The following is a 57,671-nucleotide window of genomic DNA, read 5'->3' as shown; positions in this document are numbered from 1 at the left end:
CAGCAGAAAGCTACATTTTATTCTTCGTTAAAGGCAAGAAGGATAAAGCCTCTCTGGAGTCAGAGACCTTGGCACGTTATACATTGATATGATGCGGCAACTCGGGAGACCCTTCCGGTCTTTTCTATTTTATTGAAGAGTATGGTGTACAAGCGATAACAAGTAAGGAAACCAAATGCCGTGTAGGGAGTCGGATAGCAGCGTAGTACCAATGAAGTTGGGTAATGCCGATGGAGGGAAGGCTAGCTACCAGTTATCACCCTTACTAGGGAAACATTTACTACACACAGAGGTAGGTATTATAAATGGAAACAAAACTACTAAGGATAGCAGAATTAGCAAAATCCGAGCCTAAAATGAAATTTACATCTCTTGCGCATTTATTAAATGAGCAATCGCTAACACAGTGTCATCATGAACTACCTAATAAAAAGGCGACTGGTGTTAACGGAACGACTAAAGAACAATACAGCGAAAACTTGGAAGAAAATATAAAGGATTTAGTAAGTAGGCTTAAAAGCAAAAGTTATCGCCCTGTTCCAGTAAGAAGGATGTATATCCCAAAACTCAATTCTACCAAGAAAAGGCCTTTGGGGATACCGGAACATGAGGATAAAATTGTACAAAAAGGCATTACAAAAATACTAAATACTATCTATGAAAATGACTTCCTAGATTGTTCATTTGGTTTCCGTCCTAATAGAAATTGCCATGATGCGCTGAAAATACTAAACCATTATATTGAAAAGAAATCAGTAAGTTATGTAGTGGATGTAGATATCAAGGGTTTCTTTGACAACGTTGACCACAAGTGGATGATGGAGTTCTTGAACCTCCGAGTCTCCGACCCTAACCTACAGAGAATAATCAGCAGGTTTCTTAAAGGTGGATACATGGAGGAAGGTAAGAAGTACAAAACAGATAACGGTACACCGCAAGGTGGAGTAATATCTCCGATATTAGCGAATGTATATCTCCATTACGTTCTCGACTTATGGTTTGAGAAAGTGGTTAGGAAACAATGTAAAGGGCAGGCCTACATAGTAAGATATGCAGATGACTTTGTTTGTTGTTTTCAACATAAAAGTGAAGCTCAGCAATTCTTCCATTCAGTAAAGCTTAGATTGAAGAAGTTTAACTTAGAGATAGCCGAGGATAAAACGAAAATTATACCCTTTGGGAGGTTTGCAGAAAATAATGCAAAGCGAGATGGGAGTAATAAACCGGATACCTTTGATTTCCTAGGGTTTACTCACTATTGCGGGAAAAGCAAACAAGGGAAATTTCGAGTGAAACGGAAATCTAGTAATAAGAAAGTCCAAGGTAAACTAAAAGAATCTAAAGAATGGCTGAAGATTAATAGAAATAAAGATATTCATACGATCATGGATAGATTTAAACGCTCACTCATAGGTTATTACAACTATTATTGTATGACCGATAACATACAAATGGTTAACAGCTTCAAAGAGAGACTCGAATACTTACTATTTAAATGGCTAAACAGAAGAAGCCAAAGAAAGTCCTTTACATGGGATAAATTTAATCTCTTTCTCCGTAAATATCCACTGCCTTCACCAAGAATCAAAGTGAATATCTATGAACTAAGAAAAGAGATTAGCTACCTTCTGTAAACGATGACTAGGAGGAGCCGTGTGCGTTAATAGCGCAAGCACGGTTCTGTGAGGGGGAGGAGTACAATTTACCGTAAGGTAGGAAGGCTCCTTTCTACTCGACTACTTCAATAAGGGAGTTGCTTTGACAGCTCTTTTTTATGGAGCTAACGGGGGAGAAAACTTGAAGAAACACAGAGGTGATAAATCTCTGTGTTTCTTCTTTTTTAATATATTTATTAAAACCAATTTTTATATTTTTAGGCACGTTTTCTAAGCCTATTACTAAATAAATTTTACAATTCTTACTTTGTAGGCTCTACAATTATTTTAATTCCACCTATCCATCCTGCTAAAAAGTTTTCAATAACTATTATTGGCTTTTTGTAGGGTTCAATTGTTGTTGGTATAAATGGATTACTTGTTAACTTTCTGTATCCTTTTTGTATTTGCTCCGCACCAAGTAACCTTGTATTTAGAATTTCTTGACTTTCTCCACTAGCAGGATCAGATTTTAAAGATACTTTAACAATATGGTGTGCCACTGTTCCTTCATCTTCTGGTTTAAGATATATTGTAATTTGATAAGAGATATTGTTTTCCAATTCCACTTGTTTGTATATGGCTACATGTTTATCTGAATAAAATACCCATTTTCCATTTAGAGCATTTTCTTCATCTTCTTCTAGGGTAATTGATTCACCAGAGAAGAATTTCCATCCTTTCGGATCACCATTCTCCCATCCATCATCAATAACAGGTACCATAACGATAATTGTATTTTCGTCACTTTCTTCATAACTATTTAATACTTTATATGTGACATGGTATTCACCCGGTTTTGAGGTATCAACATTATTAGATTCTACAGTAACTTTATCTGATATATCTCCATCTATTGGATCGGTTGCTTTGAGTCCGATTGGTTCATAGTTTAACGGATCAAATGCTGTGCCTATTTCAATATCAACATCATATGCCTCTATAGTTGGTTTTGTATATACAGTAACTTCTATTGTATTTTCGTCACTTTTTTCATAACTATTTAATACTTTATATGTGACATGGTATTTACCCGGTTTCGAGGTATCAACATTATTAGATTCTATAGTAATTTTATCTGTTATATCTCCATCTATTGGATCGGTTGCTTTGAGTTCAATTGGTTCATAGTTTAATGGATCAAATGCTAAGTCTTTCTTAATCGCCACATCATGTGCAGCTATAGTTGGTTTCGTATATACTACGACTTCTATTGTCTTTTCATCACTTTCTTCATAACTATTTAATACTTTATATGTGACACGATATGCACCTGGTTTAGATGTATCTACGTTATTAAATTCTACAGTAATTTTATCTGTTATATCTCCATCTATTTCATCAGTTGCTTTAAGTCCAATTGGTTCATAGTTTAACGGATCAAATGCTGTGCCTATTTCAATATCAACAGGATTTGCCTCTATAGTTGGTTTTGTAAAGTATGCTTCAAACAAAGTAACTCCGATCTGATGCTTGTTATTAGCAGCCCCTGTAGCTGAACCGATAACAAAAGTGTATTTCTGATTTAAATCAAATGCAGGATTTAATAACTCCCATGTTTGATATCTTGGACTAGCAGATCTAGTAGTATCATCATTGTTTTTCTCTTGAAGCCTTGCTGTTAGCTTGTTGTTACGTGCATCCCAATTAATAGTTAGAATCCTCCACTTACTATTCGGTGCAGGTATTCTTTGCATAGGCGCTAAGGCTGTTAAGTAGCTTGTATTTCGATTTGTACTTACAAATCCCGCATGTGGTCCATTCATTTGTCCATGCCCAAATGAATCACCTGTTTCATCTGAAGTGGCTTTCCAATACGTATCTATCTCAAACCCTATCCCATTTGGTGCTCCTAGAATCCCTAAGCCTCCGCCCATTTGACCAATAAAACCAATTGATCCTCTATGAAACGCTATAGCAATACCATCAGCTCCACTGCCTTTAGATCCTAGGTATATATCTGCTACGAGAGTAAAATCGTGTCTCATATCAAATGCAGTTTTTCCAGCAATTGCACCTGCTTGAGAATTTATTGCTTCTGTTAAGGTTGTAATGTTAGTATTAGGGTCAAATTTAGCAGAGCCATTTATGCTACATATGTCACGAATATCAAGATATTGACTTTTTTGCTCCTTTTTTTCCACGACAGATTTAGAATCCATAGTTCCCATGGGCCTTCTTCCCTTCATAAAGGATTATTTGAATGTTTTACGAAAATTCATCCTTTTTCATGGAGAATTTACGGGTAGAGAAATAAAATTACGCTTTAATATTAAATGTCATTTCCTAACTCCTTTTAAAAGCATATTTTGGAAAAGCACACTTGAATAATAACATGTTTTTTGTAAAAAATGGCAAAAAATATAAAATTAGGAAAAATTACTCAAATAGGGACATTTGATACTTCTATTTTTACAGAAGTTCCAAGTGAGCCGGGTAAAAAACCGCCACCATCCCCGCCTCTCAGGAGGTGTAACTAAAATAAAAAATTAAATTGAAATTAAATAAGGAACCGGAAACTAACATTCCTTACTAAACTAACAGTTACTTTACTTCAATACGGGTGCTTTACTTCAATAGGGAGGGTTGCTGTGGCAGCCTTTTTATTATGGAACTATCGGGGCAGTTTAGTTCATTAAGGAATTCAATTTAAAGGGATTTTACCGTTTGACAAGAATAGTTAATTATTGAATTAAAAAGAGGGAGAGATTAAATGGAAAATTTTTTTCATGAAATAGGGATGGGTATTTACGTTTATACTTATCTAATATTTCCTTTATTTGCGTTGATATTAGGAATATTAGCATTTCATTTATATAAGAAAATTTGGTTAGGACCAATAATAGCTGGTTTATTAAGCTTTGGTTTTGGAGTTAGTATAGTTTCATGGACACATTTTAGTTAAGTCCTTACAATGATTTTTGAGAGGATGTGTCCGCCTTGAAACGTAAGAATACAGGTAAGAAATATAATAATGAATTCAAAAAAACTATTGTAGATCTTTATCACTCGGGTAATTCGGTCAAAGAATTAAGCGGCGAATATGGCGTATCAGAAGTTACCATTTATAAATGGATTAAAGAATTTACTCCTATCGGTTTAGGGGAAGAATCCATGACTCCAAAGGGATTAGCCGCCATTCAGAAGGAAAACCTTCGGTTAAAGCAGGAAGTTGAAATCTTAAAAAAGGCTATGGCCATATTCGCGAAAAAGTAACCGAGACAGATCTTACCGAATTTATTGAGGAACACAAGAAACAATATCCCGTACAGAAGATGTGTGAAATACTAGAAATCCCAAGAAGCAGCCATTATCAATCCCTTCAAATAGTCGTATCAAATCGCGAACAGGAAAACATAGAACTAACGAAGGAAATTCATCTTATTTACCTGGAAAGCAAAGGACGATGTGGGGCTCCAAAGATTCATGAAAGCTTATTAACCAAAGGGTTTCCCCTCAGTCTAAAGCGTGTTCAACGTTTAATGAGCAAGGCGAGAATTCGTTCTATTACCAAGAAAAAACACCGTCCCTATCCATCTAAAGAAAAGGTTATTCAATTGTATAATTTGCTAAAACGAGACTTCACTACTTAAACCATTAATGAGAAATGGGTAGCAGATATTACGTATATCCACACGTTAAAAGACGGATGGTGTTATTTAGCTTCGGTATTGGACCTTCATTCTAAGAAAATAGTAGGGTATTCATTTTCTCGTTCAATGACGACAGAACTGGTCATAAAAGCTTTCAATAACGCACACTTATCACAAAAGCCCCCGGAGGGCTTAGTTCTTCATACGGATCTTGGCTCACAATATACAAGCAGTGAGTTTACTCAACATATCCAAAACTATCATATTAAGCAATCTTTTAGTCAGAAAGGTTGCCCGTACGATAATGCCTGTATTGAATCCTTTCATGCCCTATTAAAAAAGGAAGAAGTCAACCACGTACAATATCTAGACTATCAAACAGCTAAATTAGCGATGTTCCAATTTATTGAAGGTTGGTAAAACCGAAAAAGAATTCACAGCAGCTTGGGCTATCAAACCCCACAAGCCATTGAAGATCGAATTAGGAATACAGCTTAAGATTTAACTTTTTAGTGTCTAAAATATTGACTCAAATCCAATTGGTTATTCAAGTTTTGCTCAAGGTCTATTAGAAGAGCTTACTACGCAAATGAATAATCCTGAATTGTTAATTGGATTTGGTTATATTTTTCTGATTGTTGGCATTATTCATTTCTTAATAAACAGTCTTAAAGGAAATAACTAGTTAACTTTCTGATTACTAACAAGCACATAATTAAACGAAAAGGGTGCATTACATCTATATGGGGCTGGAAACAGCTCCTTTTCTTATAGAACTAAAGGGGTAGTTGGATAAACAGGAGAAATGGACATATTTATATTTTTCGAGAATTTCGACATTATATTGACAATAATATAGTTACTCATTACACTTGAAAATGATTCTCAATATTGTACTGGAGGCACCAATGTTATGTCAAAAAGAAGAAACAGCAAACAAGTGTTATTTATATCAGCAATCGTTTTAATTTTATCAACGCTTTTACTTGGGTGTACAAATGAATCAAAAGAAAATTCAACTTCAAATAAAGACAATAAAGACATGCTTACTTTTGCTTGGCCTAGGGATATAGGTGAATTGAATCCGCATGTCTATAATCCTTCTCAATTATTCGCTCAATCGATGGTATATGAACCTTTGGTTAGCTACCAAGATGGGGGCGAGCTGAAACCGCATTTAGCAAAATCATGGGAAATTTCCAAGGATGGGAAGGAATATACGTTCAATCTACGTCAAGATGTGAAGTTTTCAGACGGTACAAGCTTTAATGCTGAAATTGTGAAAAAGAACTTTGATGCTATATTGAAAAATGTTGATTTACATAGTTGGTTGGGGTTTATTCCGAAAGTAGATCATACGGAAGTAATTGACCAAAATACGTTTAAACTAACATTAAAGGAGCCGTATTATCCTACTATTCAAGAGTTAGCTGTCGTACGTCCAGTCCGTTTCTTAGGTGATGCTGGATTCCCTAAAGATGGTGACACTTCGAAAGGTATTACAAAACCAGTCGGTACAGGTCCATGGATTTTGGAAGAATATAAAGCAGATGAATATGCTATTTTCAAACGTAATGAAAATTATTGGGGTGAACTCCCTAAAGTAAAGAAAATAAAAATCAAGATCATTCCTGATGCTGAAACCCGAGTCCTTGCTTTTGAAAAAGGTGACTTAGACCTTATTTATGGTGAAGGCGTTATCAGTCTAGATACTTTCAAACAATTAGAAAAAACAGGTAGCTATAAGACTAGTATTTCTGATCCGGTTGCGACAAGACAACTAGTTATGAATACGAAGAAAGAACAGCTATCAGATTTACGTGTTCGTCAAGCGTTACAATATGGATTTAATAAAAAAGCAATGGTTGACGGAGTTACTTCTGGGGTGGAAGAGAAGGCAGATTTTATTTTACCGACAAACTTCCCTTATGCTTCAGACATTGATGTAACACCGATTGATTATAATATTAAAAAAGCAAAAGCTTTATTAGATGAAGCAGGATGGAAGCTGCCAAAAGGAAAAAACGTTCGTGAAAAAGACGGTAAACCACTTGAAATCGAGTTAATGTACGACTCTGCAGAATCAATTCAAAAAGCAATGGCGGAAACACTACAATCTGAGTGGGCGGCACTAGGTGTTAAATTAAATATCGTTGGAGTTGAGCTTACGGTACAAATACAAAGATTTAAAGCTAATGATTTTGAATTGAATTTCTTTAGTAACTATGGCGCACCATATGATCCCCATACTTTCGTAAACATCGTTGGTTCAAAAGGATATGGATTTAACGAGGCCATTTCATCTTATCCGAACAGAGATAAGTTGTTAAAACAAATTGCAGATGTTCCTAAAACAATAGATGAAAAGGAACGTCAAGAACTTTACTCAACTATATTGGAATCATTACAAGACCAAGGAGCGATTGTACCTATTTCTTATATTAAGAAAATAGCTGTTTATCAAAAAAATATATCTAATTTTACATTCCCTGCTAACCGGGATGAACATCCATTCACAGGAATTAGCATCGAGTAGTAAGTTACAGGAGGGTTTTCATGGGCACTTATATCTTGAAACGAATTATGGCCATTATTCCCATCTTTATTTTGGCCATCCTTCTAACGTTTGGAATGATTCACCTTTCACCCGTGGACCCAGCCGAGGCATATTTATCGGCAGCACATATCCAGCCCACAGATGAGATGTTGGCTCTGAAAAGACATGAGTTTGGCTTAGATCAACCTCTCTATGTTCAATATGTAAACTCTATCATTAAGATATGCCAATTTGATTTTGGCATATCTTATGTTTCGAATAAACCTGTTTGGGACGAGGTAACCTATCGAATGCCAGCGACCATTCAGTTAGCTTTAGGTAGCATCATATTAGCGGTCCTGGTCAGTGTTCCTCTTGGTTTTTTGGCAGGCATAAAGAAAAACAGTGGTATTGACCATTTTAGTCGACTTCTCTCTTTTTTCGGGGCATCCATCCCCTCTTTTTGGCTTGGTTATTTATTGATCTTTTTCTTTTCTGTTAAACTCGACCTATTCCCCGTTGAAGGGATCGGGACTTGGAAACATTTGGTTCTCCCTTCCGTTACTTTAGCTTTGCCATTAATAGCCCTGTATACTCGATTATTACGTGCTAGCGTTCTTGAAAATTTACAGGAACCTTATATCCTTTTTACTCGCACAAGAGGGGTTCATGAAAAAGTCATTATGGGAAAACATGTATTGAGAATAGCCATATCCCCTATGATTACTGGACTAGGGATGAATTTAGGAAAGCTACTGACTGGAACCATTATCGTCGAAGCGGTCTTTTCCTGGCCCGGATTTGGTCGTTATTTTATTGAAGCTATTTTTAACCGGGATGTTCCTGTCATTCAATGCTATGTGCTTTTAGCAGCGGGACTATTCATTATTAGCAACTTGATTGTTGACCTTATTCAAATGTTTATCGACCCGCGCATCTCCAGAAAAGGAGGGCAACATCAATGATAACAAGTCTTCGCATTATGATGAGAAGTCAGAAAGTGATTGTCCTTTGTTCGATAATATTGAGCTTCCTATTTATCATCACGATCTTGGCTCCTTGGATTGCACCAAATGATCCTATTGCTGTCAATTTAGCTAATAAACTGCAGCCCTCTTCCTTTGAGTATCCATTGGGAACTGATTATTTAGGAAGATGCACGTTATCACGCATCTTATATGGAGCCCGCATTTCGTTAGGATTTGCCACATTAATCTTTATTTCATCTTTAGGATTAGGTTTGATTGTTGGAACCATTGCTGGTTATAAAGGTGGATGGGTGGACCAGGTGCTAATGAGACTTTGTGATGGTGTTATGGCATTTCCTAATCTCTTGCTCATTCTTGGACTTGTTGGTATATTGGGACCTGGCCTTAAACAAGTCATCTTAGCATTGATGCTTGTGCAATGGGTGTATTACGCGAGAATTTTTCGAGGTATGGTACTTAGTCTGAAAGAACAAAACTATATAGTGGCAGCTAAAATAAGTGGTTCTTCTCAATGGAAGATAATAAAGAAACATATTGTTCCAAATGTTCTCCCTCCACTCGCTGTTATGGGTACATTAGAAATGGGCTGGGCCATCATGGATATATCCGCCATGTCTTTTCTAGGTTTAGGTGTGCAATCCCCTACACCAGAATGGGGAGCAATGATTAATGAAGGGAAATCGTATATTCGGGCGAATCCAGAATTAATGCTATATCCAGGTTTGATGATTATGCTCGTTGTTGTCACCTTTAATTTATTAGGCGAAGCGCTATCAGAACGTTTTGGAGTCAAACGTCGTTAATAAAAAGGAATGAGAAGATTGAGAACAGAACGATCGAATGTATTAAAAGTGAGCGATCTACATGTACAGGTACGAACAAAAGATGGTGCTTCCACCATCGTTCAGGATATTAATTTTGAACTGGAAAAAGGGAAGGTACTTGGTCTTGTTGGGGAAAGTGGGAGTGGTAAAACCGTTACGAGTATGTCCATTCTGCAGCTTCTTGATCGGAAAACAACGACGATTGAAGGTAGCATTACACTCCAAGGACGAGAATTGAATGGTTTAGACGATAAAGAAATACGTGAAATTCGTGGCAAGGATATTGCTTTTATTATGCAAAATCCGATGAATTCATTTACGCCTGTTTTTACAATTGGCAATCAATTTATCGAAACGATTAGGTCTCATACCTCATTGGATAAAAAACAAGCAAAAGAGCTTGCCATCGATGCGATGCAAAATGTAAACCTGCCAGATCCCGCGAAACTATTAAAAAGCTATCCTTTTCAATTGAGTGGAGGTATGCTTCAACGCGTGATGATTGCGATGGCCGCATGTTTAAATCCTTCCGTTATTATTGCTGATGAGCCGACAACTGCACTCGACGTTCATAACCAATTACAAGTACTTCGTCACTTGGATAAAGTTCGTTCTGAATATGGAACATCCATTTTACTCATTTCTCATGATCTGGGAGTCATTTCTGAAATGGCAGATGATGTAGTCGTCATGCAACATGGCAGAATGGTAGAAACTGCAAATGTATTTGAATTATTTGATAATCCGCAGCATGAGTATACAAAGAAACTGCTAAATTCCCGCCTTATCTTAAATCATGAAGAACCTATCACCCATATGTTGTGATATATGGATTGCATTCTTTGAGGGGAGAACAAATGAGTTTATTACAAGTAAAAGCAGTAACCCATAGCTATAATTCTCATACGTTTTTTAAAAGGAAAGACCATTCAAAAAAAGTCCTCACTGACATTTCCCTTTCTATTGACGAAGGAACATGTTTAGGACTACTTGGGACGAGTGGAGCTGGAAAAAGCACATTAGGAAAAGTAATTCTTGGATTAGAACGTCCACAGCAAGGACAAGTTCTGTTTCAAGGGCATGATATTTATACTGCTGATAAGCTTATTCGACAAAAGATACGCCGAGATCTACAAGTCGTCTTTCAAGATTCGTATTCATCTGTCAATCCACGAATGACAGCCGAGCATATTATAGGCGAACCATTAGAAAACTATGAAAAACTAACCGTAGCCGAACAAAAAAGAACCGTTATTGAGTTATTGGAAAGAGTAGGCCTAAGTGAGAAGGATTTAAAAAAATACCCACACCAATTTAGCGGTGGACAATTGCAAAGAATTAATATTGCTAGAGCAATCTCTCTTAAGCCACTGCTAATCGTCTTAGACGAATCCGTAAGCAGTCTGGATATGGTTAATCAAACACTAATTTTAGAATTATTAAGTGAGTTAAAAAAAGACTTCGGCTTATCTTATCTTTTTATTACACATGATATTAAAGCGGCCTATTCAATCGCGGATACTTTGGGTGTACTGGAAAAAGGAGAATTAATCGAGCTTTACGATTCTAAAAATCAGTTTTTTTCATCAGAACATCCTGTCGTCAAACAGATGAGAGGTTCTATCCTTGCTGAGCATCCACGTTTTCGTTCTCTTCCAACGAGGATTAACAAGACTTAGTCTAGAATTTATATTTATTGATTGGAAGGCCTCGATTTCAACTTAAAAATCGAGGCTCTTGTTTATATTTTTTCTGAGGAACATATTGGAGGGAAAAGATGAATCATCGAACATACCTTGCTTTAGCCATCCCCTTAACGATTTCAACGATGACAACCCCTTTATTAGGGGCTGTGGATACAGCAGTTGTTGGTCAGCTTCCAGATCCGGCGTATATTGGAGGAGTTGCAGTAGGCAGTATTATTTTTAATACTTTATATTGGTTATTCGGTTTTTTACGAGTTAGCACGTCTGCGTTTACCGCTCAAGCTAATGGGGCAAACAATCAAGCTCAAGGAGCACTTGCTTTGTTTCGCCCTTTTTTATTAGCTGTAATTGTAGGTCTTTGTTTTATCCTCCTACAATGGCCGATTGAATATGCGGCTTTGAAACTGATCGCCCCTGATTCCGATGTTAGCAAATTTGCAGCGGAATATTTTCGAATTCGAATTTGGGGAGCTCCCTTCACTTTGATGAATTATGTAATTCTTGGTTGGTTGATGGGCATGTCGAAGATTAAAATTTCTTTATTTTTACAAGTGTTCATGAATGTTCTAAATATTGTTCTTGCCATTTTGTTTGTTCATGTCTTTTCTTTGGCCGTAAAAGGGGTGGCTATGGCAACTTTAATCGCAGAAATCACAGCTTTCTTAATTGGCTTACTCCTATTATTGAAGGCATCACCGATTCAATGGAAAATGCCAGCTGTGGGAACGCTTATAGATTCACATTCTATGAAAAAGATGTTTATCGTTAACCGGGATTTATTTATTCGAACGATTTGTTTATTAGCCGTTTTTAACTTGTTTACAGCAAAAGGTGCTTCTTTTGGTACAGAACAATTGGCTGCAAATGCTGTATTGATTCAAATTCATTATATTATGGCTTACTTCTTTGATGGGTTTGCAAATGCTTCCAGCATTTTCGTAGGTAAAGCGATTGGTTCAAATAACGAAAAATTATATAAAAAAACGCTCACCTTGTCCTGGCAATGGTCAATTCTATCCGCCTTCTTCATTGCTTGCGCCTATGGACTATTTCAAGAACAGATTATTGAACTCTTCACAAATTTACCGAGAGTAATTGAGCTTTCGAATATATATGGAGCTTGGCTAATTATTTTCCCATTTGCAGCCTGTTTCGGACTCGTCATTTACGGTGTCTTTACGGGAGCGACTGAAATTGCACCGGTTCGAAACTCTATGATTTACGCGTTGATTGCGTATATTATTGTGCAAGTCACTACGACCCCCATCTGGGACAATCATGGCTTATGGCTCGCCTTCATCGTCTTTAGTATGGGTAGATCTGGTTTTCTAGTTATGTATATCCCTAGACTGAATAAGAAAATTTTTCATGTTAAACAAGAATCGTGAATGCTCCTCTGCATTTTCTATACATAAATGAATCCTCTATTCTTAGTTTAATAATAGTAGGGGTCCTACCACATAGCCATCAAGCTAAGAAAATAAATTACCCCCCAAAATGGAAATTTTAGTTACTAGCTAAACAAAACTCAGATTTTTTCACTTTGGGGGACATAAAAATATTAACTTGATGGGCATGTGACGGTACCTCTCTAAGCAAAATCCGACATAAAAAACTTTAATTTTACTACTCTAAGCGCTTTTTATAATCGTCTATAAAAGTGACTTTTGGATTCTTTCAAAAAGCAACTGTCATACGGTTAATACTTTCATAAAAACAAGAAACATCTCTATTGTTAGAGATGTTTCTTGTTTTTATGAATTTTAACTTCAATTAATAATCGCTATTAAAATTAGAGGAAATTGGAAATATTTGTTGAATATTTACAGAGGAATTCATTTCTAACACGTTTGACAGGCGCAATTAGATGTGACTTTTTTACTTGTATTTCTCGTCCGCCATAAAAGTAAGAGATATGCCATTTATTACTCCTAAATATCCCCTTTAAATGACGAGATAAAAATACGATCAATATTAGAAAGAAGGATTTATATTTTTTACTATTACTAGTAGGCTTTACCAAATTATTTTCTGGATTTTGTACGTTTAGACACATTTTGAACACGATTTAACCCCTTTACTGTACGCTAAGAGATATTTGTTCAGAAAATCATACCATATTTATAAAGGAGGATTACCTATGAACTTTAATGAAAATTCTTCAAATTCAACAGAATGTGCACAGACACAAGCGATGAACGGTCACAGTCCTTTATTCGATCGTTTAAGTACAGATGGAAAACCTTACTGGGACTATATTACAAGATATGCCCCTGTTATTTATCAAGATATAAATACAGGGTCAGATTATGCAAATGGAGTAGTGGATTTAATTGCAAAATTTAATGCAGATGGGAACTGGAACATGGCAGACCAATGGGAAACAATAGGAGTAGTTCCTCAAATCCCATATGTATATGCTTCTGTTCAAGAAACGAAGACACATCTCTTTTTAGGATATTATTTTTATCATGCACGTGATGAAGGGTACTCTAAAGCAGAGGACCACGAAAATGACTTAGAAGGAATCATGCTGGCGGTTCGAAAAGATGGAAGTTATGGTGTTTCTGTGGCTATGGAAACAATACATCATAGTGATTTCCTACGGTATCGTTTAAAGGATCCTAATGTGCAGCCAGGATATGCTGGAATCGAAAGTACTACAGTCCGTTTCTCTGAAGTAACCCATCCGGAAATTTTTATAAGTGCTAGTGGTGATCTGATTGGCGATTACGGGCATAGTGTGAGTGCTTTTACTGGTAAAGAAGATACTGGCAATGATGGGATTGTTTATAAATTCGGAGAGCCTTCATATCCCGGACAGCCTCCTCAATTTTCACCATTGTGGCAACATACTTATAATTATGGAATCTTGCCAATAGATGAATTATGGGAGAAAAAATTCCACTATAACAATACGCCGTTTCAATCGTTTGGTGTTTTTCCAAATACAAGAGCCGGAGGCACCGGAAATGCAAACGCTCCTTGGAATTGGTCTGATGAAGATCAAGATGGAACGATAGGAAAGGGAATCTTTTTCACGGATCCAGCTTATTTGTTTGATATTGACTTTAATGGATTAGGGACATTTTCTCATGAATATGTGTACAATCCCTATTGGACACATAAAGTGACACTCAAGTCTGTCACCCCTCTGGCTTATAAAGACCCTAGCAGTAATCTACCTGATATATATATTAGTATGGATACATATCCATTGAGTAAAAAGAGATATATAAGTGAAAAAGTGTGGATGAAAGCAGATGCGGCTTTAAATGTACCACACACCGTCATTTTTGGTGGTGACCAAAAAACCGCAAATACTACTTTTTCAGAGCCTACAAATACACTTCATATCGCAGTGTCTAATATTAATCCTCGATTGTGGCTGGAAGTAAAGGATTATGATCCATCAGATGCGGATGATTATATGGGATCTATTGTAATACCTTTAGATACAGGGAATATTGCAGGAAAAGCTTATGTATCAGAAGCAATAATTGACTATGAAGTGATATCAAACCCGAGTTTTCCATTAGCGCCAGAAGGAGTCTATATTTACACGGATGCTAACTTTTCAGGGACCTCTAAGCAATTGACAAGTAGTGTTACGAACTTTAAAGATATTAATATGAATGATGCAGTGAGTTCTATTAAGATTGTTGGACCTTATGATGTCATAGGTTACTCAGATGCGAACTTTGCAGGACGTTCCACAACATTAGTAACAAATGATAATTTAGGTTCTACCTATATGGGTAATGATGCCATGTCTTCCATTCGAATTACACGAAGAACCATCTAGAATAGATTGGTTTCTGTTGCAAAGTTTTAAGCACTCATAAGAATATGGAATTAAAATACAATTATTTAGAATAAACGCTAGATACTATACAAAAGAATGTTTGACATATTCAATATTTTGCGATGTTTTTAAAGTTTGCAACAGAATCCGTTCCTTTTTCCGTATTTGTTAGATCGGACTGCCATATTCATAGACTCAACGCATCATGGTTGTCGGATGAACCGAAATTCTACGATCTTTCAGAATTTCAGAAACATCAAAATAGCTTAAAGGGTTGCAGCCAACGTACTAATATAAAATTCACGCTAAAGATTATTTGTATCGTAACAATATTGAACGTTTATGTTACAAATATCACCGAAAAATAACGTTTAGTAAAAAATGTATCCCTATGATCCAGTTTTATACGTATTATGCCCATCAAGCTAACAAAGTAAATTACTAAATACGAAATGATCCTTTTTTCAAAACTAGCAAGTGATGGGAAAATAGGCATACCAAATCAGGCTCTTCAGTTATGTGTAATTATCATGGGGATAGGCACCATTAGAATATATTCCACATAAGCTAAGTAGCGTAAGCGCTATGTTTTTTCACTGATGTATAAAGTTTCGCTAATTGGGTCTAAAAATTTAAACTGTTTGGATTTGAACAACCATAAAAAATAGTTTTGTTTTAATAACAATTTAAAACTAGATAGAGAGGTTGATGTATTCTGACTAGCCAGTGGTTACAAAAACAAAAGAATGGTTTGAAAAGAATTTCAAAAATATTTACCAAAAAGACACTATTATGTTTAGTTTTATCCGTAGGGATTTCATTGGGAGGAACACCATTAATAAGCAATTCAAGTGCATATGCAGATTCAAATTCGTGGGATTTTCAATACACAGGTAACGTTCAAAGTTTTACTGTTCCTTACACTGGAACATACAAGCTCGATACTTGGGGTGCACAAGGCGGAAATGATACCTTGAACTTATCCTTCACCTACCATCAAGGCGGTCTAGGTGGTTACGCAGAAGGAGAAGTCAGTTTAACCAAAGGCGAAACCATCAGTGTCGTCGTCGGAGGACAAGGTGCAAATACTCCAAGTATCACAAATGGCGGCTATAACGGTGGTGGTGGAAACGATCGTTCCGGATCTGCTGGCGGTGGTGCTACCCATATCGCCACGGCGGATGGATTGCTTGCAAGTCTAAGTAATGACAAATCTGCCGTTTTAATAGTAGCCGGCGGCGGTGGCGGTGTAGATTACGGTGGAAAGTTTGATATGGAGGATGGCGGTTATGCTGGCGGTTATACTGGCGGACCTTCGTATGGCAACAATAAAACGGCTACTCAAACAAATGGATACAGCTTCGGACGAGGGGAATCTGTTCCCTTTATTGATTCAGGTGCTGGTGGTGGCGGTTGGTATGGAGGCTATCATGGTGAAAGCAAAAACCTATATAGTTATGGTGGCGGCGGATCGAGTTATATTGGTGGGGTTTCCGATGGTAAGACCATTGCAGGAAACCAATCCATGCCTTCTCCATCTGGCGAGACGAAAACAGGTAAAACAGGGAATGGATATGCAAGAATCACCTTTATCAAACTTGATGACACAACTTCACCTGTTACAACCGATAACGCACCAAAAGATTGGGTGAATAAAGATGTTACCGTTGACTTAACTGCAACTGATAATGATGGCGGATCTGGTATTGCTTCCACTTATTATCAACTAGATAATGGTTCCACACATAGTGGAAATGAAATCAAGATTTCTGCTGAAGGAGTCCACACTCTAACCTATTGGAGCGTAGACAACGCCGGAAATGAAGAGACACAACATACCACTACTGTGAAAATTGACAAGACGGTACCTGTTACAACTGATAACGCACCAAAAGATTGGGTGAATAAAGATGTTACCGTTGACTTAACTGCAACTGATAATGATGGCGGATCTGGTATTGCTTCCACTTATTATCAACTAGATAATGGTTCCACACATAGTGGAAATGAAATCAAGATTTCTGCTGAAGGAGTTCACACTCTAACCTATTGGAGCGTAGACAACGCTGGAAATACCGAACAATTTAATACAAAAACAATTAAACTAGATAAGACAGCTCCTGTGCTAAACATCAGTTTAGACAAAACAACAATATGGCCGCCTAATCATAAAATGGTTCCGATTACAGCTACAATTAATGCTTCTGATGATACATCAGGAATCAATTTAGTAGTGTTAACATCCATTACCAGCAATGAAACACTTCAATCTGATGATATTCAGAATGCAAATTATAATAAACCTATTAGTGGGTCCACTGACTCCTTTGAACTTCGTGCAGATAGACTGGGAAGGGGAAATGGACGTATATACACTGTGACATACACTGCTAAGGACAACACAGGGAATGTTACAACCCATACAGCTACTGTAACAGTTCCTCATGATCAATCAAAATAAACTAAGTAGATCATTACGAGATAAAAACTCCATAAAAAAGCAGTAAAATAAATATCCGATTCCTTAAGGTACAGGGAATCGGTTAATTTGTGTCCAAAATGGGGTACAGCCGCATGCCCATCAACTTAAGTTAAAACAATACCTTCTAAAATAAAAAAACGCTATGCTTATCGTAAATAGTTTGCGAGAAAGGATGGTGTTTTTTTATGAATCCTATCACCTTCAGTGAACTGACACTTTTTGCACAAGAATTACAACGTTTTCTATCCCCAATGGTTAAGTTCATATTCTTCAATAAGAGCCTTTCGTGTTTTTCCGTTTTGATAGAGTTGAATCATCTGTTTTTTAAATTCGGAAGTGAATGTACGGCGATCTCTTTTCGTCATTTTGAGTGCCCCTTATCTGTAATAAGTTAAGTGTAGCTGTCCTAAAATATCTGTCCAGATAAGTGTAGACGATTCAAGCTACAAGAATCCGTTCGACAGGTATTGTCCAATCCTGCTTATCGGGAAAATGCTAAGAAGTTGAGCAATAGCTTTAAAAAAGCAGGTGGAGCAAAAGAAGCTCTAACGGCTATAAATGAGTACTTAAAAAAGGTAAGTTCGGGTATATTCTAAGGCATATAAGGGGTACATTCAGAAACGGCCTTTCCCTGATTGAATATTGAGAAAAGGCCACAGCTTAAAATACTCTTTTTTTATTGTCTACTTGACAGGGGTATGTGCAGGCGGCACCTCTTTTTTCTTAATAAAAATGATGAATTGGAAATAACTACATGACAACTCAAAAACTAAATGAGTTGTTCAGTTTGTAGACAAAGGGGTTCGGAATGTTTTAATTCCGGACCCCTTTTGAATTCCCTTTGAATTTTGCTCAAGATTAAGAGATTGGGCCTCTACGAGCCCACTTTATTAAGCCATTATTGGACCTTGCCATGAAATTGGCTATCTTCTTTACATTCATGGCAGCGAAAGTAAGCATCGCCTGCATCGACAATTTTTTAAGTCCCCTTAAAGTAGTCCAACGCATATCATGCTTTTCTTTTGCATCTTCGAATACACTCTCTATTGTTTATTTACGTTTTCGCAATATAGGTTTTACATCCTTGTGATGACGCAGATGACCTGATTCTTCTGTATAATTACTCCTGATGTGGCGTATCACTACTTTTTGATGGTCTTTGCTTACTGTACACTGTTCATGATATGGTAAAGGAAGGAGATGCCTCATTATGGGGGTTACCCGTAAGGTTAATCAGGCCACTAAAAGAAGAGCAAACCCTGTAATAGGTTTACCCTCAGTTATTAATTGAAATTAAATTTATAAGATACTAACATTGAAACTTGTTTTTTAAATGTTAACTCACGAAACTTAACTTTTTTGTTTCGGTATTCAGTTCCATAGAGTGAGCACAGGAACTAAACCAATAGGCTTGAAATAATATTTCTTCAGTGTTTATTGATTGCCTATATTCTGTATTATGTACATTAATGATTTGAATGAGTTTTTATGCTCTCCCCATCTTTTTTCGCCTAAATCAGTTCAAGGCTGAGTTTAACCCCCTCTTGTTTTATGTTGAATTAACTATGTTTATATTAATATACAGTTTACTAATTTTTTTATACCAGATATTTGTTTAGTCTATATCTCTTTATAATTTTGATTGATGTTGATTTAGTTCTCTGCCTTTGCTTTTGGTTTGGGTGAGTACTCAGAGCTGTAAATAGCAATTAAAATTAAAATGGCTCCTAACCATTCTATTCCTTGTACAAATTCCCTAAGGACAATAAAAGCAAATATAGTGGCAAATATAGGTTCGCTTAATTCTAAGAACTGAACTTTATTAGCTTCTAAATAGTTAAGGGCTCTCGTTGTACAGTAAAAGCCTCCTATAGTAGGAAAGATTGCTAATGCTACTAAGGATGGAACTGAACTTACTTCTGGTGCAACTATTCCTTCTCTATAGAAAGGAATAAACAAATAAAATACCCCAAATAACATGAAATACCAAATTAATGATAAACCGCCATTTAAAGAGAATTTTTTTGTTAACACTAAAAATAAACCATAACCAACACCTGCAACACCAGCAAGAATTGCTCCCGTTGAAAGACCTCCAGTAGCCCCCTGTGCAAATGCCATTATTATTAAGCCTATTATCAATAAGAATAATCCTACATACTTTAACTTGTTCTTTTTTTCCTTTAATAATAAAGAACTAAACACAAAAGTTGTTAAAACAGATGAACCTAGTAGAAGAAACACGACAAAAGGTACAACAGCATAGTTATAAGCAGTGGTTTCGAAAAAATATAAAACAAATATTCCTAAAAAGGAGCAAAGAGCAATAGCCTTAATATTTTTCGTTAATAGAATGATATTTTTTCTGAAATCAGAATTGAAAACAGTAAAAATGGAAAGGACACCAAAAGCAATAAAACATTTATAAAATGAGACAGCTGCTGGCGTTAAATCACTTGAAAATAAACCTTTGCTAAGTATTCCTACGGTACCATTTAAAATTGCTGCTCCTAAGGCTAAAAATATGCCTAGAGTGTATGTGTTTTTCATGCGCTTTTCCTTGATGCTTTTATAATAGGTAGTTTGTTATTCTTGATTAAATCGAAAATTAATGGTGGATTAGAGTTAGAAGAAATAAAAACCCCTCCCATTTTTTTATTTAGTTCTCTATACATTTTATCCTTCATCATAATTTTATGTGCTTTGGCAATATTCCAATAAGGAATACTAGCTTGAAGATGATGAGTCAAATGGTAATTTTCTGCATGAATACTTAGAAAGAAAGCTTCAATCCAATGACTATATCTATTACGGGTCATTTTAATACTCTTTTTATTATCTAATACTAATGGATAGTGCTCTGCTATTTCAATAAACCAGCCAATAACCATAAAAGACGTGAAATACGGAATAATCCAATAAAGAAGGAGATATTTTAAAGAGTCAAAGTATGCTAGTACACCAATAATTGTAATCCACATTACTGCCATAGCAGTAAATTGATTAGGATATTGTTTTAATTGTAACATTCTGTATTTAAAAACGTAATAAGCGTAGCTCAGAATGTTTAATAAAAATAAGGGTCTTAATACATATTTAATGAGAAAATGATTGCTATTTCGTAACTTATACAACCCTGCATCTATATGGTATTGATAATCAGGATCTTTATTTGGATCTCCTAAATGGGTGTGATGTCCTTTAACATGGGAATCTTTATATATATTAAATTCTTGTCCAATCAGATAGCCTGAAAAGTACGTTCCTAATATGTAATTCAGCTTTCGGCTTTTAGACAAACATAGATGTGAAGCATCATGAAGTATTGTTGCTAAAGCTCTTTGTCTAGATCCAATTATAAATACAGATAGTAAATAAAACCATATACTGTATTCTCCTAAAAATATAGATAATCCAATTATAAAGTAGTCATACAAGATTCCGATTATTCCTCTGTAGTTATTTGACTTATACAATGGTCTTAATTTTTCTCTCACTTCACTAGAAAAATTGTGGTATTCATAGCTTGCCAATATATAGCCTCCCCTAATAATTTTTCACAGATCCACTTAAAGCGTTGTTAAGCGCGCTCTCATACATTCTCTCTAGCAAGAACGTATCTTTAATTTACAATAGGAACTACATGAACATACAGAAAAAGACAGAAAAACATATTTTTTCATATATTTTATTAAATTTACAAATATAGATAAATTTTCATACGCTGTATAATCTCATATTTAATATGAATATGTGCAATAGAAGAGGTGGTGTTTGTTAAACGGGTGTCATCATCGGTGCTAAAATACCCAATATCAACGGTTTAAAGTTCCCCAAAAATAACAGATAATCATCTCATCACTTAATAGAGTTGGAGTGTTTGAGACGATGCTGAAGACTGGGGAATTTTTTATGATTAGAGAATTACATCAAAAAGGATGGACAAAAACAGCTATTGCCGAGGAAACGGGGTTTGATCGAAAAACAGTCAGTAAATACATAAAGGAAGATCAAGTACCTCAATCAACTATGCGAAAGGTTAGGGAGAGTAAATTAGGAGCATTTAAGCCTTATGTTCTTCAAAGAATTCAAGAAGGAACGACAAATTGTATGGTCCTTTTTGAAGAAATTCAGGCTATGGGTTATGAGGGGAAAACAACGATTCTTCGAGAGTTTGTTAAACCCTATCGGGTTCAGCCGAAAAAACAAGCTACAGTAAGATTTGAAACTCCACCGGGAAAGCAAGCTCAGATGGATTGGGCGGAAGTAGGAATGTATGAGGTGAATGGTAAGCTTCAAAAAGTGTATGCATTCATCATGATTTTAAGTTATTCCAGAATGAAATATGTGGAGTTTACAACGGATATGAAATTAGAAACACTGATGAAATGCCATATGAATGCCTTTGCCTACTTTAATGGGCTGCCGGAACAGATCCTCTACGACAATATGAAAACAGTCGTCACGAAGCATAGCCCGGTAGAGATTCGTTTTAATCGAACTTTTGAGGATTTTCTAGCCTATTATGGAATTGTTCCAAAAGCGTGTAAACCTCATCGTCCTCAAACCAAAGGAAAAGTGGAAAGAACGGTTCTGTATCTAAAGAATAATTTCTTCCAAAGAAAGCATGAACCAACATTGTACGCTTTAAATCATGATATCCGTAATTGGCTGGATCACACAGCCAATCAAAAGAAGAATCAAACGACTAATGAACCACGAGCAAAGGTTTCTTCAAGCTTGGGGAACTAAGTCACTATTTCCGACTAGTCATTGGGAGATACGTGAAGTAAGCCGGGATTGTTTTATCTCTTATTTAGGTAAAAAGTATTCTGTTCCTTTTCGATATGCAGGTCAAAAAGTAAAAGTGAAAGTCACATTGGATCATCAAATTGAAATCTATGACGAACAAGAATGCATTGCTCAACATCCTATTTTAACGGGGAAAACGAATGTTCATATTAAACTAGAACATTATGAAGGATTGCACAAAATAGATAAAGAGCAGGAACATAAGAATCCCTCTGGTTTGGCGGCCAAAGATTCTGTACATGCCCCTGCTCCTATTGTCGAAACACGTTCTCTAGCTTCTTATGCAGCTCTGGAAGAAGGTGATTCAGTATGAAAAACCAACTCGAAGAGCAGCTAGAGAATCTTGGTTGGCAGGAAACTGCCAATCAATTAGATGATCTTCTAGAGAACGCTTCTAAAAATAATGTATCATATTTTGATTTTTTACACACGCTTGTTTTGAAAGAATCTGAAGCTAGACAGTCGAATCTCTTATCCAAGAGAATGAAGAGTGCTAAGCTTCCTTACACGAAGACTATCTATGATTTTGACTATACGTTTCAACCTAGTGTAAGTGAGCAGCGTGTAAAGGAAACCTTAACTTGTCGGTACATTGCAAACGGTGAAAATAGGATTCTATTAGGTCCGCCGGGTGTAGGAAAAACTCATTTGGCCATATCCTTCGCTATAGAGGCTCTCACTCAAGGATATACGGCCTTATTTTTAACAGCAGATGAAGTGGTATCAGAATGCCGAAAGGCAGAATCTAAAGGGACGATCAACCGATTAGTTAACAAATGGAGCCGCCCCCGTTTACTGATCGTCGATGAGCTAGGGTATTTTCCTTTTGATGAACTTACCGCCAATATATTTTTTCAAGTAGTATCCAAAAGATATGAAAATGGAGCGATGATTCTAACATCTAATAAATCATTTATTGAATGGGGAAAAGTATTTGGTGATGATGTGTTAGCCACAGCGATTCTAGATCGTCTCCTTCATCACTCCGTCACTTTTAATATAAAAGGGGAATCTTATCGTCTCAAAGAAAAGAAAAAAGCAGGAATAATCCCTGCCAGTTTGACTGAGTAACCGATAGAAATGGGGATTTTTACTCCGATGAAAATGGGGAAAAGTAAACCGATATTGACAAACGGGTGCTTTACTTCAATAAGGAGGGATGCTGAGGTATGGCACTAAAGGGTTTTACTGGGAACATATAAAAGTATATTAAATAAAAGAGGTTGATTTGAATGACTAAGATTTTATTAACTTTTAATGGATTTTTTACAGATTTAATTAAGTAACAATTTTTGCCAACTAATTGATAGAGATTTAGTAAGCTAAAAGCAACAATTATTACTACAGCTTCTCATAAAAAAACAAAATAATAGATTCGCAATGAAAGCAAAAGAAGACCTTTTAGGGTATGGATTTAAGAAGGTTGATTTTAATGATATAGAATTCGACAAACCAGAACTACTTGAGAAATATAATGTAATCTATTTCAACAGAGGGAATCCGTTTTATTTGCAGTATAATATGAAAAAAAGTGGAGCTGACTTATGACATAATATTAAAGGACATAGCAAAACAAAACACTGTCATTGTAGGGGTAAGTGCTGGAGAAGCTTTAGTAAACAACCATACTAAAAAATCTAGTTTTAACATCAAATGATATAGAAAGTTCATACAAAAGTTGTTGACTCTTCGGAAGAAAAAGAATCCTAAAGGATATATAGGATTCTTTTTACAGGTCTAATATATTAAATGTATATTCATCCTATGGCTATACCAAAAAATTATCCTATCGTTTTAATTACTCTACAGGGATTGCCCACCGCAATAACATTAGCTGGAATATCTTTTGTCACAACACTTCCTGAACCAATAATACTATTTTCACCAATAGAAACCCCCATATTGATTACTGTATTTCCTCCAACCCAAACGTTGTTAGCAATATTAACAGGTGCAGCTATCTCGAAACCTTCTTTTCTAGCTTGTGGATCAGTTGCATGATTTACAGCATAAATTTGAACTCTCGGTCCAAGCCAAACATTGTTACCAATCGTTATTTTACCACAATCTAAAATAATACAATCGAAGTTTGCAAAAAAATTGTCTCCAACCTCAATATTATAACCAAACTCACAACGGAAATTAGGCTCAATAACCGTATTAAAACCTCGTTTTCCTAACAATTCATCTAATAGGACATTGCGCTTATTCCAATCAGCATCTGTAGTTAAATTATATAGCCGTGTTAGCCGTTTTGCATGCTCCCTTGACTTCACTAATTCATCATCGAAGCCACAATAAGTTTTTCCTAATTGCATTTTTTCTTTTACATTCACAAACAAACACCTCTTCAAATTAGAATAAATTTTATTGATTTTTAGCCTAGCAATCCTTATTTTCCTTTATTCTCATGAAATACATTAAAGTGCTGAAAAAGCCACATTAGAAAATATATGATATTTTTACTATTAATGTCAACTATGTATTTTAAAAGGTCTAAATTTTAATAATCTATTTAGATTATTAACTATCTTAATTATGTGATGAAACTTTAATTGATAATTCAAAGGGATATTCAATAAAATTTCCCTACTTATTTAGCTTCTTTTAATATGATTTTGTCCCCATTCACACATACAATCCAGTACATTATTCAATGATTTCCCATAGTCACTTAATGAATATTCCACTTTTGGTGGAATTTGATTATAAACAGTGCGATTAATAATTCCATCAGCCTCCAATTCCCTTAATTGTTGTGTTAGCATTTTTTGCGTAATATCAGGCATTGCACGTTTAAGTTCGCTGGTTCTCTTCTTTCCATTCATTAAAATACATAATATGACTACCTTCCATTTCCCACCCACTATTTCAAGAGTTGCTTCAATGGGAAAATTATACTTTTCCATAAATTACCTCCTTATAGGTACTTAAAAGTACCTAAAACACTTTTAAGTACCTACTTTTAATTTAATTTTATATCATACATACTAACAAATGTGGAAAAAAATGATTTTAAGGTAAAGGGAGTTTTTTTATGAAGAATCTGGTAATTGTTGCGCACCCAAATATTGAAGAATCACGTATTAATAAACGTTGGTTAGAAGAACTAAAAAAATACCCTGAATATTTTACAGTACATGAACTGTATAAACAATATCCAGATTGGAATTTTGACATTGAACATGAACAAAAGTTGCTAGTAAATCATGATCGTTATATTTTCCAATTTCCCTTCTATTGGTATAGTTCTCCGCCATTATTAAAAAAATGGTTTGATGATGTTTTAACATATGGATTTGCCTACGGATCAAAGGGAGATAAACTTCATGGAAAAGAATTTAGTTTAGCCATCTCTGCAGGTGTATTAGAACATGAATATCAAGCTGGTGAGGCTAATGAGTATACAATGAGTGAGTTAACAAAACCTTTTCAAGCATCCTGTCTTTATACTGGTATGAAATTCTTACCTACATTTGCTCTATATGGTGCCGAGCATAATGTAACAGATGAGGAAATAGAAGAAAGCGCAAAAAAATATGTAAAACACCACATAAAAAGATTAGAAGAATTGTCAAAATAACTAATTTTCCATCTATACAAATGGAATCTGTTAACTAACGGTTTAAATAACTTTTGAAACATACCATAATGATTTGGCGAGGTGAGAATTTGCAAATTTCACAACAAGCTTTAATACCAAATACGAGTAAACAATATGACACTCCATTAATTACAGGGGTGAGAAACTATATAGATGGTAATTATCTACAGATGCATACCCCTGGTCATATAAAAGGAAAAGGCCTGGATGATGAATTTAAAACATTTTTAGGACAAAACACATTAGATTTCGATTTAGTAGGAATCCCCCCTCTAGATTATTTGCGTCACCCAACTGGTATTATTCATGAAGCACAGAAGTTGGCTGCAGAAGCTTTTGGAGCAGATTATACTCTTTTCAGTGTTCAAGGTACTAGTAGTGCTAATGTGGTCATGATTATGAGTATTTGTAATCCTGGGGATAAAATTATTGTACCTAGAAATGTTCATGCTTCTATTGTCAGTGGACTCATTCTATCTGGAGCAATACCCATTTTTATTTCTCCTGAAATTGATTCTATATATGGAATTTGTCATGGAATTAGTCTAGAAAACATTAAAAAAGCTTTGGAAGAACATCCAGATACTAAAGGAGTTTGTATAATCAATCCTACTTATTATGGGGTTGTAACAGACTTGCAAGCAATCATAAAATATGTTCATTCAAAAGGAATTCCTGTAATTGTAGATGAAGCTCAAGGATCACATGTACATTTTCATAAAGAATTACCTATATCGGCCATGGAAGCTGGAGCAGATATAGCTTCTTCAAGTATGCATAAAATGGGCGGTTCTTTTACTCAAACCAGTATTATTAATGTTCGTGAGGGATTAATAAATTTAGATAGAGTAAAAGAGAACTTTTCTTTAATTACCACTACAAGTGCATCTTATATATTGATGGCTTCCATAGACGCTGCTCGTAAACAACTAGCAATAAATGGCGAACAACTATTAGATCGTGCCATAACGCTTTCTCGTACTGCAAGAAATGCTATCAATCAAATATACGGCTTATCTTGCTTAAAACCAGAAGATTTAAGTGGAGCAAGCTCAAGTTTTGCTTTAGATGAAACCAAACTGTGCATAAATGTTACTAAATGGGGCGTAACAGGAAGAGAAGTTGAAAATTTTCTGAGAAACGACTATAGAATTGAAGTTGAGCTTTCAGATGTGAATAATATACTTTTTATTATTACAATTGGTCATGATGAATTTGACATTGAACAATTGATACAAGCATTAAGTTCATTAGCCAGTCGATTTAAGGACGGATCGATACTAGTTGATCTTGAACGAATTGCAAAGAGTAAAGGTGCTATAAGAGCATTGACACTACCTATATTAGCCATGACTCCTAGGGAAGCATACTTTTCAAAAGTCAAATATGTAGACTTAAATGAAACCATTGGGAGAGTAGCTGCTGAGTCAGTACTAGTCACACCACCAGGTATACCTGTTCTTTTACCAGGAGAAGTTATTACAAAAGATATTACAGACTACTTAAATTACTGCATTGACTTAGGACTTTCTGTACAAAGTAGCAATGGTTTACATGCTATTAAAGTAATTGATGATAAATAAACTATATTTATTCGAAAAATAGGAGAGATTTATTATGACGTTTCAAAAACAATTTGACACAATTGTGGAAAATCACATCAACTCACTTACAAAAGATTACTTATTAGTACTTCAAGAGAGGTTTAAAAATGAAGGATTAGCAATGATGAATGATATGTTGCCTCAACCTTTAATTGCAGCTATGTCTGCTGAAGCAAAATATCTTCTTTCAGAAAATGCAAAACGTCGTGATATTACTATTAAAGCCACAGGTAATACACCTCGTAACTTCAATGTAGTAAGTCAGGATAGTATTGCTGAAAATGGGAAATTGATCCCATCGTTCTTTAAATCTGAAGTGATTTTAAATTTCTTAACATTTTTGAACAACGATGAACCGGTTCATCGTATCCCATATAAGCCAGAAGAATTTATCATTAATAATCAGCAAAAAACAGGTGATACACACGGATGGCATTGGGATGATTATACATTCGCTTTAATTTGGGTTATTGAAGCTCCTAATGAAGGTGAAGGTGCTCTAGTTGAGTATGTACCTGACACTGTTTGGGATAAAGAAAACCCAGAATCTGGACTGAAGGAAGTTTTAGAAAATCGTGAAATTAAAAGTCTCTATGTCCCTCAAGACCACTGTTACTTTATGAAAGCTGGTACTACATTGCATAGGGTAACACCATTAAAGAATGATTCTCGTCGTACGGTTGTAGTTTTCAGTTACGCCTCCCAAGAAGATCTAGCTAAAAATATTTCTCATGAAACTATGGGAGAAATTTATGAAAACAGCAAGGATTTAGTTGGAGTTTAAGTTTTAAATAAGCTGGACATCTTTAGAGCCGGAGAGCAGAATTTTATTCCCTCCGGCCTTCTAGTAGCCTCTGTAAAATTCAGAGTGTTCCAATATATACAGATTTGTTCTGTATTGATTTAGACTGTTTTAATAATTTTTTAAAGAGATTCATATTATTTTTATCTAATCTCTAAAGGTTTATGTTATCTCTATACGGGGGAAATTATGAGTTCTGAAAGAGCAACTGTAACTTCGAGTGCAGACAATGCAATCCATAAAACCAATGAACATCCCACAAACACATTAAAAAAAACATTAGAAACAAGACATCTTACTATGATTGCTATTGGTGGATCAATCGGAACAGGTTTGTTTATTTCTAGTGGTACGTCTATTCAAATGGCAGGACCCGGTGGAGCCTTAATTTCCTTTACTTTAATTGGAATAATGGTTTATTTACTTATGATGAGCTTGGGTGAGATGGCCACATTCTTACCCGATTCAGGATCATTTAGTACATATGCTTCTAGATTCGTAGATCCAGCTCTTGGATTCGCTCTTGGTTGGAATTATTGGTTTACGTGGGCTATTACAATAGCAGTCGAGTTGTCTGCTTCTGCTATTATAATGAAATTTTGGTTCCCATCTGTTCCGGGAATTGTATGGAGTGCTATTTTCTTAACCATAATATTATTACTTAATTACTTTTCTACACAGTCATTTGGAGAAGCTGAGTTCTGGTTCTCGCTAATTAAAGTAATAATAATTATAGTTTTTTTATTAATAGGACTACTTACCATAATTGGAATTATAGGTGGAGAATTTATTGGTTTTAAAAATTTCACCATAGATGAAGCTCCCTTTCCATCTAATGGTTTTAGTATCCTATCGGTTTTTATGATTGCAGGATTTTCTTTTCAAGGAACAGAGTTAATTGGAGTTGCAGCTGGAGAGAGTAAGGATCCTAAAAAAAATATACCTAAAGCCATCAAGCAAGTCTTTTGGAGAATTTTACTTTTCTATATTTGTTCTATTTTTGTAATTGGGTTGCTCATTCCATATACACACCCTTATTTAATGAATGTCAATATTGAAAATGTCTCAATGAGTCCTTTTACAATAGTCTTTGAGAAATCTGGTCTTGTATTTGCTGCGTCAGTAATGAATGCTGTGATATTAACATCTATTCTATCAGCTGCCAATTCTGGGATGTATGCATCTACTCGAATGTTATGGTCTTTAGCCAAAGAGGGAAAAGCTCCAAAATCACTCATGAAATTAAATAAAAATGGTGTACCAATCAATGCTTTACTTGTTACCTCCTTAGTAGGTATGCTTGCTTTTCTTTCTTCCTTTTTTGGTGAAGGAAAAGTATTTATGTGGTTATTAAACTCTTCTGGTCTTTCTGGCTTTCTAGCCTGGATAGGTATTGCATTAAGTCATTATCGATTTCGCAAAGCTTATATAGTACAAGGAGGACATATTAGTAATCTCCCTTATAAAGCTAAGTGGTTTCCCTTCGCTCCTATTGTTTCAATTATATTATGCATAATTATTATAGTGGGGCAAGAATATGAGAGCATTATGAAAATGGAGATTTCATGGGCTGACTTATTCACGACATATATTAGTGTCATTTTATTTGTATGTATTTGGTTTGGTTATAAAATAAAATATAAAACTAAAATTGTCGATCTTAAGAAATGTGATTTCTCTTAAAAGTGTTTAAGAGAGCTTATGGCTATAATAAACTGCAAAGATTTTAGTCTTCTTTTGATAAAGTTGTGTATTTACCTATATGAAACAAAACTATTAAATAAAAATTAATATCTAACTATAAATATTGTAGTTAATTAAGAATTTACTATATGTACTAAGTAAGCCATTAATAATTCGAAAAATTCAAACTTAGGAGGAATTTAATTATGTTACTAATTGGAACAGAAGTAAAACCGTTCAATGCAACAGCTTACCATAATGGTGATTTTATCGAGGTTACAGAAGAAAACCTAAAAGGTAAGTGGAGTGTCATTTGCTTTTATCCAGCAGACTTCACATTCGTATGCCCAACTGAGCTTGAAGATTTACAAAATCAATACGCAACTCTAAAAGATTTAGGAGTTGAAGTATATTCTGTTTCAACAGATACTCATTTTACACATAAAGCATGGCATGATAGCTCAGAAACTATCGGTAAAATTGAATACATTATGATCGGTGATCCTACACGTACAATCTCTAGTAACTTCAACGTGTTAATTGAATCAGAAGGTCTTGCTGCTCGTGGTACATTTATTATCGATCCAGACGGTGTTATCCAATCTGTTGAAATTAATGCAGACGATATCGGTCGCGATGCAAGCATCCTTGTTAACAAAATTAAGGCATCACAATATGTTCGAAACAACCCAGGCGAGGTTTGCCCAGCTAAATGGCAAGAAGGTGCTGCAACACTTAAGCCAAGCCTTGACCTTGTAGGTAAAATCTAAGAAGTAAAATTTAAGGAGTAAAATGAAAATGGTACTAGATGCAGATATCAAAGCACAATTAGCCCAATATCTTCAACTGATTGAAGGCGATATACTACTTAAAGTTAGTGCAGGATCTGATGACACATCTAAAGACATGCTAGGTCTAGTAGATGAATTAGCAACTATGTCATCAAAAATCAAAGTAGAAAAAACAGAATTAGAAAGAACTCCAAGCTTTAGTGTAAATCGTGTCGGTGAAGATACTGGAGTAACATTTGCAGGTATCCCCCTAGGACACGAATTTAATTCACTAGTATTAGCTTTACTACAAGTTAGTGGAAGAGCTCCAAAAGTTGAGGAAAAAGTAATTGATCAAATTAAAAGCATTCAAGGTGAATATCGCTTTGAATCTTATATCAGCCTAAGCTGTCATAACTGTCCAGATGTTGTGCAAGCACTGAATTTAATGAGCGTTCTTAACCTTGATATTACACATACGATGATTGATGGCGCTTCATTCAAAGAAGAAGTAGAAAACAAAGGCATCATGGCAGTACCAACTGTTTACTTAAATGGTGAATCATTCGGAAGTGGTCGTATTACACTTGAAGAAATCCTTGCGAAACTGGGTAGCAGTCCAGATGCATCAGAATTCATGGATAAAGATCCATACGATGTTCTTGTTGTTGGTGGCGGTCCAGCTGGTGCAAGTGCGGCAATTTACGCAGCACGTAAGGGTATTCGCACAGGTATTGTTGCTGAGCGCTTTGGTGGCCAAGTAATGGATACAATGGGTATCGAGAACTTCATCAGTGTAAAACACACTGAAGGTCCTAAGCTTGTAGCAAGCCTTGAAGAACACGCAAAAGATTACGACATCGACGTAATGAACTTACAACGTGCGAAGCGTTTAGAAAAGAAAGACTTAATCGAAGTAGAGCTTGAAAACGGTGCGGTTCTAAAGAGTAAGAGTGTAATCGTTGCAACAGGTGCTCGTTGGCGTAATGTTGGTGTACCAGGTGAAGATGAATTCAAAAATAAAGGTGTAGCATACTGCCCACACTGTGATGGTCCTTTATTCGAAGGAAAAGACGTAGCAGTTATCGGCGGTGGTAACTCTGGTATTGAAGCAGCAATTGACTTAGCAGGTATCGTAAAACACGTAACTGTTCTTGAGTTCATGCCAGAACTAAAAGCTGATGATGTATTACAAAAACGTCTTTACAGTTTACCTAACGTAACTGTATTAAGGAACGTTCAAACAAAAGAAATTACTGGAACTGACCAAGTAGAAGGTATTTCTTACATCGATCGTGAAACTGGAGAAGTTCATCACATCGAATTACAAGGTGTATTCGTTCAAATCGGTCTTGTACCAAATACAGATTGGCTAGGCGACACCGTTGAACGCACTCCATTTGGTGAAATCGTTACAGATAAGCACGGTTCTACAAACGTACCTGGCGTATTTGCTGCAGGCGACTGTACAAATAACCCATACAAACAAATCATTATTTCAATGGGATCAGGAGCAAACGCATCTCTTGGCGCATTTGATTACCTAATCCGAAATTAATAAACTGAAATGATAAATTGTTTTACCCTGCTAACTTCTTCGTTAACTCGCAGTATAAACAATTCAATATCTTTCAATTTCCAAAAGTCGCTATACTATCGGCAGGTAGTATAGCGACTTTGTTTCTCTTCGGGGTAGCGTCAGGTTATAAATAAAAGCTAATCGCAAACCTAACTGAAAGTGAAAATATACCTTTTACCAGACAAAAACACTACTTTTTTAAATAATGTGATGCTGAGAAACGCTCTACAGCGAAATTAAATTCATTTTGGCTTACATTTACCTATTTGATTTAAAATACAGAAGGTCATAAATTCTTGCCTAAAGGCAGAGGTAGGGTTAACCCACCTCATTCTATTTTAATCCAATCAAAGTTAACGATCGTTAAGCCGAGTAATAGCATGATAAGGACTTGCCGGGGCAGCCGTTTTAAGGTTTTCAGATTTAATTCAAATTTCATCCTACTAAAAGTTTGCTCACAGTAATGAGTAGCATTCTCGCTATTTTTATTACAGTCGCCTCGATTTTTATTGTTTTAGAATATGTGCAGAAGCTAAAGTTTGCTAAATATCAATCAAGTAGCGTTAAACTATATCTAGCACGTGCTGGTGAAGGTACAGTCCTCGCTTTTGTATTGTCAGCCACATTGTATTTTCTTTTGAGTTTAAGTTTGGAATACTTCTTCTAAAGAATTACTTAGGACCTGATTCAGGAGAAATCACGATATAATAGTTAATTCTGTGTATGAAGGTGCCACAAAAGTAAAAAGATAACCTTATATTCTAAACCCACGTCACCATGAGGTGGGTTTTTTGCTGATTCCTAGAAATTTTAATTATGTAAAGTAGCTGCCTGTTGTTTGAACTTGTTCAGATAAAGGCTTCAAATAAGTCAATATCAAATGTTAGTTTTTCTTCTACAACTAACCAACCGGTACTTACTTAATTAGGGAGGGTTGCTGAGGCAACCTTTTTTTGTGCGCCCGGCATGGGTGCAATCTATAGGGTGAAAGTCCCGAATCATGAAGGCAGTAGTAGTGGTTAGCTTAATGCAAGGGTGTCCACGGTGACGTGGAATCTTAAGGAAGCAAGCGGCAAACCTCCGGTCTGAGGAACACGAACTTCATATAAGGCTAGGTATCATTGGATGAGTTTGCGAAACAAAACAAAGTCCTTACTGCCGAAGGTGGTAAAGAGTAAACAATTATTAGAGGAATATGACCTCGCTGTAAAACAACTCGAAAGAGTTGAACAACAAGTTAAAGAAGTTCTCTACAAAATACCATTTGCAAAAAAACTACTTATGATTAAAGGAATAAGTGAAATTTCATTAGCCGGGATACTGGGTGAATCAGGAGATCTAAGTGGTTTCTCTCACGGAAACTCTCTATTACGGCATGCGGGATTACATCTAGCTGAAGCAAGTTCAGGCAAATGGAAAGGTCAGATTGTCATTTCAAAGCGTGGAAGGTCAAGACTACGACGATTCCTTTACTTAGCAACTATGAGCCTTGTGATGAATAACCCTGAGTTTAAAGCCGTCCATTCCCATAATGTAAAGGTAAAGAAGATAAAGAAAATGAAGTCAATCATGAAACTGATAGGAAAACTAGCAAGGATTTTTGTAGGAATAGCACGACGAAACGAGTCTTATTGTCCAAATAAAGTCCAAGTATCAATCCCTTTAGCAGCATAGAAATAAAAACATTAGTTATATAGAATGTATCATTTTAAAATAGTTAACTTTATTTTGAATGTTGTCTTATTCGTAGGATTTCAAATATGTACGGAGTACCAGGTTTCTTGAACAAAAGGGCACTGTGACCCATAAGGTTAGCATAACTGGCCTCCAACCCCTTGGATAGGCATACGAAGGAATGAGAGGGCAATTGACCCGTTAAGACATGGGAGGGATAGCCTCCAGGGGCGGCGTGGAGATGTGCATTATATGGTAAAATATGGAGTGGTAGCTGGCTCCTTTATTTAACTATGCCTTCACGAAGCCAAAATGATCTGTTCTCATTTCAATTACCCGGAAATCCAATTACAAGGGTTATGAAATCCTGCGAATAAGTGAGCATTCGAGAGATATTTGTATCAAACTGAGGGAGTTCAATAAGAAGAGCGAACATACATATTTCATAGTAGTGATAACCTAACGGTTAAATCAAAAAGCAACTATTGCCAGTGCCCTTGTATCGGCAGTAAAGAAGCTGGTACAGGGTCATTTCTACTTGTTCTAATCTTCTTGTTTCCACGTAAGTAAAAAGCTGTAGGTTAGCACCAAAACAACCCTTTGGTAGCCAAGAGGGTTAATAAAAAGGGGATTTATTCTATATACTGTTCCAGGTATTGGCCTCCCCTAGGGTAGACTAAAAAATATCATTGGACTTCTTAGGGTTGCAGGGTTGTTTCTCTTAGTAGTTTCTCGGCTTCAATTATACAAGCAGACTTGTCATGTAGGTATTCAAGTGAGATACCCCTTTTTAACGCTGTTCGTTCCATTAATCTAATTTCATGATACATAGCACCAGACAAGATCCCTTTTTCAATGTTCTTATTTATTTCATAATAAAATCCTGCCAATAATTCTAACGGTAATTCATCGTAAAGGGAACTTTTTTTGTTCTCCATAAAGTACCTCCTCGTTCTACAATAAAACTAGCATACATATTTGAAGGGATCTTAAGGGGAGCTTTCAAGCTAGGGAAACCCTGAATTTGACCGAATACAGAGTTTAAATAACATGATTGATGAATCCTGTTCCCTATTCGGAAGAAGATAGTTGTTGCATAAAATAGGGGATTTCTACTATGTACTGTTCCGGGTATGGCCCCACCTACGCCAGATACTATGACGGCCACGCATGCCATCCAACCTATTATCATCATAAAAGAAAGCGCTTACATTGTCAAGGATTTCATTTGGAAATACGAGCAAAAACCCTTGGTATGATAAAGTGATCCCAGGCTGATAGGCTGAAGAGACTAAAATTGACAAAATCAGTAGATCTATTATTTTGATAATATCTAAAAAAGGAAGATGTTGTATTTAATAAAAATGGTTGAGCGCCATTTAAAGCTAATAAATTTCCGAATGGGCGGTATTGCATTGTTACACCCGTTCGTAAAAGTACACTTTTATGAACGGTTTTTATAGAATAAGATTAAAAAATAAGAAATGAGTAAAAAAATGGATGTTCGAATGATCGCAGGCTAAAAATAACAACATTTAAGATAAAGTAGTATAAACAATAATGACTAATGTTATAATAGTAATAACAATTATAACTTTTTTTGAAGGAGGAATGAATAATGGCCATTAGGAAATTAACTAAAGTCGGAAATAGCTTGGGAATTACGTTTCCAGTTGAAATGTTGAAAACTGCAAATTTAGCTTTTGGAGACGAATTAGAGGTTGAATTCAAGGGTGAAGAAATCATATTAAGGAAAAATAAAAATGTGAAATTACCTAAAGGTGTAGATGCAGAATTTATGGAAATGTTATCAGATGTTATTAAAGAACATGACGAAGCATTCAAGGGATTGGTGGATAGATAAGTTGGATATTATCTATCTTTCCACTAATCAGATTATTGCTATCAATGCCATTCAAATAAAAATTTATTCTCCTAGTGAACAAATCGGTGTGAAAGATACCGGTCTCCTTGATTCTGCAGTGAACAGACCCAGACAAACTGTTTTCGAGAATGATGCTTACCCATCTATTCATGAAAAGGCTGCAGCCTTATTCGAATCCATTTCAAAAAATCATGCGTTCCACAACGCTAACAAGAGGACAGCTCTTGCTTCACTTATTATGTTTCTGAAAATCAATCATTATCAATGGCTTATGGGAATAGAAGAAGAACAGGATTTTGTTGTAGATGTCGTCAACCATAAGTATGATTTTAAAGCTATCGCAAGAATCATCCAAGAGAACATAAAGGCTTTATAAAGGGGTTCGAGATTCATTGAGCATTTAAGCTTATTGGGTCTTTACCGAAGGTCGGTTTTATAACAATTTAAAAATATAGAGATGAAGATATGCAGCAAATTCATGCTAGGCTCTGGAATACAATCGGGATTATTCTAAAAAAGAGGGAGAACAAGTCATCCAGATGAATTGTTCTCCCTCTTTTAATCTTTTTATTTATAAAAGAAGAAGCTAAGTAAACATACATGAATTAGATCTATGTATGGAAATATCTTTTATTAAATCTTGACCATTTTTCATATCTTCAATCTTTAAACCAGTATGGATCTTTTAAGTTAATTAGAGTCCAAAAATTCAGCAAAAACTTCTCAAATTATGACGAGTTTCTTCTATTATATATACTCTCCAAACACTTCTGGTTTCCACAAATGAATCGCATGGCGTTCTTTTTCAAAAACCTTCTCCAAATAAATTTCTGTAGTGGATAGCTGCTCATGGCCCAGACTCTTCATAATCTGATAGACATCCACTCCATTTAAGTGAGAAATGATGGCAAAAGCATGCCTAAAGGTATGAGGACCAATGGAAGAGGAACGAAACTTCAAAAAAGGCAATCCACTCTCTTTAATGGCTTTTGTAATGTATTGAGACAAATAAGAGGGAGAGTAGGCACGGCCAGTATTGGTCGTAAAGAGCGGGTCGTCTCCTTCTGCTGCATCTAGATCGTCGACGCCCCTAGCTGAACGGAACATGCGAATACTATTCATTCCTTTTTCTTTCAATGGGATTTGCCTTCTTTTATTTCCTTTACCAAGGACCTCTAAAAAGTACGTGCTGGTAATGGAATCGTATTGAAGATCCTTGACTCGGAGTCTTGTAAACTCTTCATTACGCATGCCTGTCATCGTGAGGATATGAATGATCGAAAAAACGATGGGGTGGTTGATTTCCCTGAAGTAATCAAGTAGCTGAATGACTTCCTTTGGCCCCAAGTCACGGTTCGGCCGATCATCCTTACGAATATTGATCTTAAAGAAGCCTTCATGAATCGGTTCACTGATATAACCTGATTCGAACAGGAATGTCAAAAAACTCTTAATGATGGTTGTCTTTCTGGATAAGGTGGCAACGGAATAACCTCCTTTTGTTAAGACATAGGGACTTTTTTCCGATAACCATTCCTGATATCTTCGAATGTGCCGGGTAGATAGCGATTTAAAGAGGGAACCCTCTACAACTTTTTCCAAGTCTACATAGATATCCACTGAATAAGTGAGTAATTGTTCAATAAATTGAAGAAGCTCTCGCTCATAGGCTTGGACGGTGCGGGTAGACTTTTCATGTTGTTGGTTTAAATGCTCTCGCCGTTGAAGAAACCACTGCAGCATGTCTATATCGCTAAAGTCTGAAAAAGAATGATGCCCATCCTTTTCTGCCGTATCTACTCGTTCTTGTAAGGTGTGGATAGAAATGTCTGAAAGACTTTTTTTCCATGCACGGATCTGAAGCTCTTTTGTTTTTTCTATCAGTTCATGCATACCTATAGCCCTCACTTTCGTAATGTACCTATCTATTAGATCAAGTCTATATTAATTAGAACCCTTGTAATAAATTCTTTATTACATTATAACAAATTCCAAGATTTAATTAATTATGAAAGACCTAAATAAATCCTATCTTTATTTAGGTCAAGTATAATTAGTCTATAATTAGATTCAAAAATTATAATAATATTATAGAATTCAAATATTGAATATATAATGATTATATAAGAGGAATTTAGAATTATACTTATTTAAGTCAATACTATGTATTATAATAGATATATGAATGAATAGTTAATCCTGATATATATATACATATAGCAATAAAATAATAAAGGGTGAATAGACAAATTATGAATAAACTAAACCATGAAAAAAACATACGGACTGCATCCTATGAAATGGGGGAATCGGTTTATGTTCTCCAAACATGTACGGAAGAAGAAGATCCAGAGAGTTTTTACTACTTTAAACAATTTGAAAAAAAAGAAGGCGTGATTTTGGAAGTGATCAAACACCCACGTCTCCAATATCGTGTAAAATTTGGCCAGGCGGAAGCAGTCTTGTATCATGAGGAATTGACGAATAGGAACCAACGGGATGTTCCCATAGCAGGAACGGATCTTCAAGAAGGATGGGAGGGGGATAAAGTGGAATGGTATACACAAAAAGAAGTCGCTGATTTACTCGGAGTATCCAAGGCAACGGTCTACCATTATGGAAAGCAGAAGAAAATCATGAAGATTCAGGACCCCCATCGACTGCATAAAGAGGCACGATATGAAAAAGCGGAAGTGGACCGATTAGTATATGAAAAGCAATCTTTCCCTACTGGTATGAGCCCTAATGAGGTTGCAAAGAAATTGGGATTATCTGTACAAAGTGTTTATAAGTATATACAAGATGGTTCAATAAAAGCTGAGGCCTTCCCTTATGGTGATGAGAGGACGATCTATGTCATATCTGAAACAGCATATGAGGAAGCCGCCGGATTACTGAAACCATCTGAATCTCAACGCCCAAAACGATTTGAGTATTATTATCCTAGTCACGATATTGTCTTATTTCAGAAATTTCATTCAAGCAAGGTTCCTGAAGCACGTGTTATACGGAATAAGGACAATGAATGGGGTTTTTACTTACCCAATATTCAAAAATGGTTACCATTTGAAGAAGGGGTAAGGGAGTATCAGTTAATGCCGGTCTATCCTATTCACCAATCCACTTTGGAGTATAAAGGCTATGTAGAGCTAGAAATTCCGAAGGATACCGTTGTATTTTATCCATTCGTGGACTATTTATATGAAACATGGGGAATGGAAAACATACGATTGAGGGAACAAGATAAAACGATAGTACTCTTCATTCGGGCAGGGGAAAGGCCATTAACGACAAAGGGTTTCTTTGCAGCTGATATCTTGCCATTTTTAATAAAAGGAGACATCTACAATGAAGAGGGTCATCTGATTTTTCGGAGTTCCTATCGAAAAACTAGTTTGGAATTACCTATTGATCTATTAGAAAGTATGACAGAGTTAGCTGAAAAAGAAGGAATCAGTATGAGTAAGTGGGTCGAGCAAAAATTATCATCACTACTAAAGTGATTTTGATTGAGGAAAGGAGTTATTGGCTTCATTCAAATAACTATATATTATCGAACTTAGGTTTTTTGTAATAACTCAAAGTCCGAGATGTAGATTTACGAGATATACAATAGGATAGGATATCTCGTAAAATGGTGTGTTTCTAAAAGCTTCTATATTAAAACAAATGAACCATTATCCATAAAACAAAAGTTAATTCCGCTGTAAAGCAAATCTCAGCATCAGGTAATAACGGGTAAGGCGCATTACGTCGATCCATTAACGAAGCAGCTACGCGTGAAGATAAACCGGGGAATTTAAAAGGGTGGCATTCGATAAAGTCGTCGGGGTAGCTGTTGTCGATTAGTGACATAAAAAGCAGTATAGTGTTCTTATTAAGCTAATGGGTGTTTTCATTGAAAATCATACTAAAATTTAGCACCTTCTTCTAGGGGGGGGATATTGCCACATTGAGACTGTAGAGGTTGAGGGCAAATGGCCTAAATCACTTATCAAGAGACTGACTGCCGAGACCCCTTGATATTACTAAAAATGAAGCTGATTTGACAATTGGTGTCCTCCACAGTCTTCAAAACTGCTTGAGACCTGCGTGCCAGGTCTGGTGGGTTCGATTCCCACGCAGTCCCGCCAACTATTCAAGTCTATCAAGGGTTCTAGCAATTTTAACTTGATTATTGTTTTTACTTATTCCTTCACAGTCTCACTCCCATTTATTGGCAAGACTGTAGAGGGACTGTTGCCGAGACTGTAGAGAACGTTTCCTTCAACCTCCAAATAATTATTTATTGGAGGTTATTTTTATGCAAACAAAGGTTAAGCCTAAATTAGGTAAGATTAGAGAAGGTAGCAAAAAGAAATCCAAGGCTGATTCAAACATCTTAACATTGGATGAGATGTTTGATAAATTTATGACTGCTAAGAAAACAGAGGGATTAGCCTCTAGAACTCTTGATGAGTACTACAATAACTATGCCTATCTCAAGGAGTTTCTTGGTGAAGAAATGACGAATGAGAACGTCACAACGGAAGATTTTCAAGGATATATAGGCTATGCTTTATGACAAAGAACTTTCTCCTATGACAGTTAATATTCGTATTCGTAATATGAGAGCGTTCATTAGATACTGTCATAAGAAACTCCTATGGCGGCGCTCCTCGCCGCCACCATCTACTACGAAAACGCAAACTCAATATAGAGTCTAACTCATTAACCCATTGACAATAATGGATGATAACAATACAACCAGGCTGAACCTTTTTTGGTGGATCTTAAGGAAGATACCCTGTATAAGAAACTGGTTGTGACAGGATTGAAGAACCATTTAGTGTACTGCTAGTACGTATACAAAAATTTTTGTAACAAATCTCCTGTCATATGTATTGTTAATCTTTTTTTGAGGTGATTCTCCTATGGAAGCAATGATTGAACGGTGTGCTGGCCTAGATGTACACCAAGAAACAGTAGTAGCCTGTGTGTTATTTGGTCCATTAGATAAAAAGCCAAAAACCTCTATTGAAACGTTTTCAACTACAACAACGGGACTCTTGGCTTTAAGTGATTGGCTAGTTACCCTTCAGGTATCCGATGTTGTGATGGAAAGTACCGGAGTCTACTGGAAACCAATATGGAATATACTCGAAGGATCATTTCACCTTGTTCTTGCCAATGCCAGGCATGTCAAAAATGTTCCAGGGCGTAAAACTGATGTAAAAGATGCCGAATGGCTTGCCAAGCTTCTAAGATGTGGACTTATTGAAAGCAATTTTGTACCACCAGAGGATATTCGTGATTTACGAGATCTTACTCGTTATCGAAAAAAATTGATTCATCATCGCACATCAGAGCAGAATCGCATTCACAAAATTCTTCAAGATGCTAATATCAAGCTAACATCCGTTCTATCAGACATTTTTGGTGTATCGGGACGCCGTATCCTTGAAGCGATTCTAAACGGTGAAAAAATAGAGACTGATGGTCTTCGAAAAATGGTGGATTGGCGAACAAAAGCAAGTATTACTGACATTGCCAGTGCAATTAATGGTCGTATTCGCCGCCATCATCGTGATATGTTGCGTTACCATTGGGAGCATATGGGTTATTTAGAAAAAGCCATAGAAGAATTGGAAAAACAAATTGATCAACTTCTGTCCCCTTATCGTAAGGAAGTAGAATTATTGGATGGTATACCTGGTGTGAACAAAGCTGCCGCAGCTACTTTTATTGCAGAGATGGGCGTGGATATGTCCGTATTTAAGTCGGCAAAACATCTTGCCTCTTGGGCTGGTGTGAGTCCCGGAAATTACGAAAGTGCTGGTAAAAAAAAAACGAGCAAAACCACACAAGGTAACAAAGCTTTGAAAACAATGGCCGTAGAGTGTGTATTAGCGACATCAAGGCAAAATAATCGAATAGCTTCACATCGAAAAAGGATTTCCAAACGACAGGGAAAAATGAAGGGACGAATCGCTTCTGCTCATTTACTTTTAACGATTGCTTACAACATCTTAAAAACAGGAGAACCTTATCATGAACTAGGCTCAAATTACCTTGAAGAAAAACAAAAAAATAACAAAGAATTAAAAATGATCGAATACCTAAAAAAGAAAGGCTATACAATCGCTCCATCTAAACAACAAACTGCATAATCAGTTAAAGTAACGACATAGTACATTTACGCCCTTCAAAAAAAAAAAATAAGAATATGGAGGGTTTATTTTAACATGGCTTTTTTACTAATGTGTTTTCATACAAAAGAATGGATTAATGAGCCAATCCATGAAGACTTCAAGCCGATCAAAACACCTTAAGATACCTTAGAATCATTCACACCCCAAGAAGTTATGAAGATGATGGAAGTCATTGACGATTCAACATACACCGGTTTCAGAAATAAAGTAATCATTTATGTGCTTTTAGATACACTTGTTCGAATTTCTGAACTTTGTGCAATGAAACGGGAGAACGTAAAACTGGATAAGGGTGAAATATTTCTTGAAGCAATGGACACAAAGACTAGAAAAGCACGAATAGTACCAATAACAGAACCTACAATTGAATTATTGAAAGAGTATATGGAAATTACCGGTGATTTTGAGGATGAGCATTTATTCCTAACTTATGATGGGCACGAAATAAATCATGCTACAGTCAGAATTGACTTGAGAGACCTTGGAAGGGAAGCAGAAGTAAAAAAGCGCGTCAGTCCTCGACAATAGGAATGAATGTTCGTGTGAAATAATAACGAAGGAGATGATTCAAAATGACAATACGTGACCGTGGCAAAATGAAATGGCAGTCGGCTTCTTTCATACCGCTGGCATTCGAAATGACCAGCGAGATGTTTAAAAGGATCAAGCTCGGACATCTAAGCCAATATTAGACGAAAATCAGACGGAAGAGTTCGACCTGCGTATAGCATACGCAACAGAATACAATCATGCGGTAAAGCTAACCGTATGGGATGAAGGATTTACTCACGACATTACAGGCTGTGTTCATTACGTCGATCCGATAACTCATGAGTTGCGGATTGAGATTCAGCCTGGCGAATATGAACGAGTGGCATTCGATGGAGTAGTCGGAGTTAATGTTTTGAATTAAGGGCACATTTTAAATCGAGTCAGCTCTATATGGGTCGGCATTTTTTTATAAACTATGGACAGTTTAGGCAGGAATTTATTTAATTGAAACGAATATATTCTTATTAAAGAAAAAATGGGACAAAGGTAACGATATTATTGGGATTTGGAAGTTCACTTACAGCATTTTTAAAAAACGAAAAAAGGTAATAGTTTGGTCCTTCGTATGACATAAGAAGGTATTGAACATTCTCGGAATGTTCAAGTAAAAATTGAAACTGAAGATTTAGTAAGGGAGAAAAATATGGGGAATTTAGGGAGCGATTTTTATTTTAGAAGTCCAACTGGGCTTGCACTTCGGCAAAAGTATGTGAATTTCGAGTCATTTGTAAACCAGTTATATATGGAAGTATCAATAATCAATTTTACAAGAAATACACTTTTATTTGGTGGGAATATTGCTGTAGGCATGCTAAAAATAAAGAACAGAAAAGGTAAGATAATTAGACCAATTAGGTATGTCTATTCTAGCAGCGGTATTAATAGTACGAACACAGAACCTGTATTCGATGAAACGATGATTATAGACACCAGAGCGGAATTGGTAGAGGTTATACATAGTTTGGATAGTCCATTCGCTCTAAGACCAAAAATGCACAAATCTGTTTTTACACCTTTAAAGGTAAATTCTCAAAATGAAATAGGAGGTCTTGGCGCTTTTTACAGGAAAGCTGATTCAGAATATAAAATTTTAGAGTATTTTTCGGATGTAATTAATCATTATTGCTTTGTTGATATTAATACTATTGGGTTACCAGTAACTTATTTTCAAGAAATCCATGTAGATATTTATACTTCTCTCGAACCTTGTGCAAGTTGTAAAAATGTAGCAGAACAATTTGTTGATAGATATCCGAGTAGTAATGTACATTTTTATTTTGATAAGAAATACAGGAAACAGAGGTGATTTTTGATGGAGTGGAATGTAGATCAAGATGCTGATTATTTGGATGAGGACTATATACTTAATATTCTTAACGACTATTTAATAAATGCTTTTGACTTATATGAAGGTGAGGTGATTGAAGGGCTTTCTTATACAATGTATAATGTTGAAGTTTTATATGGAATGAGAAAAGATTATACAGTAGTATTATTTACTGTGCTTGAGTTATTAGAAAAAATAAAGGAACGTACTTCACTTAAAAATGATGATATTAGAGATTTGAATTACTGGGAACAAAAACTCAAAATACATACAAAAGAGAATGGAATTGACATGGATAAGCTGAGGGTTATAGTGAGGAGGACCATCGCAAAAAATCTCAACAGGATTCATTATTATATCTCGAACAAGAATAACAATAATACTACACCTTAATATTCCTTTGCCACATATATGTATAAAATAATGTTAAGTAAAAATTGACCATACCAATGAATAATTATTAAAATTGTTTTACTTTTGAAAAAGTACTATTAAAATATAAAGGTGAAATAAAAAATAACAAGGGGGGACAGGATGAAACCATTTGTATGTTTACATTGCTTTAATAATAATTTCGAAAAGAGTCTTGCAAAATTGGCTAAGCCTCCACTAGAAAGCTTGATAAATTATGATGCTAACTTACAAAGATTTTCAAAAGAGTTCAATGGTGAACTATTTGACCAATGGATGGAATTAAATATACAGGAAGACGAGTTTGATGAGTATATAAAAAAACTATCAATAGAAGATGATGGAACAGGTTTTCTGAGAAACTCTGAAAAAATGCCTAAATGTTCTAAGTGTAGAGAACCAATATTTTATGAGGATTACATAGTTGAAGAAGAAGACCTTAATAATTTTCTTATCGAAGTCTGTAACATCTTAGCTGAAGATATCTCAAAGCATATTGGATTTTGTTCGAATTGCCATATTATTAAAGATTTTAATGAATATAATCAGATTCTTAAAGAAGAAACTGGCATAGTTAGTGAAGTAAAAGGAAAAGAACCTGCAGATTTTTTATTAACTTTTGAGTTCCCAGTAGAATATCATGAAATCATCTACCCTTATCTTAAATGCAATCATTGTGAAACTAGATTTGGTGAACGCATAAAAGTAGATAATGAGCGTATCTATGATTTTGACGATTTAAATGATTATTTTTCTACTGATATAGAAGAAATGAATTTGTACGCAGAAAGGTTTGGGATTAATTTTAGAAAAGTTGAGGTGTCTAATTTTTCTGCATTTTTAAGAAATAATACAATGCTTGGTTTTAAGCACTCTGTTGGAAAAAGGTTGTATAAACTGTTTGAGTGTATATTTAAAGAAGAGGAATATGAACTGCTAGAAAATGTAAAATTATATAGAGGGAGAACACGAAATATTGGTTCTAAAAAGTTTGATAGTTCACAAATGTGGAGTCCACCAATTGGTGTGTCGTCACATGGAAGATATAATTTAATAGGCTCTTCAGTATTATATCTATCTGACGATAAAAAATATATACCACATGAGTTAAACTATAAAGGGGATCAACTACTCGATATAGCAACAGTTAGAATAAACAGACAATTAAAAATCCTGGATTTTAGTAAAATGTATGGTGAGTTTGGACGAATATTATCGACAAGCCCTAGTAGTACTAATGCGCTAAAATTAGAATATTTGCTAACAAATTATATAGCCGAATGTTGTAGACATATAGGCTTTCATGGCATTAAATATAATGGAGTTAAAAAGGGGGATTATAAAAACATTGCTTTATTAAATTATGAACAAGAAACTGATATAAGTATTGAATGTATTACAACTTATCAACCTAAAATTACATATTCTTTGAATAAACATCTTGTTCCTTCGATATGAACAAAGAAAAATAATAAAATGAAATAAAAATTCACAAATAATAAAGTCGATAGCATGTCCAGGCATCTCCTTACTGACACTACAGAGGACCCTGACTCCGAGAATGTTACCTTACCTTGGTATTACATGCACTCTCACAGTTAGCGGAAGAGGAAAGAGAACAAAAAGCGTCAGAGAGAGAGTATCGACGCTGCTATTCAGAATGGTACAAGGTTCAGCAGACCTTAGGCTGAAATAACTGAAAGGTTCATTACCTTATATACGGAATGGAAAGCAGAGGGTATAACTGCAACTGAGACGATGAAAAGAGCGGACATGAAACGGACAACATTCTATAAGCTTGTAAAAGAATACGAGGATCAACTGGCGAGCCAATAGTGGTTCGCTTTTCCTTTCTCTACGGAAGGGGGAACCACCCCTTTGCAAGAGGTAAGTGCCTCCCATTTGAATTACGCCTAGTGATAACCGAACGTCTATATGAAAAATCTTTAATTTTTTCCTTTGGAATAAAAAAACATGAACAAAGTTGTTTCCCTCGTTCTTGCATCTTAATCAAGGATAAGTTATTTCAAAATTTCTTAAAAAATGCGTATGCTTCTTTCTTATCATAGTAAACTACATTATTTGGATTACCAGGATCAAACTCTTCGTCATCCACTTCTGTCAGACCTAATTTTTCAATTTCCATATCATTACTAGGAATGTGAATCTGAAAGTAAAGTTAAATTGATTAGAGTGGTATTCATAAAGCTTATTACGACTCTTACCTTTCCATCTCCAGCCCAATAATTTGACTCTATCTTCCATCTCTAATAAGAGGAGAGTTTACCTCTTTATCCGATAGTCTTCTTCTTCTTCTTCATCATCAATGTATTCGTTTTTTGCATTATAGTTCATTCTCCATGCGGCTGCAACAACATTATCTGCATTATGAAGATCTCTACTCCATGATATAGGTTGATTCTCATTATAATTGTACAATGGAAATATCCTCATTGGACTAGTTTCATAATGTGCTAAATGATCGATACTATTGACTGCGTGTTTCTTTAAAACCTCTCCAGTTGGATTTTTGTATTCGTCCCATAATTGTCCTTTTGTATAATATCCCTGACCTTTCAATGCTATCCACGATTCATCAATAAAATCTGCCATCTAATTCCCTCAAATTCTCCTAATAATAACATTTATTTTGTATTTATGTTAAAATTTTCTCGTATAATTAGTTTAGGTATATTGTAGGAATAGTTTGATGAATTTTAAGACATAGATACAAGGTCATAAAAGTTTTTTGGGATATATAATATAAAATAAGTTAAAGGAAGATAAAAAATGACAAGTTATTTAATAGGATACATTGATCCAGAAAAAAATAATGGGCATGAAGACCCGATGTTTCAAGAGTTTACATATGGTGATTTAAAAATAAATGGGGATAAGCTTTTAGCATTAAATAAAGGCGAATACTTATTTTTTCATAAGACTATTTACGATAAAAGGTACATAACTGCTTACTACTTTGTTGAAGAGGTACGCCGTGTGAAGGAAGTAATAGATGACCCATTAATTATGGATAACTATAACAACCACCATCTTAAGAAAAAGAAGGAACTGTTACACAGTAGTGAAACCATTGTTTTTGGAAACCCAATTCGTTCTAAGGTCTTAGAGGTCCCTCTTGAATTAAATGAACGGCTATTGAAACAACTTTCAAGACCTGCAAATTTAAATCCTAATCAAACAACCTTAGCCGCAATTTCATCGGCTCTTAGAACATGGAAGGAATTAAGTTCTAATGATATTAAGCTACTATTTGGTTTAATAAAGGAAAATGAAAAGGAAGGAAGGTTAAACAATAAGCTATTATCAACTGAAGAAGTCTTTCAAGTGCTTGAGAGAGACATAGAGAAATATATAGCTAGCAATCCGGAAATATTAGGTCACGGTCTGAAATTATTAAAACAACAATATATATTTTCTGATGATTCTAGATTAGACTTGCTTTTGATCAATCCTTTAAATGATGAGGTTATTGTGGTAGAAATTAAAAAGAATAAAATTGGACGGGAAGCAAAACAGCAAATAAAGCATTATATGAAATTATGCAGTACTGAACTTGGTTACTTGAATGTAAAAGGTTTTATTGTATGTCCGGGTATCCTCCCGTATTTTGAAGAGGAGATGGTTGCAGCCAAAAAGGAAAATATTTATGTAAAAGCATTTGGGTGGAAATTGGATGTTAATTAATATTAAGTAATTTTTAAATACCGTTTGTTATTAACATTGTCTCTTTTTTGGGAGGAGATAGATGTTAACACATAAAATCTGTAAGCAGTGCCACCAAAAGTTTAATATTAACTCAGTGAACAAAGAAGATGAGTTAGCGAACATATTAATTTACTCCATTTTATTTGCAGATTCAATTAAAGTGGACATCAATGAAATCATTTCAAACAAATTATTAAAAAATGAGATTAAGTATCCAATTAGTAAATCGTTTGGTTCAAACAAAAAATACAATGAATTATAGTCTGGAGAGAAAATGAATGCTTTATTTTCTTACTGCAAGTGACCCTATTGCATATAAAAATTTTGAAAAAACTATACAAAAACCGTATCCAATCAAAGACTCATTAAATTTATTAGATCCGGTAACAATAGAAAAACTTAAACTAAATAATTCAGACAAAAAAGTACGTATGTGGGGTGCAAAACCTGGTCCTAGTAATTTACGTAACTGGAATAATATCAAAGAAGGAGATAGCATATTAGCTTATTCTCGAGGTGAGTTCCTGTATTACGGTAAAATACTTTGTAAAAAACCTAAACCTAATCAATTGTTAGCAAAAGAAGTTTGGGGCACTAATAAGGATGGGGAAACTTGGGAATATATATTTTTCATTAAAGACCTAACTAAGATTAATATTGATAAGCGGAAGTTTAATTCTTTTTTTGAATATGGAGTAAATAACAACCCGTTTGGATTCGGTTTGGTTAAAAAAGAAAATCTTGAGAGAAAACTTAAAGGATTTAAAAGTATAGATGATTTAATTTATTATTTGAAAAATGAATATGTTATTGCAGATGAAGAACTAGAGGATAATAGCTATCAAGATGCAATCGAGGAAAAAGGTTTTAGTAATATTGAAGTAGATATAACCCCTGAACCAAAGTCAAAAAAGAAACCAAAAACAATAAGGGGGCAAAAAGTTTGGACTAGAGACCCCGTTGTTGCTAAAAGAGTCTTAAAAAAGGCAGAGTTTAAATGTGAAATTAACAGTGAGCATCTTACATTTATATCAAATTCTACTAATACACCTTATATGGAAGCCCATCACTTAATACCAATGAAGTATCAGGATGAGTTTCCAAATTCAGTTGACGTTGATGGTAACGTTGTGTGTCTTTGTCCGAATTGTCATCGAAAAATACACCACGGAACAAACGAAGATAAAAAAGAATTAATCCAAACACTTTACACGAAACGGTTTCAATTTTTACAGGACTGGGGTATTTTCACTCCATGAGTATATTATCCTACTATGAGATTAATGAATAGTATAATTTTTTTAGAAAGAGATAAAAAAATCCATTCCGATGAATGGACTAATTTTATCTTTTTTTTCTTCTTTTTCTTTTTTTTGAATGCCTTTATTTTAGGATGCTTATGGAATAAAGCAACAGTTATAATTAGTGCAATAAAGGAAAAAATATTGGTAATATGGCTGACAATAAAAAATTAATTTTGTTCATTTTTAATTTGAATAGATTGAATGTCTATAAAATAAACAAGCACTGAAAATATTAATCCAATGAAAAAAGTTATAAAAAACATTCTATTTTTATATAACAAACCATAATGGACCAAAAAAGGACCGTAGTGAGCTGTTTGTATTCATTCGAGGTTGTCACCCACATTCTCAGAACAATATAATCCACTTTTGCTGCAATGAATCTTACAGAATTAGCCAATTGGACTTGATTAAGTTCAGAAACTAGCAAAATGAATAAGAGTGATAGAGTAAATCAACTCAAATAACATGTGGGTTTCTGATAAATAAATACAAAATTAAAAAGGCATTTGGGAAATAAGAGCTTCTCAAATGCCTTTTTGTCACCAGTCTGTAGCGATTGCTCTTATATAGCAATCGCTACCCTATAATTTAAAATATGTAAATGGCATATACAAGATTTTCTTGAGGTTATAACAGATGCACCATTTTAAGACCATGAGAAATTCCGTTATCTTTAACTGATTTTGATTCAAATTTTGCAACTGCTTTTATCTTTTCTGCTGCATTTCCCATAGCGACACTATTTTCGATTGTAGAAAGCATTTCAAAATCATTTAACGCATCTCTAAAAGTATATTGATGTTTAGTCGGAAAATCTAGTTTTTCCACTATTTTTTGAATACCTTTTGCTTTTGATCCGCTTTTGGCACTACATCTGTGAATTTATTAGGAAAAGAAAGGTATCCACTACCAGTGAATACCTTTGAATTAAGCAAGTTAAAATTTTAATTCCAATTCAAACTGCTGCGAGATATTGGATTGGAAGTTGCAATTGTTAATTGCTAAGATCTTTGAAGCCATGAAGTCTATTATTTTTGGTGGTACACTCTCGCCTATAATTTGAGAAAATAAACTTTTTGTTATCTCTTTTCCACCTATTTCGAATACATATTCATAATCGCTAATAGTTTGTAGTATCAAAGCTTCATAAATAGATAATACTCTATTTTGTTCGGGGTGAATTTTTTTATCAGATGCTTCGAATGTAAAGTTTTTTGTTAAAGTAGGAGCAGGTTTGTCCCATTCCATTCTTCTATAAGCTGAATGAAAACCTTTAATTAGTCGTCTTTTGTTTGTTTTTTTATCTATTATAGAAGGCCGAGGAAGTAACTCACCACATGTTTTGCAATAAATAGGTGTGTCTTTATTAGATTGGGCTATGCCGTTATTAATGACATCTTTGTGCAATGGATTACCATCTTCTAAACAATCTGGATTAATGCATTGGTTGTTATAAGCTTGGTCCCCTTCTCTAGTGTTAGAAACCCATAAGTATTTTTCTTCATTCATTACTGAAACGTAGTGTAAAGGATGAAAATCTTTACGAGCGTTATGTCCTGGTCTAGCATCTAAAGGTGGTAAGTGTCCAATAGCCTGTCTAAGAGTTATTCCAGGCACCTTTTCGTCATTTAAGAAGAATTCTTTATAAATGTTGAAATATTCAGTACCAAGCTTATTTTTAGTAAATACTGTTAGAAGCCTCTTTCTAACTTGAGGCACACCATAATCTGAACAACTAATAACTTGATAACTTCCCGTATATTCTGAACCTAATCTCAACCGTATATAATCCATAATATTTATATATTGATCATTTTCATCGTTAATTATGGTGTTTTGCATATTGGGTACATTTTCAAGTATAATCCACTCGGGCTTTATTGAAGTTATAATATCCATAGTAGGGATAATTAATCTGTTGCGTTCATCAATTTCAGGACGATTTCCTTTTCTATATTCACTTAAAAGCTTTCCGGCACCATTTGAAGACATCCCTTGGCATGGAGGAGTAGCATATATTAAAAAAAGTTCTTCTTTAAAATTTTTCTTGTAGTATTCTACAATTTCATCTTTACATTTCCAAATATCCTCAGTGAATGTTTTAGCTTCAGGATAATTAGTTTGGTATAGGCTATGTCTATTTTCCAAAATTTCATTACTTATGATAGTGTTAATACTATTCGCCTTTAAACCAAGTTCTCCTATTCCAGCTGAAGAGAATAAACATATTGCGTTTTTCTTCATTATTAAAATCTCCTGTGTTTAATTTAGTATTTCAAAAACGCTTTTAGCAATGGCTTTTCCAAGTAGTGGAGGTACAGCATTTCCTATTTGTTTAATGACTTGAACTCTTGAACCATGAAATAAGTAATTGTCATCAAAGCTTTGGATCCGTGCACCTTCTCGAGGGGTTAAAGCCCGATCTTGGTAAGGATGGATACATTTACTCGAAGCTGGATTAACAAATTTTACTGTAATAGTAGGTGCAGGTTCATTAGCAGAAATTCTAGAGTAACAGTTACTAAAACCACTGGTAATTAAATGTTTGGGTATAAAAGATATATTGTCTCCAGCATGTTTAATTATTTCCAGCATTTTGGGTGGATGATTGGTAGCCTTATGAAGAGTTAAAGTTCCATCACTCCCAACTCTTCTTTCTCTTTGATAAGCATTTAAAGGTTCAGAAGCATAATAAGTTGCAGATTTTCCACTTGCTAATGCCGGTAAATCACCAATGGCCTCCATAGCATTTAACGCTAATGGCAAGTTCTCTCTCACAATTACCATTTTATTTTTATTTTTTATGCCAATGGTTTTACCATCAAATGAATGGGTTGGGAAAGGAAAATGTATCTTTGTGCCTTTCTTGGCTCCAATCATAATAAACCTTTCTCTTTTTTGTGGTACCCCATAGTTAGCTGCATTTAAAATTTTCCATTCACAATCATATCCTAGGTTATGAAAGACATCCTCAATGATTTCTAAGGTTAAACCATTATTGTGTGATACTAAACCCACAACATTTTCCATAACAAATACTTTTGGAGTGAAATAATTAACATAGAGAGCAAATTGTTCAAATAGCGTATTTCGTGGATCCTCTTCTTCAGAGGATCTAAATGGTCTAATTGATGAGAATCCTTGGCAAGGCGGCCCACCTATAATAACATCTACTACCTCATTTTTTAAATATTCGTTAAAGAGGGAGGGCTTAGTCTCTCTAATATCTTTGTTAATTACTAAACAATCTTTGTGATTGAGTCGCGTTGTAATTGCTGCATCTTTATCTAGTTCGACTGCCCCAACAACTTTAAATCTTTCCGAAAATGATGTGAAGCCGTGTGAAAAGCCACCCGTCCCACTAAATAAGTCTAATATATTTATTTTTTTCAATTTTATTCACCTATCAATTTATAGAGTAGACTTTGTGTTACAATTAAAAAATGAATCTAATAACCTATGGAACTTCTGTTCGAACATTATTTTAACATATATTTAAGGCTTGGTGAGGAAATGAGTTTGAAAATACAAAACAATACACCTATTACTTTATCCAATATGGATATAAAAGTGTCGGAACTTTTAGAGGCTGTTGAAAATACAAATAAAATTTTTGAAAAAATTACTACTCAAACGAGACTTATGGATTTAAATATTTTTGAGATTCTAGATTTTAGAAATTTTAGTGGAGTAATTGGCGAAACTTTTGCTTCAGAACTTTCAAAGGTAAATGCCAAGTTGATTAAAAACCGTAATCCAGACGGATATCCAGATTTAATTCAAGTTTCTACATTAGAAATGGAAGATTATCATAAAACTATTACAGCTAAAGAACTTATTAAATATAAGTACGGTGGTGTAGAAATAAAAAATACTTTTGGTACTAAAGAAGGATACTTATTAATGGGACACCAACGAATTAAAAAGATCAATCGGAAGTTAGATTGGAAAGCCCATCACCAGCAAACTAATAACTTAATAGGACTACTGTCAGATTATATTAATGATATGCCTCAAATAGTTGCGCTGTGTTATTCAGATGAATTAAATACCGATGATTGGGGAAAGGTTCAAAAACCCAAACCTGGCAGCACGATGACTTCATTCTCAACTATTGGACGCTCCGGCTGCAATAAAATGTACGAGGGAATTAGAATCTGTATAGATAATCCAAGTTATCTGGAGTTTTTTGGGTTAAAAGGAGATGATCAAAGTGGGGTATAAAATCATCAAAAATAAAACAATTAAAATTGGTAAAGATCTTCCTCCCATTGATTCAAACGATATCATCAATGCTGTAAAAGAAACCAATGAATATATTTTAACATTAACAAACCTTTTTAAGAATGTAGAATTTGATTTGTTTGAAGCATTAGGTCAAAGGAACTTAAGTGGACTAATTGGTGAAATTTTTTCCGTTTTTCTGGCAAAAAAGTCCCGTTATCTTCTAAATAATCCTCATCCTGATGGAAGACCCGACATTATCTTCTTGAGGGATGAAGAGGAAATAGAATATTTCAATGATAAATGTTTTATAGAAGACGCTGGAATAAAATTCCCTTTAAAATCAGCTTTCGCTCCGTTTAAGTACGGAGGGATTGAGGTTAAATGTACAATTGGCGACCCTGTAAAAAACTATAGAACGAAAATAGCTGAAGTTGATCCAAGTAAAAGTGAATTCGAAATTTATATGCCAAGGATAGATTATTTAAAGGATTTAAATTGGTGGGCACATCATACATACTCTTCAAATTTACTTGGTATCTATTACGATTATTACTCCGATTTTGGAAATTTACCACAAATCATGGCAGTATTTAATTCCGAACTATCTTCCTCAGACTGGAATGCTTTGTCTACTGGTAAAGAAGGTGGAAAGAAAACCAGTAATACTTCACTAAATAAGAATGGTAAATTAAAAATGAAAAATAATTGCGTTTGTATTATAGACAACGAAAAATATAAAAACAAATTAAAAAAAATTAAAATAAATATTTAATGATACGTTTTGTATCATTTTAAGCTTATTTTTAATTATTGTCAAACATATCATGACAATACATTATAATTTTTTTATAAGGATAGTGAGATATGATAGGGGAAGTTTTACAAAAATTAAGAGGAAAACGTACACAAGAAGAGATAGCTAATTATTTAGGGATTACTAGAGCTAGCTATGCACATTTTGAGACAAATCGAAGAGAGCCCAGTATTGAAATCTTAATTAAGTTATCTGAGTACTATCAAATACCTGTTGATTTCATTTTGAAACCTAGAATAGACCACTTTACTATTAATGAAGAAAATTTTTTAGATGAGTGGAATAATTTTCTTTTTCAATTTGAAAAGTTAGATTATACAAAGAAGTTTAGGTTATTACAATTGCTAAAGAGTATATTTAATTAAAAGATACTTGTTTTTGGTTTCTTCACAATTTAGTTTCGAGAAAAATTTTTAAAAGTATTTTTGCTGAAGTCAGGTGATTTTAAATACTTTTAGAGAACCTATATAAAATATCATGAGATCGGATTTCATCGATTTTGTAAACATTACAATTTTTATCTAATTTATGAAAAAAACTTAAGAGGTAATGACCCTAGATTAATCTATATTATTCTAATTTTAGTCTTGAAAATTTTAATTCTGTATAATATTGGGGATTATTCTTGTAGTTGTCATGGTTTAACTCTAATCCTTTCTAGAAGCATAGGACTAACAAACATTATATTTCACCTCAGTATCGGTTATCTGTAATAGAGTAAATTTTCATTATGAGTTTACTTTCATTCTAGGAATAATTAACATTATAATAAGAGTAAATACATAGTTTGCGAGGATTAATATATGAACATATTTTTAGATACTACTCATACACATAGTGATCCCTTTTTAAGAGAGAACCATATTCGTCTATTATTAAAATTAGCCAGAGAATACAAAGATATTACATTTTATATGTCTGATGTAGTGTATAAAGAAACCAAAAGACACTTTATCAATAAGATAAATAAGCATTTTCAACAAATATATAATGCAGAGGAAGTTTTACAAGGTTTTAAACCAGAAGGTTTTATCGATAGAGAGAAGAATTCAATTAACCAGCGATTAGCAGAAGAATATGCAGAGCTGTTAAAACAGTTTGAATTAGTATATGAGAAGCTAAAAGAAGAAGGGGTATTACATATCCTATCTTGTCCTAATGACTTTCTAGGAGAACTTATAGATCGAGCGGTTAATCGTATAAAACCCTTTAAAGAGGGTAAATCTGAATTCCGAGATGCAGTGACATGGTTGACTTATTCGAATTATATTGAACAAAATAACTTATCTGATTGTTATTTTATTTCTAATAATACAAATGACTTTTTGGATGATAAGAAAGAAAAATTACATCCAGATTTAATGAAGGATATAAAAGAAACAGCAAATTTAAAATTCTTCGAAAAGATAGAATATGTCACACAAGAAGAAAAAATTAAAAAGTATATTGAGGTAAAACAGGAAAGGGAGCAAGAATTAAAAGATTGGATCGCTCAAAATAATATAGATAAAAAATATGTTCTTGGCTATTTTGACCGAGAAAGTCATACTGGTTTGTATAATCAAATAGAACAATTTAGTGAGGACTACATTATAAACGAATATATTGAAGTTAATGGCATTAATACCAATCTATACAATAGTTTTGGGTTGAATATCGATATTAAAGAAATTGACAATTTTAACATTGAGATTATTGCAGAAGAAATAATTATTTCTGGTAAATTAATCTTAGATACAAGCCTTATAAACGTATATCTTGACGGTAGCGGAAAACATTTTCATCCAATGAAATATTTACTACCTTTTTCATTCACAATGGAGACTAACCCTAAATCAATGATTAATTTACAACTTAAGTATGACGAGTTAGTAAATAAGTATCCACTACTCTCAAACTTTATTTTTGAAAAAGGTTTTTATGGTGCTTAATATTACCTATGGTATAATAAAATTTGTCCAAATAAATGTTTCATGTGTTCCAACCCATAGGAAATGCAAGTCATCTTCTTTATATTGGTATAAAAAAGTGAGCTTAAGAATATGTATATTTCTTATAATACCCACAGCTATAACAGTTGCTATATTTATAGAGCCGCCATCTGGTGGCTTTTTATTATGTGACTAACTAGGCAGTATACCTGTAATAAAGAAATGGAAAGAGACAGTTTGTGAAGAAATACACTTAAACAATCGGGTAGCGGTAGTTGAATAAGCATAGTTTATATTTGACCACATTCTGACCACTAAACATATATAACGATATTTTTTCCAGTTTTGATGAAAACGAAAAAAGCCTAATAAACTAGGCTTTTAATTAAACATTTCATTCTATAATTCTTCATATTTAAATTACAAATAAAAGAACGCAAAAAAATAAGTCGTCGTGCACCTCAGTTCTCAAAGTGTTAATTACAACGTTTCAAAGGCTCTCAACCATTTTGGTTGGGGGTCTTTTATATGCCTGGAAAGTGCTTTTAACCACATTTTGTATGTTGGTAGAGGAGCTGTTCCAATTTCTGCTCATAAACTTGATGTTGTCTGGTATTAGCCATTGGTTGACTCCTTTTTAAAGTTTGATTTCTGCGTAAAATTCAATTTTTACGAATATTTGTTTACATAATTATTTTATGTTCAAGTTACTAACTTATGTAACAGCCATGAACGGAAGGTAAGGACTTAAATAATTAATTGTTCACAGGAATTTTTACATACTTTTACCAAAAAAACCTCAATACTTCAAATGGTACTATAATTGTATTCTTATAAATTTGATGCATTTATCAGCAATTTCTAATATCAAGGAAATAAAAAACGTGAATTCATGTGTGAATTCACGTTAAAAATGTATTGTGAAATTGATTTTTGCACCCCAAAAGAGAACCCGTTAGAACTAAAATGACTCTCTTTTTTACTTTATAAATAAAGGTATAATAGAAGAAAAAGTAAGTTTACTTAAGAATAGGGAGACATTATCAATATGAACAATAATTTTCCAACTTATAAAAAAATTTTTGAAGCAACTCAGAGAAGATTAAAAGGAATGAGGAGGATCTGTTCACGGAACAAAGAAATAGATGAAGTAGATGAATTAATGTTTTATCTTGTTGGAAA

At 34.6% G+C, this 57,671-nt stretch carries 47 protein-coding genes and 5 pseudogenes (1 of these 52 only partly in view); 39 read left to right on the top strand and 13 right to left on the bottom strand.

Going from position 1 to position 57,671, the window contains the following annotated elements; all coding sequences use genetic code 11:
• Positions 1–305: 305 nt before the first annotated feature.
• Positions 306–1,634, top strand: a complete 1,329-nt coding sequence (gene ltrA / locus UP17_RS25590) for a group II intron reverse transcriptase/maturase (RefSeq protein ID WP_061461610.1) — start codon at positions 306–308, stop codon at positions 1,632–1,634.
• A 284-nt stretch (positions 1,635–1,918) separates the two neighbouring features.
• Here the strand turns inward: ltrA and UP17_RS25585 are convergent, their stop codons facing one another.
• The gene (locus tag UP17_RS25585; protein ID WP_061466506.1) at positions 1,919–3,817 is read right to left on the bottom strand and encodes a lectin-like domain-containing protein; all 1,899 of its coding nucleotides are present in this window, start codon (positions 3,815–3,817) and stop codon (positions 1,919–1,921) included.
• Positions 3,818–4,368: 551 nt separating this feature from the next.
• Here UP17_RS25585 and UP17_RS25580 point away from each other — a divergent pair.
• The 10 genes and pseudogenes from UP17_RS25580 to UP17_RS25530 all read left to right on the top strand — a co-directional run bounded on the left by UP17_RS25580 (position 4,369) and on the right by UP17_RS25530 (position 17,569).
• Positions 4,369–4,560: a hypothetical protein gene (locus UP17_RS25580; RefSeq protein ID WP_061466426.1), complete on the top strand. Its 192-nt coding sequence runs from the start codon at positions 4,369–4,371 to the stop codon at positions 4,558–4,560.
• Positions 4,561–4,595: 35 nt separating this feature from the next.
• Positions 4,596–5,746, top strand: a pseudogene (locus UP17_RS28135) (IS3 family transposase).
• A gap of 415 nt (positions 5,747–6,161) precedes the next feature.
• Complete coding sequence (nikA, locus tag UP17_RS25565) at positions 6,162–7,784, top strand: nickel ABC transporter substrate-binding protein (protein WP_061466424.1); 1,623 nt, start codon at positions 6,162–6,164, stop codon at positions 7,782–7,784.
• Between the two features lie 20 nt (positions 7,785–7,804).
• Positions 7,805–8,749 (top strand): nickel ABC transporter permease subunit NikB, encoded by a 945-nt coding sequence (gene nikB, locus UP17_RS25560; RefSeq protein WP_061466423.1) that lies wholly within the window; start codon positions 7,805–7,807, stop codon positions 8,747–8,749.
• A complete protein-coding gene (gene nikC / locus UP17_RS25555) occupies positions 8,746–9,576 on the top strand; it encodes a nickel ABC transporter permease subunit NikC (protein ID WP_061466422.1) in 831 nt (276 codons plus the stop codon). Before nikB ends, nikC begins: the two co-directional genes overlap by 4 nt.
• 18 nt (positions 9,577–9,594) lie before the next feature.
• Positions 9,595–10,422 (top strand): nickel import ATP-binding protein NikD, encoded by an 828-nt coding sequence (gene nikD, locus UP17_RS25550; protein WP_061466421.1) that lies wholly within the window; start codon positions 9,595–9,597, stop codon positions 10,420–10,422.
• Between the two features lie 32 nt (positions 10,423–10,454).
• Entirely contained in the window at positions 10,455–11,276 is an 822-nt protein-coding gene (nikE, locus tag UP17_RS25545) for a nickel import ATP-binding protein NikE (RefSeq protein ID WP_061466420.1), read from the top strand.
• 98 nt (positions 11,277–11,374) lie between these two features.
• A complete protein-coding gene (locus tag UP17_RS25540; protein ID WP_061466419.1) occupies positions 11,375–12,691 on the top strand; it encodes an MATE family efflux transporter in 1,317 nt (438 codons plus the stop codon).
• A 752-nt stretch (positions 12,692–13,443) separates the two neighbouring features.
• Complete coding sequence (locus UP17_RS25535; protein WP_061466418.1) at positions 13,444–15,108, top strand: beta/gamma crystallin-related protein; 1,665 nt, start codon at positions 13,444–13,446, stop codon at positions 15,106–15,108.
• Positions 15,109–15,928: 820 nt separating this feature from the next.
• The gene (locus UP17_RS25530; RefSeq protein WP_061466417.1) at positions 15,929–17,569 is read left to right on the top strand and encodes a glycine rich domain-containing protein; all 1,641 of its coding nucleotides are present in this window, start codon (positions 15,929–15,931) and stop codon (positions 17,567–17,569) included.
• A 263-nt stretch (positions 17,570–17,832) separates the two neighbouring features.
• On the opposite strand, the gene UP17_RS28130 is transcribed toward UP17_RS25530, so the two are convergent.
• From UP17_RS28130 to gntB, 4 genes and pseudogenes are all read right to left on the bottom strand, one after another.
• Positions 17,833–17,955: a transposase gene (locus tag UP17_RS28130; RefSeq protein ID WP_155727558.1), complete on the bottom strand. Its 123-nt coding sequence runs from the start codon at positions 17,953–17,955 to the stop codon at positions 17,833–17,835.
• Positions 17,956–18,448: 493 nt separating this feature from the next.
• Positions 18,449–18,778 (bottom strand): annotated as a pseudogene (locus UP17_RS27210) (transposase); the annotation flags it as partial.
• Positions 18,779–19,243: 465 nt separating this feature from the next.
• Positions 19,244–20,140: a DMT family transporter gene (locus UP17_RS25520; RefSeq protein ID WP_061466416.1), complete on the bottom strand. Its 897-nt coding sequence runs from the start codon at positions 20,138–20,140 to the stop codon at positions 19,244–19,246.
• Complete coding sequence (gene gntB / locus UP17_RS25515; protein ID WP_061466415.1) at positions 20,137–21,123, bottom strand: guanitoxin biosynthesis L-arginine gamma (S) hydroxylase; 987 nt, start codon at positions 21,121–21,123, stop codon at positions 20,137–20,139. Before gntB ends, UP17_RS25520 begins: the two co-directional genes overlap by 4 nt.
• Positions 21,124–21,478: 355 nt before the next feature.
• Between gntB and istA the strand changes: the two are divergent.
• From istA to UP17_RS28125, 3 genes and pseudogenes are all read left to right on the top strand, one after another.
• Positions 21,479–22,715: pseudogene (istA, locus tag UP17_RS25510) on the top strand (IS21 family transposase).
• On the top strand, positions 22,712–23,473 hold the full coding sequence (gene istB, locus UP17_RS25505; protein ID WP_061466414.1) for an IS21-like element helper ATPase IstB: 762 nt from the start codon (positions 22,712–22,714) through the stop codon (positions 23,471–23,473). The pseudogene istA and the gene istB overlap by 4 nt, the downstream one beginning before the upstream one ends.
• A 309-nt stretch (positions 23,474–23,782) precedes the next feature.
• Complete coding sequence (locus UP17_RS28125; protein ID WP_155727196.1) at positions 23,783–23,950, top strand: hypothetical protein; 168 nt, start codon at positions 23,783–23,785, stop codon at positions 23,948–23,950.
• A gap of 233 nt (positions 23,951–24,183) precedes the next feature.
• On the opposite strand, the gene UP17_RS25500 is transcribed toward UP17_RS28125, so the two are convergent.
• Both UP17_RS25500 and UP17_RS25495 read right to left on the bottom strand, forming a co-directional pair.
• The gene (locus UP17_RS25500; protein ID WP_284149593.1) at positions 24,184–24,738 is read right to left on the bottom strand and encodes a sugar O-acetyltransferase; all 555 of its coding nucleotides are present in this window, start codon (positions 24,736–24,738) and stop codon (positions 24,184–24,186) included.
• 261 nt (positions 24,739–24,999) lie between these two features.
• The gene (locus tag UP17_RS25495) at positions 25,000–25,311 is read right to left on the bottom strand and encodes a winged helix-turn-helix transcriptional regulator (RefSeq protein WP_061466413.1); all 312 of its coding nucleotides are present in this window, start codon (positions 25,309–25,311) and stop codon (positions 25,000–25,002) included.
• A 128-nt stretch (positions 25,312–25,439) separates the two neighbouring features.
• Here UP17_RS25495 and UP17_RS25490 point away from each other — a divergent pair, with 128 nt between their 5' ends.
• From UP17_RS25490 to UP17_RS25460, 7 genes and pseudogenes are all read left to right on the top strand, one after another.
• Entirely contained in the window at positions 25,440–25,985 is a 546-nt protein-coding gene (locus tag UP17_RS25490; protein WP_061466412.1) for an NAD(P)H-dependent oxidoreductase, read from the top strand.
• A gap of 89 nt (positions 25,986–26,074) precedes the next feature.
• Positions 26,075–27,589 carry an aminotransferase class I/II-fold pyridoxal phosphate-dependent enzyme gene (locus UP17_RS25485; protein ID WP_250211874.1) on the top strand — a complete coding sequence of 505 codons (1,515 nt, stop codon included), beginning with the start codon at positions 26,075–26,077 and terminating at the stop codon, positions 27,587–27,589.
• 34 nt (positions 27,590–27,623) lie between these two features.
• Positions 27,624–28,394: a HalD/BesD family halogenase gene (locus UP17_RS25480; RefSeq protein WP_061466411.1), complete on the top strand. Its 771-nt coding sequence runs from the start codon at positions 27,624–27,626 to the stop codon at positions 28,392–28,394.
• Between the two features lie 207 nt (positions 28,395–28,601).
• Positions 28,602–30,095 carry an amino acid permease gene (locus UP17_RS25475; protein WP_081109050.1) on the top strand — a complete coding sequence of 498 codons (1,494 nt, stop codon included), beginning with the start codon at positions 28,602–28,604 and terminating at the stop codon, positions 30,093–30,095.
• Between the two features lie 206 nt (positions 30,096–30,301).
• Positions 30,302–30,865 carry an alkyl hydroperoxide reductase subunit C gene (gene ahpC, locus UP17_RS25470; protein WP_061466410.1) on the top strand — a complete coding sequence of 188 codons (564 nt, stop codon included), beginning with the start codon at positions 30,302–30,304 and terminating at the stop codon, positions 30,863–30,865.
• 28 nt (positions 30,866–30,893) lie between these two features.
• Entirely contained in the window at positions 30,894–32,423 is a 1,530-nt protein-coding gene (gene ahpF, locus UP17_RS25465) for an alkyl hydroperoxide reductase subunit F (protein ID WP_061466409.1), read from the top strand.
• 1,197 nt (positions 32,424–33,620) lie between these two features.
• Positions 33,621–34,118: pseudogene (locus UP17_RS25460) on the top strand (transposase); the annotation flags it as partial.
• Positions 34,119–34,816: 698 nt separating this feature from the next.
• Here UP17_RS25460 and UP17_RS25455 read toward each other — a convergent pair.
• Positions 34,817–35,056 (bottom strand): hypothetical protein, encoded by a 240-nt coding sequence (locus UP17_RS25455; RefSeq protein WP_061466408.1) that lies wholly within the window; start codon positions 35,054–35,056, stop codon positions 34,817–34,819.
• Between the two features lie 680 nt (positions 35,057–35,736).
• On the opposite strand from UP17_RS25455, the gene UP17_RS25450 reads away from it, so the two are divergent.
• Together UP17_RS25450 and UP17_RS25445 are read left to right on the top strand one after the other, a co-directional pair.
• Complete coding sequence (locus tag UP17_RS25450; protein ID WP_048689328.1) at positions 35,737–35,982, top strand: AbrB/MazE/SpoVT family DNA-binding domain-containing protein; 246 nt, start codon at positions 35,737–35,739, stop codon at positions 35,980–35,982.
• A 7-nt stretch (positions 35,983–35,989) separates the two neighbouring features.
• Entirely contained in the window at positions 35,990–36,379 is a 390-nt protein-coding gene (locus UP17_RS25445) for a type II toxin-antitoxin system death-on-curing family toxin (RefSeq protein WP_434218706.1), read from the top strand.
• A 371-nt stretch (positions 36,380–36,750) separates the two neighbouring features.
• Here the strand turns inward: UP17_RS25445 and UP17_RS25440 are convergent, their stop codons facing one another.
• Complete coding sequence (locus UP17_RS25440; protein ID WP_061466407.1) at positions 36,751–37,896, bottom strand: tyrosine-type recombinase/integrase; 1,146 nt, start codon at positions 37,894–37,896, stop codon at positions 36,751–36,753.
• 359 nt (positions 37,897–38,255) lie between these two features.
• Here UP17_RS25440 and UP17_RS25435 point away from each other — a divergent pair, with 359 nt between their 5' ends.
• From UP17_RS25435 to UP17_RS25405, 8 genes and pseudogenes are all read left to right on the top strand, one after another.
• Positions 38,256–39,506: a helix-turn-helix domain-containing protein gene (locus UP17_RS25435; RefSeq protein WP_250211873.1), complete on the top strand. Its 1,251-nt coding sequence runs from the start codon at positions 38,256–38,258 to the stop codon at positions 39,504–39,506.
• A gap of 800 nt (positions 39,507–40,306) precedes the next feature.
• A complete protein-coding gene (locus tag UP17_RS25430; protein WP_061466406.1) occupies positions 40,307–40,567 on the top strand; it encodes a hypothetical protein in 261 nt (86 codons plus the stop codon).
• A gap of 349 nt (positions 40,568–40,916) precedes the next feature.
• On the top strand, positions 40,917–42,152 hold the full coding sequence (locus tag UP17_RS25425) for an IS110 family RNA-guided transposase (RefSeq protein WP_061466405.1): 1,236 nt from the start codon (positions 40,917–40,919) through the stop codon (positions 42,150–42,152).
• A 189-nt stretch (positions 42,153–42,341) separates the two neighbouring features.
• Positions 42,342–42,722: pseudogene (locus UP17_RS25420) on the top strand (tyrosine-type recombinase/integrase); the annotation flags it as partial.
• Positions 42,723–42,879: 157 nt separating this feature from the next.
• Complete coding sequence (locus tag UP17_RS29660) at positions 42,880–43,107, top strand: YolD-like family protein (RefSeq protein WP_081109060.1); 228 nt, start codon at positions 42,880–42,882, stop codon at positions 43,105–43,107.
• A gap of 282 nt (positions 43,108–43,389) precedes the next feature.
• On the top strand, positions 43,390–44,052 hold the full coding sequence (locus UP17_RS25415; protein ID WP_061466403.1) for a deaminase domain-containing protein: 663 nt from the start codon (positions 43,390–43,392) through the stop codon (positions 44,050–44,052).
• A 6-nt stretch (positions 44,053–44,058) separates the two neighbouring features.
• Complete coding sequence (locus UP17_RS25410) at positions 44,059–44,466, top strand: hypothetical protein (protein ID WP_061466402.1); 408 nt, start codon at positions 44,059–44,061, stop codon at positions 44,464–44,466.
• Positions 44,467–44,607: 141 nt separating this feature from the next.
• A complete protein-coding gene (locus tag UP17_RS25405) occupies positions 44,608–45,942 on the top strand; it encodes an RES domain-containing protein (protein WP_061466401.1) in 1,335 nt (444 codons plus the stop codon).
• 825 nt (positions 45,943–46,767) lie between these two features.
• Here the strand turns inward: UP17_RS25405 and UP17_RS25400 are convergent.
• The gene (locus UP17_RS25400; RefSeq protein ID WP_061466400.1) at positions 46,768–47,097 is read right to left on the bottom strand and encodes a hypothetical protein; all 330 of its coding nucleotides are present in this window, start codon (positions 47,095–47,097) and stop codon (positions 46,768–46,770) included.
• A 177-nt stretch (positions 47,098–47,274) separates the two neighbouring features.
• On the opposite strand from UP17_RS25400, the gene UP17_RS25395 reads away from it, so the two are divergent.
• From UP17_RS25395 to UP17_RS29095, 3 genes are all read left to right on the top strand, one after another.
• Positions 47,275–48,189, top strand: coding sequence for an endonuclease NucS domain-containing protein (locus UP17_RS25395; RefSeq protein WP_061466399.1), 915 nt, complete (start codon positions 47,275–47,277; stop codon positions 48,187–48,189).
• A 61-nt stretch (positions 48,190–48,250) separates the two neighbouring features.
• Positions 48,251–48,472, top strand: a complete 222-nt coding sequence (locus tag UP17_RS25390) for a MazG-like family protein (protein WP_061466398.1) — start codon at positions 48,251–48,253, stop codon at positions 48,470–48,472.
• Between the two features lie 16 nt (positions 48,473–48,488).
• On the top strand, positions 48,489–49,469 hold the full coding sequence (locus UP17_RS29095; protein ID WP_250211872.1) for an HNH endonuclease: 981 nt from the start codon (positions 48,489–48,491) through the stop codon (positions 49,467–49,469).
• Between the two features lie 675 nt (positions 49,470–50,144).
• Here the strand turns inward: UP17_RS29095 and UP17_RS25375 are convergent.
• Genes UP17_RS25375 through UP17_RS25365 form a run of 3 tightly spaced genes read right to left on the bottom strand, consistent with a single transcriptional unit; the run spans position 50,145 to position 52,910 of the window.
• Positions 50,145–50,399: an HAD hydrolase family protein gene (locus UP17_RS25375; RefSeq protein WP_081109048.1), complete on the bottom strand. Its 255-nt coding sequence runs from the start codon at positions 50,397–50,399 to the stop codon at positions 50,145–50,147.
• Positions 50,400–50,453: 54 nt separating this feature from the next.
• Positions 50,454–51,761, bottom strand: coding sequence for a DNA cytosine methyltransferase (locus tag UP17_RS25370; RefSeq protein ID WP_061466395.1), 1,308 nt, complete (start codon positions 51,759–51,761; stop codon positions 50,454–50,456).
• 18 nt (positions 51,762–51,779) lie between these two features.
• Positions 51,780–52,910 carry a DNA cytosine methyltransferase gene (locus UP17_RS25365; RefSeq protein ID WP_155727557.1) on the bottom strand — a complete coding sequence of 377 codons (1,131 nt, stop codon included), beginning with the start codon at positions 52,908–52,910 and terminating at the stop codon, positions 51,780–51,782.
• 126 nt (positions 52,911–53,036) lie between these two features.
• On the opposite strand from UP17_RS25365, the gene UP17_RS25360 reads away from it, so the two are divergent.
• The 5 genes from UP17_RS25360 to UP17_RS25340 form a co-directional block, all read left to right on the top strand.
• The gene (locus UP17_RS25360) at positions 53,037–53,741 is read left to right on the top strand and encodes a hypothetical protein (RefSeq protein ID WP_061466394.1); all 705 of its coding nucleotides are present in this window, start codon (positions 53,037–53,039) and stop codon (positions 53,739–53,741) included.
• Positions 53,731–54,516 (top strand): hypothetical protein, encoded by a 786-nt coding sequence (locus tag UP17_RS25355; RefSeq protein WP_061466393.1) that lies wholly within the window; start codon positions 53,731–53,733, stop codon positions 54,514–54,516. The genes UP17_RS25360 and UP17_RS25355 overlap by 11 nt, the downstream gene beginning before the upstream one ends.
• Before the next feature lie 92 nt (positions 54,517–54,608).
• The gene (locus UP17_RS25350; RefSeq protein ID WP_061466392.1) at positions 54,609–54,923 is read left to right on the top strand and encodes a helix-turn-helix domain-containing protein; all 315 of its coding nucleotides are present in this window, start codon (positions 54,609–54,611) and stop codon (positions 54,921–54,923) included.
• A gap of 438 nt (positions 54,924–55,361) precedes the next feature.
• Entirely contained in the window at positions 55,362–56,489 is a 1,128-nt protein-coding gene (locus UP17_RS25345) for a PIN domain-containing protein (protein ID WP_061466391.1), read from the top strand.
• A gap of 1,048 nt (positions 56,490–57,537) precedes the next feature.
• Positions 57,538–57,671: the 5' end (the start) of a DUF5677 domain-containing protein gene (locus UP17_RS25340; protein WP_061466390.1), read on the top strand. 667 nt of this gene lie beyond the right edge of the window; only the first 134 of its 801 coding nucleotides appear in the window; its start codon is at positions 57,538–57,540; its stop codon lies off the right edge, out of view.

Source organism: Peribacillus simplex, assembly GCF_001578185.1.
Taxonomy (GTDB): Bacteria; Bacillota; Bacilli; order Bacillales; family DSM-1321; genus Peribacillus; species Peribacillus simplex_A.
This window is presented reverse-complemented; position numbering and strand designations above follow the sequence as displayed.

Bases quoted from the DNA above. Each gene is read 5' to 3' on its own strand.
- ltrA (WP_061461610.1), top strand. From the start codon at position 306: ATGGAAACAAAACTACTAAGGATAGCAGAATTAGCAAAATCCGAGCCT.
- UP17_RS25585 (WP_061466506.1), bottom strand. From the start codon at position 3,817: ATGGATTCTAAATCTGTCGTGGAAAAAAAGGAGCAAAAAAGTCAATAT.
- UP17_RS25580 (WP_061466426.1), top strand. From the start codon at position 4,369: ATGGAAAATTTTTTTCATGAAATAGGGATGGGTATTTACGTTTATACT.
- nikA (WP_061466424.1), top strand. From the start codon at position 6,162: ATGTCAAAAAGAAGAAACAGCAAACAAGTGTTATTTATATCAGCAATC.
- nikB (WP_061466423.1), top strand. From the start codon at position 7,805: ATGGGCACTTATATCTTGAAACGAATTATGGCCATTATTCCCATCTTT.
- nikC (WP_061466422.1), top strand. From the start codon at position 8,746: ATGATAACAAGTCTTCGCATTATGATGAGAAGTCAGAAAGTGATTGTC.
- nikE (WP_061466420.1), top strand. From the start codon at position 10,455: ATGAGTTTATTACAAGTAAAAGCAGTAACCCATAGCTATAATTCTCAT.
- UP17_RS25540 (WP_061466419.1), top strand. From the start codon at position 11,375: ATGAATCATCGAACATACCTTGCTTTAGCCATCCCCTTAACGATTTCA.
- UP17_RS25535 (WP_061466418.1), top strand. From the start codon at position 13,444: ATGAACTTTAATGAAAATTCTTCAAATTCAACAGAATGTGCACAGACA.
- UP17_RS28130 (WP_155727558.1), bottom strand. From the start codon at position 17,955: ATGACGAAAAGAGATCGCCGTACATTCACTTCCGAATTTAAAAAACAG.
- UP17_RS25520 (WP_061466416.1), bottom strand. From the start codon at position 20,140: ATGAAAAACACATACACTCTAGGCATATTTTTAGCCTTAGGAGCAGCA.
- istB (WP_061466414.1), top strand. From the start codon at position 22,712: ATGAAAAACCAACTCGAAGAGCAGCTAGAGAATCTTGGTTGGCAGGAA.
- UP17_RS28125 (WP_155727196.1), top strand. From the start codon at position 23,783: ATGAAAGCAAAAGAAGACCTTTTAGGGTATGGATTTAAGAAGGTTGAT.
- UP17_RS25495 (WP_061466413.1), bottom strand. From the start codon at position 25,311: ATGGAAAAGTATAATTTTCCCATTGAAGCAACTCTTGAAATAGTGGGT.
- UP17_RS25490 (WP_061466412.1), top strand. From the start codon at position 25,440: ATGAAGAATCTGGTAATTGTTGCGCACCCAAATATTGAAGAATCACGT.
- UP17_RS25480 (WP_061466411.1), top strand. From the start codon at position 27,624: ATGACGTTTCAAAAACAATTTGACACAATTGTGGAAAATCACATCAAC.
- UP17_RS25475 (WP_081109050.1), top strand. From the start codon at position 28,602: ATGAGTTCTGAAAGAGCAACTGTAACTTCGAGTGCAGACAATGCAATC.
- ahpC (WP_061466410.1), top strand. From the start codon at position 30,302: ATGTTACTAATTGGAACAGAAGTAAAACCGTTCAATGCAACAGCTTAC.
- ahpF (WP_061466409.1), top strand. From the start codon at position 30,894: ATGGTACTAGATGCAGATATCAAAGCACAATTAGCCCAATATCTTCAA.
- UP17_RS25455 (WP_061466408.1), bottom strand. From the start codon at position 35,056: ATGGAGAACAAAAAAAGTTCCCTTTACGATGAATTACCGTTAGAATTA.
- UP17_RS25450 (WP_048689328.1), top strand. From the start codon at position 35,737: ATGGCCATTAGGAAATTAACTAAAGTCGGAAATAGCTTGGGAATTACG.
- UP17_RS25440 (WP_061466407.1), bottom strand. From the start codon at position 37,896: ATGCATGAACTGATAGAAAAAACAAAAGAGCTTCAGATCCGTGCATGG.
- UP17_RS25435 (WP_250211873.1), top strand. From the start codon at position 38,256: ATGAATAAACTAAACCATGAAAAAAACATACGGACTGCATCCTATGAA.
- UP17_RS25430 (WP_061466406.1), top strand. From the start codon at position 40,307: ATGCAAACAAAGGTTAAGCCTAAATTAGGTAAGATTAGAGAAGGTAGC.
- UP17_RS25425 (WP_061466405.1), top strand. From the start codon at position 40,917: ATGGAAGCAATGATTGAACGGTGTGCTGGCCTAGATGTACACCAAGAA.
- UP17_RS25415 (WP_061466403.1), top strand. From the start codon at position 43,390: ATGGGGAATTTAGGGAGCGATTTTTATTTTAGAAGTCCAACTGGGCTT.
- UP17_RS25410 (WP_061466402.1), top strand. From the start codon at position 44,059: ATGGAGTGGAATGTAGATCAAGATGCTGATTATTTGGATGAGGACTAT.
- UP17_RS25405 (WP_061466401.1), top strand. From the start codon at position 44,608: ATGAAACCATTTGTATGTTTACATTGCTTTAATAATAATTTCGAAAAG.
- UP17_RS25400 (WP_061466400.1), bottom strand. From the start codon at position 47,097: ATGGCAGATTTTATTGATGAATCGTGGATAGCATTGAAAGGTCAGGGA.
- UP17_RS25395 (WP_061466399.1), top strand. From the start codon at position 47,275: ATGACAAGTTATTTAATAGGATACATTGATCCAGAAAAAAATAATGGG.
- UP17_RS25390 (WP_061466398.1), top strand. From the start codon at position 48,251: ATGTTAACACATAAAATCTGTAAGCAGTGCCACCAAAAGTTTAATATT.
- UP17_RS29095 (WP_250211872.1), top strand. From the start codon at position 48,489: ATGCTTTATTTTCTTACTGCAAGTGACCCTATTGCATATAAAAATTTT.
- UP17_RS25370 (WP_061466395.1), bottom strand. From the start codon at position 51,761: ATGAAGAAAAACGCAATATGTTTATTCTCTTCAGCTGGAATAGGAGAA.
- UP17_RS25350 (WP_061466392.1), top strand. From the start codon at position 54,609: ATGATAGGGGAAGTTTTACAAAAATTAAGAGGAAAACGTACACAAGAA.
- UP17_RS25345 (WP_061466391.1), top strand. From the start codon at position 55,362: ATGAACATATTTTTAGATACTACTCATACACATAGTGATCCCTTTTTA.